We start from the raw sequence: 57,671 nt of genomic DNA, 5'->3' as shown, positions 1-57,671 counted from the left end.
TCGATCCAGAACTTTACCCGGAAGTTAATAGCCCAAGCCTGGGTGAAAAGCAGGAAAGCCCAGCGCGCATTCACGCTTTTGACGACAGCGCATCTGGCGAGGGTACTGATACACAAGCCTTCATCACTCACCACGATGCGCAGATACTAATCTCCATACGGGGCACCGCGGGTAAGGCAGATGCATTGCGTGACGCGGACGCGACTCAAGTCTCCTTTAATGAAGGGCCGGGCAAGGTGCACAGCGGATTTTATGACGCGGCAAAGGCGGCCTACCTTTTTGTTACGCGTTATCTAGATAAATTTTACGGCGGGCAAAAACTGGTCGTCACCGGGCACAGCCTGGGCGGGGCGATTGCCTTGATAGTGTCTGAAATGCTCTGGCTGCGTCCTGAGCGGTATGACATTGTGCTTTACACCTACGGGCCGGAGACAAAGTGTTCGTTGAGGGGGCTGAGCCCCTGATTCACCACCGCATAGTCAATCACAACGACCCGGTACCAAGTGTTCCGTCGACGTGGATGAATACGTCCACCAAGCGGGAGTACATCGCACAGGGTGTCGTTACGGTGCTGAGCCCGGCTGTCGGGGTGTCATGGTTTGTGTTGGGCATGATAAACATCTTCGGCGAGCCCTACGCTCACCACGGCAAACTGCGACAGTTTATGCCGACCCAATGACCCGCCAGCAGCCGACGATGATGAGCGGGCGATAGCAGCCATTACGGGAGGGCACACTGTCGGAGCGCCCTACCTTTTGGATATTGATTCGATGGCCTAGCTTTATGCCCACAAACAGAGTGTCCCTCAAATTGCTAGGGGCTGGAAAGCACCCAGTCCTCCGCGCAATCGGGTGGAGAATCCGATCACGATGAGCGAAATACGCCCACACAGCTCTCAGCAACACGCTGAGAGGCTTATTCGCGCCCAAAACACCTCGCGTTCATCTCAAATTGCTCAGCATCCAACTCTTGTCGAGCGATGAGCTCTGACAACGGGCCGGAAGTCGCGATTTGGGCGCTCTATCCATCGAGGCGCCTGTTGAGCGTCCGTGTGTCTGTATTTCTCGATTACTTGAAAGAAGCGTCACAGGTACGCCCGAGGAACTGACAGCCTTTCTCTCACCCTAGAAGCTCACTCGCCAAAAGCCCTCAAGTGACACGCTCGAAGCACAGCGTGTCAGGGTTATCGAAAATTGGACGGTGTCAGCGCTTCTCTCCAGAATTACTGGTGAAACCTCTTGCCCAAGGCATCCAGGCGCACTGCTATCGGCGGCAACCGCTCGCTGCTGCGCGCGAGCGTCTCCACATCCTGCGCCGTGCTCTGCGCAATGCTCTGCACCGATTGCAACCTCCCGACAATCTCCAGGTTCGCCGCGCTCTGCTCCCGGGTCGTCGTCACAATCCGCCCATTTAACTGGTCGATCTGCGAGATGTCGTTGCCCACGGCCTTGAGCATTTCGACTGCCAGTTGACTGTCTTCCACACAGCGCTCCACACCCTGGCGGCTGTCGTGCATGGCTTCGACGGCTTCGCGGCTGCCTTGTTGCAGGCCTTCGATGATGGTTTTGATTTCCTGGGTGGAGGCAGCGGTGCGTTGGGCCAGGCTGCGCACTTCGTCGGCGACCACCGCGAAGCCGCGGCCTTGTTCGCCGGCGCGGGCGGCTTCGATGGCGGCGTTGAGGGCCAGCAGGTTGGTCTGGTTGGCGATGCTGCTGATCACTTCCAGCACCGAGCCGATCTGTTCGGCTTGTACTGCCAGGCCTTGGACGGTCTGGTTGGTGCCTTTGAGCCGTGAGGCCAACTGGGTGATTTCGTGTTGGGCGCGGCCGACGCTTTCCTGGCCGCGCAGGATTTGCTGGGTAGCTTGGCCGGCATGTTCGACGGCGTGCTCGACGTGCACGGTGATATGGCCCATGGCATCTTCCATGCGCTGCATGGAACCGGTCATCTGGGTAATTTCGGCCAGTTGGTGACGAGCGCCTTTTTCCAGGGTGCCGCTGGCGCTGGCCAGTTCCTGGCCCAGTTGTCCGAGGCCGTGAGAGTCGCGCGCGACGCCGTCAATCAGGCCGGTGATCTGTTGCAGGAAATGATCGAAACGCTGCGCAAGGGACACATGCAACTGGCTCTGATCACCCTTGGCGGTCTCGACCGTGAGTTGCGTGGTAACGGCGAGCATTTTCTCGAGCATTTCCTGGCTTTCAACCGCCTCGCTCTGGGCATGTACTGCGAGGTAGAGCAGGGCGATGGTCTCCATCACCACATATAAAGCATGCACGAATATCATGGCCCAACCGCCGTGATGCTGCATCACGAATACCGGAAAACCTTGGTGTTGCAGTGCATGAAATACCACGTGGTGCACCGCGATCGTCAGCGCCGCCACCAGGATCGGCAGCCAGTCCCGATAAAACGTCAGCACCGCCAGCAGCGCAAAAATGCCGAAGTGCGCTTCGATCACGCCCTGCGCCTGGTTGATATGCAAGGCCGCCATGATCATCAGGCCAACGCCCAGGACGCAGCGCATCGGACGGGTGCCGCCGATGGCGCGGTACAACAGAGTCAGGACCACGCAGGTGCCGCCGCCGACGAGCGCGGACTGAATCAAGGTGTCGTGCCAGAACGCCAGGCCGAGGGAGAAGAGGAACATCAGCCAGACCAGCGCCAGCATGATGCGGTCGGCCTTGCGGTAGTGCTCGAAAAAACGCGTACGAGTGGGCATTCACACTTACTCCATGTGGTCGAACTGGACTCAAGCGAAGGGGGCAGGCTGGAGCGAATCGGTTGTCCTTGGTTTTTATTGGATTCAGGGACGCAAAGCGGTTATCGGCATCACCGGAAGAGACTTTAGAGACCGCTATTGGAGTGCTGCGCGCCCTGCTCTTGATCTGCCTGAGTGCGAACACGCTCGCAGGCGCTGATCGAAGACAGCTCGCCGGGCGAGGGCAGCATTTGTCGGGATGGCGACGCCGCTCGTCCACGTGAGTTGATCCAGCAGCAGGTCGTGTCGTTGATTGATGAGTTTCTGCGCGCTCAGGAGATATCGATCTGATACCGAAACCCCTCACCTGCGGCACGGGAGATTCGGTATTCCAGCGGGCTTCGGTCATACCCGGACGCGGTGCGTTCAATGGTGACGACCGGGGAACCTTCGGCAATCGACAGCATGTGCGCGATGACGGGGTCGGCTTCGCCAACCGTGAGGGTCTCGCTCGCCGAGGCGATGCATTGGCCGCACTGCGTTTCATATAAGGGGTAGAGCAGGGCGCCGAAATGCTCGGAGTCGAGGTCCAGCAGTGCGCTGAAGCGTGTGGCCGAAAGCCAGATTTCTTCATAAAACAGCGTGCGTCCCTCGACCATCCGCAGGCGCTCCATGCGCAGCACTTGCTCACCGTCCTCCAGCCTTAATGCGCCAGCCACCGTTGGCGACGGGGTGTGCAGCGTCTTGCTGAGGATGCGGCTGGTGGGTATTTCACGCCCGCCGCTGGTAGTGACCTGCCGAAAAAAGCGCGCCAACGAGGCATCGAAGTTGGGCCGGCGGACAAACGTGCCGCGGCCCTGGCTGCGCAACAACAAGCCTTCATTCACCAGGGTATCCACCGCCTTGCGCACGGTGCCGATCGCCACGCCGTATAACTTGGTCAACTCGGCCTCCGTGGGAATGGGCGCGCCGGGGGACCATTCGCCGGCGGCAATCTTGGCAAGCATTTCTTCCCGTAGGCGCTGATAAAGCGGCAGTCGCTCGTCGTATCCAAGTGTCGTTGTAGTCATTACAGAGGCAGTCCGTTCAGGCAGGCGGGATCACTTTATCACCAACAACGTGTTTGACAGATATCCATCGCTGGTTATATGGTCATACATTCATATATATGACTAAATGTATTTACAAAAAGTGGCCGCACGTCATGGCAACGTCTTTCGGGACTGGCCGCGAATGCAGCACGTGGTCAGCCACCACAACAATCGACCCAGGTTATCTGTTCATGTCCAGTCTTGACCCGCTCAGCCCCCGCGGCGCGGATACGCACGCGCACATCTTCCGCCAGGATCTGCCGATGGTTGCCAGCCGTCGCTACAGCCCGCATTACGATGCCTTGGTGGAGCAATACCTGGATCATCTTGATCGCAACGGCCTGTCGCACGGCGTGCTGATCCAGCCGAGTTTTCTCGGGACCGACAATCATTTCATGCTGGATGCGTTACGCCGTTATCCCCAGCGCCTGCGTGCCGTGGCAGTTGTCGATGTCGATGTCAGCGAAGCGCAGTTGGACGAATTGGCCGAGGCCGGTGTGGTGGGGATCCGCCTGAACCTTATCGGTAAGACGCTGATGGACTACAACAGTCCGGCCTGGCTCGCGTTGTTCAAGCGCCTGGCGGTGCGAGTCTGGCAGGTCGAGATTCAGCGCGGTATCGATGACGTAGCGCTGATTGTGCCTGCCATCACGGCGTGTGGCGTCACCGTGGTGATCGATCACTTCGGCCTGCCGAGTGGCGGTATTGATATCGAGAAACCCAACCATAAGGCCTTTCTGCAATTGCTCGCAGACGAGCGCGTCTGGCTCAAACTGTCCGCGGCCTACCGTAGCCAGTGCGATCTTGCCCAGGCAGCCCAGGTGCTGGCACAGATCCGTGAAGCGAGCGGTAGCATCCAGCGGCTGCTTTGGGGCAGCGATTGGCCTAACACCCAATTTGAACAGCAGACGGACTATGTCCGGCAAGTCGCTTTCATCAAGGAACTGCTGCCGGATGCGGCTGAGCGCGACCAAGTGCTGATGGATAACCCGGCGAAGCTGTTCGGCTTCGATGTTTCCCGCTAAACAATCAATAACAATAGGACTTCCATCATGATGAGCCTGCTCGTCGTCGCGGCAATCGTTGTCGCCGTCGCCCTGGGTTACAAGACCAAAATCAACATTGGTCTGTTCGCCATTGCCTTTTCCTACCTGATCGGCTGTTTCGGCATGGGCCTCAGCCCCTCCGAGGTCATTGGCATGTGGCCGCTGAAGATCTTTTTTATCATCTTCTCGGTCTGCCTGTTTTACAGCTTCGCCACGGTCAACGGCACGCTCGAGAAACTGGCCGAGCATTTGATCTATCGCTGCCGTTCCATGCCCCAGTTGTTGCCATTCGCCGTGTTTTTCACCGCGACAGCCATTTCGGCGATGGGGGCGGGTTACTACACGGTGCTGGCCTTTATGGCGCCTATCACGCTGCTCCTCTGTGAGCGCACCGGCATGAGCTTGATCGTGGGTGGGATGGCGGCAAACTATGGCGCGTTGAGCGGGGCCAACTTTGTTTCCAGCCAGAGCGGCATTATTTTCCGTGGATTAATGGTCAACGCTGGCGTTAGCGAAAACGACGCCTTTCTCTACGCTGCAGGGATCTTCGTCAGTACGCTGGTGATTCCGTTGCTGGTGATTGGCGCCCTGGTTTTCCTGACCGGGCATGGCAAGGCGATGAAAGCCTCTGTCTATGTGGTGAGCGAACCCGAGCCGCTGAACCGTGAGCAGAGAATGACCCTGTGGCTGACATTGGCGATGATGGTCATCGTACTGGCGGCGCCGGTCACTCAACTTATCTTTCCGGCCAACGCGACGGTGAGTTTCATCAATTCGAAGATGGACATCGGCCTGGTCGCCAGTCTGTTTTCGGTGATCGCGCTGCTGCTTAAACTCGGTGACGAGCGCAAAGCCATAGCGTCGGTGCCGTGGAGCACGCTGATCATGATCTGTGGTGTGGGCATGCTGATTTCGGTGGCGATCAAGGCGGGCACCATTGGCTTGCTGGCGTCGTGGATGGGCAATAGCATCCCGACGATCATGGTGCCAATTGTCTTCGGTGTGGTGGCGGCGTTCATGTCACTGTTCTCCAGCACGCTGGGGGTGGTGACACCGGCGCTGTTCCCGATGGTGCTGCCGATCGCTTCGGCGTTGGGACTTGAACCGATGGTCTTGTTCATCGCCATCGTGGTGGGCGCCCAGGCCACTTCAATCTCGCCGTTCTCCTCAGGTGGCAGCCTGATTCTCGGCTCCTGCTCCACGGAGCAGAGCCGCAGTTCGCTCTTTGCGCAGTTATTGTTTCGTGCCGCACCCGTGGGGTTTGTCGCGGCGCTGATCTTTAACCTGTTCCTGACGTTCGTCTACTGATCGTCTGCAACGGCCTGCTGCGCATTGCAGCGGGCCGTTGCGCGCTAGGTTTTTTTCCACCGCCGGATAATCCACCCGTAAACCGCCAGGTTGATCAGTAATGCCAGCATACCGAGGCCCAGCTGGATGTGCGGCGTCAGCCCGGCAGGGTAAATCAGCGCAAGCACGTAGTGTTCGATAAAACCGCCGCCATAACCCTCCTGCCCGGCGAGGTGGCGCAGCAGGTTTTCCCAGCGCGTCAGTGGGCAAGGCAGATGGAAGAACTCGACTGCGATGCCCCAGGCCGCGGCGGGCAGGTGCAGCCAGACGACTGGCCGCCACCGCAGGGCGAGCAGGCCGCCGAACAGCACGAACAGGATGAAACACAGGTGAAACAGCACCAGGCTGTCGGCAGCAATGCGAAAAAGCATGTCGGGGTCGCATGGGCGGATGGGTAGCCAGTCTAAGGTAGAATGGGTTGCTTGCAGGCAAGCCTGGCCGTTATTGTGCTGAATCCTTTTAGTCCTTCGCCACGGATCTTTTGTGATGAGTGCATCGCGTACTGCTGTCGGCCCGATCAAGGCCGTGATTTTTGATATGGACGGGTTGTTGCTGGACACTGAAGGCATCTACACCGAAGTCACGCAAATCATTGCCGAACGCTACGGTCGTACCTACGACTGGAGCATCAAGCAGCACATCATTGGTCGCGGTGCCCAGGACTTGGCTGACTATGTGGTGAAGGCCCTGGACTTGCCGATCACGCCGGCCGAGTTCCTGGAGATTCGCGAGCCGCTGATGAGCGAGCGCTTTCCCAAGGCCCTTGGCATGCCGGGTGCCGAGGCGTTGGTGCGGCATTTGAAGGCGCACAATATTCCGATTGCGGTAGGCACCAGTTCTTCGCGTAATTCCTTCGCTCACAAAACCACGTTGCACCGCGAATGGTTTGACCTGTTCGGCACCATCGTCACGGCGGATGATCCGGAAGTCGGCGCTGCCAAACCGGCGCCGGACATTTTCCTCACCGCCGCGCGACGCCTGGGTGTAGCGCCAGAGGACTGCCTGGTGTTCGAGGATTCTCCCTTTGGCGTGACTGCCGCCAAAGCAGCGCATATGACCGCTATTGCCGTACCCGATGAAGCCATGGCCGACAGCAAGTATCACCACGCTGACCAGATCATCCGCAAACTCGCGGACGTCGATCTGGCCGCTTATGGCTTGCCGCCCATGCGCTGATCACGGGGTAACTGCAGGTACCGGCAAGCCGTTATCTACTGGGTCGATCAGGCACTGAACCCGCCATCGATGCTCAAGCTCGCCCCGGTGATATATCCGGCTTCCGGACTTGCCAGATAAGCCACGAAACTGGCAACTTCCTCGACCTGGCCATAACGACCGATCGCCATCAGCGCAATCAGGCTCTCGGCAAACTCCCCGTTGGCTGGGTTCATATCGGTGTCCACCGGCCCTGGTTGCACGTTATTGATGGTGATTCCCCGTGGCCCCAGGTCCCGCGCCAGGCCTTTGGTCAGACCCACCAGCGCCGACTTGCTCATGGCATATGGGCCACCCCCGGCAAACGGCATGCGCTCGGCATTGGTGCTGCCGATATTGATGATTCGACCACCTTCGCCCATATGTCTGGCCGCTTCCTGTGTAGCGATAAACACGCTGCGCACGTTGATTGCCAGGGTCTGGTCAAAATCTTCCAGTTTGAAGTCTTCCAGCGGGCCGACTGCCAGTACTCCCGCGTTGTTTACCAGAATATCCAGTCGCCCGAATGCCTTGACAGTCGCGCTGACTGCGTTGCGAATGGCGCTGGCATCGGCACTGTCGGCCTGAATCGCCAGGGCTTGGCCGCCCTCGTTGATGACGCTGTTCTGCAAGGCTTCAGCCTTGGCGGCAGAGCTGACGTAAGTAAATGCAACGGTTGCGCCTTGTGCGGCCAGACGTTTAACGATGGCGGCACCGATGCCACGAGAGCCGCCTTGAATCAAGGCAACTTTACCGCTGAGAGTAGGTGTGGTCATGTCGATCTCCAAGTCGTTCAAGGCAGGGTTGCCTTGGTAGGGGGATCGAGTATCGACCTCGTCGCGACGCCTCGGTAGACCGAGATTGCTATAGTCTATGTAAACCAAAAGTTTAGAGTGGGGCATTATGGAGAGCTTTGGAGGTATCGAATGCTTCGTGCGCAGTGCGGAAGGCGGCAGCTTTGCCGAGGCGGCCCGGCACCTTAGCCTGACGCCAGCAGCGGTCGGCAAAAGTGTTGCCAAGCTCGAATCGCGGCTTGGCGTGCGGTTGTTTCAGCGCAGTACCCGGCGCCTTACATTGACGGAAGCCGGCAAGTTGTTTCTTGAAGAGGTCAGTGCCAGTCTCACCACCATCCAAAATGCCGTGGCTAACCTGGCCAACGCCGAAGGTCGGCCCGTGGGAAAGCTCAAGGTGAGTATGGGCACTGTGTTCGGCAACCGTTATGTGGTGCCGCTGTTGGCTGATTTTTTGAACAGATTTCCCGATATCAGCCCCGATTGGCATTTTGATAACCGCCAGGTAGACCTCATCGGCCAGGGCTTTGACGCTGCCATCGGTGGCGGTTTCGAGCTGCCTCAGGGGGTGGTTGCGCGTAAGTTGGCCCCGGCACACCGGATTCTGGTGGCCTCTGCGGACTACTTGACCAAGCGCCGTCCCGTGCAGGAGCCCGAGGACTTGGCGCTTTGCAACGGTATCTTGATTCGTTCTCCGCAAACCGGACGCGTACGCTCCTGGCAGCTCACCAGCCGGACCCGCGAACAGCGTCCCTTGATGCTCAAGCCGCGCATGACGATGGGGGACTCCGAAGCTGCTTGCTGCGCCTGCACCCAGGGGCTGGGCATTGCTCTGGTAAGTATGCCGATGGCTGTACCGTTTCTTGAGCGCAATCAATTGCAACGGGTGCTGCCTGACTGGTACGTCGACGATGGCAATATTTCGCTGTATTACGCACAGCATAAACTGCTACCCGGAAAGACCCGGGCATTTGTCGATTTTATTATTGAGCAGTTTGCCCGGCAGCAACTGGCGCAGAGGTTCAGCGCAGTTTAAATGCTGTCATTGCCTGAACCTCTCGCTCACTTGCGTTCTAAGCTGATATAGGCCGATGGGGCTTGCGACTTGAGAGACGAATCATGACCCAATCACGTGCATTATTAGTGTTTACCAGTCTGGTGTTGATCGCAGGTTCTCCGGCGCTGTTGGCCGATCCCGGTAACAGCAATGGCAAGGACAAAGGCAGTTTCCACGGCAACAAGGGTGGTCACGGCAATCAGGGCAATCAAGGGCAGGGCGGCGGTAAACAGGGCGGTGAGGCACATTACCGCGGGCCGCAGATTGATGTCGGCGGGATCCGCGTGATTCTCGGTGATAATCGTGACTATTGGCGTGGGGGTTCGTCCCTGCCGCCGGGTATCCAGAAGAACCTGGCCCGTGGCAAACCCCTGCCGCCTGGCATCGCCAAGAAGCTCGATGGGCGCTTGCTCGGGCGCTTGCCTCATTACGACGGTTACGAATGGCAGCAGGCGGGTACCGATCTGATCCTGGTGACTCTTGCCACCGGGATCATTTATGAAGTGCTGAATGATGTTTTGAACTGAGTGTCATCGATGCGACGCGGGAGACTTCCCGTGTCGCTCGTTCAGCGTCCGAACTTGCCCGGCCAGCCGATCACTTTCTTCGGCCGGGGTGTCGCATAGGTTCTCACTTTCGAGGTCGACAGGCCCAGTCGCACCAATGATTCGGCAAGGGTCACGGCCGCCGTCACGCCATCCACCACGGGCACGCCGGTACGTTGGCGAATCTCTTCGTCAAGCCCGGCCATGCCACCACATCCCAGGCAAATCACCTCGGCCTTGTCTTCGCGCACGGCGAGTTCCGCCTGGCGCACGATGGCTTCCACGGCACGCCTGGGATCTTCCTCCAGTTCCAATACCGCCAGGCCGCTGGCCCGCACCGAGGCGCAACGCGCATACAGCCCGGACAGCTTGAGTCGATCCTCGATCAGCGGCACGGTGCGGTCCAGGGTAGTGACCACCGAATAAGCGTGGCCGAGAAACATCGCGGTGCTGGCGGCGGCATCAGTGATGTCCACCACCGGAACGTTCAGCAACTCCTGCAGGCCTTCGCGACCGTGTTCGCCATAACCGGCCTGGATTACCGCATCGAACGGTTGCTCGTAAGCCATGACCCGGTCCATCACCGCAATGGCCGCAAGATAACTTTCGAAATTACCTTCCACCGATTCGGCGCCGAAGAACGGGGTCAGCCCGACGATTTCGGTGCCTGCTGCAGCGACACTGCGGGCCTGCTGGGCAATGGCTTGGGTGATGGATTCAGTGGTATTGACGTTGACGACAAGGATGCGCATGAGGAGTCCTTAATACAGTCGGAATTAATGGCTGACGTTATCAACCGCGATGCTCTCGCCGCTGACGTCGGCGTAGTGCGGCTGGCGCTTGGCGATAATCAGGTACAGCAGCCCCGCGATGCTGGCTCCAAACAGCCAGGAAAACGGTGAGACACTGGAAAACCCAGGGAGCAAAGCCAGGAGAATGGCGATCACCGCTGCAGGCACAAACGCCGCCACTGCCCGCAAATTGACCCCGCGGCTGTAGTAATAAACGCCGTTGGCATCTTCGCTATACAGCTGCGGCACATCCACCTGACTCTTACGGATCAGCCAGTAGTCGACCATGATCACGCCATACAGTGGACCCAGCAGCGCGCCCAGGCCGGAGAGGAAATACACGATCACCAACGGACTGTTGTAGAGGTTCCAAGGCAGGATCAGCACCGCGACAAATGCGCTGATCAACCCTGCGCGGCGGAAGTTCAGGTACTTGGGCGCCAGGTTGCTCAGCACAAAGGCCGGGGCGACGAAATTGGCCATGATGTTCACGGCCACGGTGACGATCAGAAAGGCCAGGCAGCCCAGCACCAGGAAGAACGTATTGGGGATGGCCGCGATGATTTCGGTGGGGCTCTCGATCACCTGGCCATTGAGCTGGAACTGTCCGCCGCACAGCAATACGGTAATGATGGCGAACACCAGGATATTCACCGGCAGGCCCCAGAAGTTACCGACCTTGATGGTTTTGCGGCACGGTGAAGAGCGGGCGAAGTCGCAAAAGTTGAGGATCAGCGTGCCGTAGATGGCCAGCCATAGCGCGCCACCGGCAAAGATATTGCGCCACATCTCGCCACCGCTCAGCGGTTCACGGGTCGACCAGGCGATGTTGCCGCTGGCCTGGAAGTACATCCAGCCGGCCAGTGCCGCGACCGTCAACAGAATTACCGGGCCGGCGAAGCCTTCATAACGCCGCACCATCTCCATGCCGTACGCCAGAATCACCAGTTGCACAAACCAGATCATTACAAAACACGCCCAGCCCAGGGTTGACAGGCCGAGGATCGAGTTGTGGTCATAGTCGGCAAATCCTGGATGAATCGCCGTCAATAAGACGCGGAATACGACCGACGCTAGGTAGGTCTGAATTCCGAACCAGGCAATGGCGATCACTGCCCGAATCAGCGCCGGAATCTGCGCGCCATGAATACCGAAACTTATCCGGCTGATCACCGGAAACGGTACCCCGGTTTTCTGCCCCATATACCCTGACAAGTTCATGAAGAAATAAACCAGCGCCGCGCCGATCCCCAGGGACAGCAGGATTTGCCAGCCGCCCAGTCCCATGGCGTACAACCCGATGGCGAAGGAATAGTTGGCGATGTTGTGTACGTCGTTGGTCCACAAGGCAAAGATGCTGTAACGCCCCCAGCGGCGGCCTTCTACTTTGGTGGGCGCCAGGTCCTTGTTGTGCAGACGTGGACTGAGCACCAACGGACCGGGACTGGCGTCCGCGAACGAGGAGAAGGAGGGCGGATCCAGTGCGATATTGTTCGAGAGGCTTGTACGCATTCCGGCAGGCTCCTGGCATCTGCGGCGAATGCGCGGGTCAGGCGCGGTCAGCGTGCAGATGCAAAGTGTATGTAGGTTGTTTGTAAAATTGTATACAAAGACTTGAACTCCTTAAGCCACATGTGTGCCATGTTTTTGTCTATCAAAAGCACGGCTAATTTCGTTTTTGTAGGTGATGATAATAACTAGCTGAATTTAAATAATTATAAGTTGACCGTTTGAACAGGTATTTATTTTTCTGTAAGAAGTTGGCTGGTGTTGTTGTGGGAAGTTAGGACTGAGAAGGTGTAACTTTTCGGTGCATAATTTTTATAATTGCACACAAAAATGGCACTGTTGGTGACATTTATGTGTACACGTTTTTCACCGAGGCAAAAAAATGGGAGCAATCTGCTCCCACGTTTTATGCCAACTCGAATCTCAAGCTTTGCTGATGATGTTCCCCGCATGCAACCCACACTCTTTCTGGGTTGCCTCTTCCCACCACCAACGACCTTCACGCTCATGCTGGTTGGGCAAGACAGGACGGGTGCACGGTTCGCAGCCGATGCTGATAAATCCACGTTCATGCAGGCTGTTGTACGGCAACTCCAGCATGCGGATGTAGCCCCAGATTTCTTCGCTGGTCATTTGCGACAGCGGGTTGAACTTGTACAAGGTGCGTTCCGGAGTCGAGAATGCCGTATCGATTTCCAGTGCGGCTACCTGGCTGCGGGTACCTGGGCTCTGGTCGCGACGTTGGCCGGTGGCCCAGGCGCTGACGCCTGACAGTTTGCGCCGCAGCGGTTCGATCTTGCGCAGGCCGCAGCATTCGCCGTGGCCGTCCTTGTAGAAACTGAACAGGCCTTTTTCCTTGACGAAGGGTTCCAGTTTGCTCTGGTCCGGCGAGATCAACTCGATATCGATCTTGTAGAAATCGCGCACTTGCTCGATGAACCGGTAGGTTTCCGGGTGCAGGCGGCCGGTGTCGAGGCTGAACACCTTGACGTTTTTGTTCAGCTTCCAGGCCATGTCCACCAACACCACGTCCTCGGCACCGCTGAATGAGATCCATAGATCATCGCCGAACTGGCTGAACGCCAGTTTGAGAATGTCCTGGGCGGACTTGTTGGCATAGCTCGTGGCGAGTTCGACGACGTCAAAGGCTTGGTTCATCAGGACGGTTTCCTACAGGTCAGTGGCGCTGAGCGCTCTATAGGAGAGCGATGGTAACAAAATCCGCTCTGCGTTGCGGCGGGCGGCGTGAATCGCTAGAGTTCGGCAGTCCTTTGGCTCGCTCAACTTGAATAATACGAATAGGAGTGTCTTGTGGAAATTGCCTGTCTCGACCTGGAAGGAGTGCTGGTTCCGGAAATCTGGATCGCCTTTGCCGAAAAAACCGGGATTGAATCCCTGCGGGCCACCACCCGGGACATTCCCGACTACGACGTGCTGATGCAACAACGTCTGCGGATTCTCGACGAGCACGGCCTCAAGCTCGCGGATATCCAGGAAGTGATTTCCACCCTGACGCCGCTGGACGGCGCTGTCGAGTTCGTCAACTGGCTGCGCGAGCGCTTCCAGGTGGTGATTCTGTCGGACACCTTCTATGAGTTCTCCCAGCCATTGATGCGTCAGCTGGGTTTCCCGACCTTGCTGTGCCATCGCTTGATTACCGACGAGAGCGACCGGGTGGTGAGCTATCAGTTGCGCCAGAAAGACCCCAAGCGCCAGTCCGTGTTGGCCTTCAAGAGCCTGTACTACCGCGTGATTGCCGCCGGCGATTCCTACAACGACACCACCATGCTGGGTGAAGCGGACCGAGGGATTTTGTTCCATGCTCCGGAAAACGTGATTCGCGAGTTTCCACAATTCCCGGCGGTGCATACCTTTGAGGCGTTGAAGCAGGAATTCATCAAGGCGTCGAACCGGTCGTTGAGTCTGTAATCACCGGTGTGGTCCAGGACGGCTCCCTTGCGGGCTGGCCGTCACACAGTTGTGTTAAACGTCCGCAAGCAATCGCTCGTAAGGAATGCGTAAACCTTCATGCAACCGCTTGATCATTGGCAGGCTCAGCTTGCGCTTGTGGTTCAGCACCTCTGAAACCCGCCCGCTGGTACCGATAAACGGCTCCAGATCCCGTGCAGTCAAACCCAGCTGTTCCATGCGAAACCTGATTGCCTCAACCGGATCGGAAGGTGGCATCGGGAAGTGCTGTTCTTCGTACTTCTCAATCAAGAGGGCGAGGATTTCCAGCTCATCGCCCTCTATAGAACCAATGGGTGCGCCCCAGAGCTGCTCCACGCGCGCAAGCGTAGCGGCCAGATCCTCAGGGGTACGAATGGGTTTAATGTCCATCACACGGTCTCCGCGTTGATCTGATCGTACTGGGCGTGAGTTCCCACGAATCGAATGAAGCCCAATTGTCTTGGGTAATCGATTGCCATGATCACCCGATATTTATTACCGCCCACGTTGAATACCACTCTCCCGCCTTTAAGGATGCTGGCCGTTCGTAGCTCGGTCTTGAGCTCCTGGGGCGTGAGATAACAAGTTTTCTGCATGTGGCGATACCATTCAATCAACGGTATTTCAGCGTTGGCATAGGCCGGGTGACTTTCCCAGAGCACCCGTAAGGTGGCCCGTGCGATTACGCGCATCGTGACAACCTCCCAATTTGGGAGATGCTAGGCCGGGCCGTCAAAGAATGCAATCTCGGAAACATCATGTAGGCGATTGCTAAAGAACCCGGCGCGCATGACACGGGTGATAAAACGGGCAGAACAGCAAGCGGTCGCTCCATGTGATTCCTCACAAACAGCTGGGCGCAATAGTGGAACTGGACGCTATCCGCCAGCTCGTACAGAGTCCACCCACGTTCTGATTCAGGGCTTTTCAGCGAGGCGAATACGCTGTTGACGCCTGGTCCTACAGGCCTTCTAACGTCTGTAGCAACACCCGCACTTTGGTCAGCGACTCCTGGTACTCCGCGTGCCATTCAGAATCAGCGACGATCCCGCCGCCGCCCCAGCAACTGATCTGCCCGTCCTTGACCAGCAAACTGCGAATGGCGATGGAGCTGTCCATTTCGCCGCGTACGTCGAGGTACAGCAACGAGCCGCAATATAAGCCGCGCCGGGTCGGTTCCAGTTCATCGATGATCTGCATGGCGCGAATTTTCGGGGCGCCGGTGATCGAACCGCCGGGGAAGCTGCCGGCGATCAGGTCGAGCGCGTCTTTGTCGTCCGCCAGTTCACCCGTGACACTACTGACCAAATGGTGCACGTTTGGATAGCTTTCGAGGCTGAACAATTCCGGCACCTTGACCGAGCCGGTGCGGCAAGTGCGGCCGAGATCGTTGCGCAGCAGGTCGACAATCATCAAGTTTTCCGCGCGATCCTTGGGGCTGGCCAGGAGTTCGGCGGCGTTGGCGGCGTCGTCATCGGCGGTCTGTCCGCGGGGGCGGGTGCCTTTGATCGGTCGGGTTTCCACTTGACGCTGGCTGATTTTGACAAAACGTTCTGGCGACAGGCTCAACACCGCGCCATCGTCCGGCAGGCTCTGGAAGCCGGAAAAGGGTGTCGGGCAGGCCGCACGCAGGGCGCAATAAGCCGCCCATGGATCACCACTGCACGCAGCGCGAAAGCGTTGGGCGAAGTTGACTTGATAGCAGTCACCCGCCTGGATGTAGTCCTGAATACGCGCAATGGCCTGCTCATAGGCTTCGACGCTCAGGTCCGGGTGCATACGGCTGTGCAGTGTGAAGTGGGCGGGCAGACTTGGCCTCGGCTGGTTGAACAGCGTCATCAGGCGTTGCCGTTCGCTTTCCGGCAGTTTCGGATGAAACACCAGTTGGCTGGTCCGGGTGTGGTGATCGCTGATCAACGCCCAGGCGTACAGGCCAAAACGCGCGTCGGGCAGACGCAGGTCGTCCACCGCCTGCTGCGGCAGTTGTTCCAGGTGCCGGCCGAAATCGTAGCTCAGGTAACCGATCAGGCCACCGGCAAATGGCAGTTCATAAGGTGCCGGCAGCACGGCTTCACCGAGTCGTGCGAGGTTCTCCCGCAACCGTTGCAGAAAATCGCTGCCGCTTTCACCCGGCCACACTGTCAGCGTTGCCTCCGGCCAGGCGCTGAGCACGTCATAACGGCCACGCTCAGCAGTGGGTCGGCCGCTGTCCAACAGCACCGCGCCGGGCGCATGGCGAATGGCCGTGAAGTATTCGGCCGGGTCTGCCCGGTAGGGCAGCGGGTGAACGGAACAGGTCGACATGCGGGGCGGTTCAGCCATCGAAGAGAGGGATTAGAGCAGATACAAGCTACACGCTACAAGCGTAGGCACGTTGGCCTTGTTTGCCGCTTGTAGCTTGCCGCTTCAACCCTCCACAGGAGGAATATGACCAAACATTTCTTGGGTAAACTTCACGCGCTCGTCTGCCGTTTCGGTCACGCCGGCCGCCTTCAACGCTTCCAGCCGCGCCTCCACCGCGTGGGTACGCAAGGTCAGGCCACAGTCGTTGGCGATCTGGATATTCAGCCCCGGTCGGGCATTCAGTTCCAGGATCAGCGGGCCTTTCTCCTGGTCCAGCACCATGTCCACGCCGATATAACCCAGGCCGCACAGTTCATAGCAACTGGCGGCGAGCTTCATGAAACCGTCCCAGTTGGGCAACTGCACGCCATCGACCGCGTTGGTGGTGTCCGGGTGCTTGGTGATGATGTTGTTCAGCCAGGTGCCCCGCAAGGTCAGGCCGGTGGCCAGGTCCACACCGACGCCGATCGCGCCTTGGTGCAGGTTGGCCTTGCCGCCCGACTGCCGGGTAGGCAGACGCAACATAGCCATCACCGGGTAGCCCATCAGCACGATGATGCGGATGTCCGGCACGCCTTCATAGCTGATGCTTTTGAAGATCTGGTCGGGAACCACGCGGTATTCGATCAGTGCACGGTCACGGTGGCCGCCCAGGGAATACAGGCCGGTGAGGATGCTGGAAATCTGATGTTCGATTTCTTCGTGGCTGATGATCTTGCCGGAGACTGTGCGATAGCGCCCTTCGAAACGGTCGGCAATCACCAGGATGCCGTCACCACCGGCGCCCTGGGCCGGCTTGATCACGAAGTCGCTGCGTCCGCCGATGATCTCGTCGAGCTTGTCGATTTCCTTCTCGGTGGAAATGACTCCGTACATTTCCGGCACATGGATGCCGGCGGCGATGGCCCGTTCCTTGGTGATGATCTTGTCATCGACAATCGGATACAGGCTGCGCTTGTTGTACTTGAGCGCGTAGTCGGCATTACGCCGATTGATGCCCATGATTCCGCGTGCCTGCAGGGCTTTCCAGGTTTTCCAGAACCCGAACATTACGAATCAGCCTTGAGGAAGGCTTTGAAACGTACCAGTTCGGTCAGGCGATAGCCGCGATAGCGACCCATTGCCAGCATGAAACCCACCAGAATCAACAGGATCGCCGGGAAGGTGAACACGAAGTAGATCAGCTCTGGCACGCTCATGATCAGGTGGGCCAGGGTGGCCGCGAACAGCGTACCGATCGCCACTTTCATGGCATGACCGCCGCCACGTTCTTCCCAGGTAATGGACAGGCGTTCGATGGTCATGGTCAGAATCACCATCGGGAACAGCGCCACCGACAAGCCGCGTTCCAACCCCAGTTTATGGCTGAACAGGCTGATGGCCGCGATCAGCACCACGACAAAGGTCAGCACCACCGAAAGTCTTGGCAGCATCTGCAATTTCAAATGCTCAAGGTAGGACCTGAGGGATAAACCGAGCGCGGTAATCACCGTAAACAGCACGATGCCGAAGCCCAACTGCGTTTCGCGGAATGCCAGGGCGATCAATACCGGCGTAAAGGTGCCCAAGGTCTGCAGGCCGATCAGGTTGCGCAGGATCAGGATCACCAGCACGCCGATCGGGATCATCACCATGATCATGAAGGTTTGCTGAGTTTGCAGCGGCAGGCCGTAGAGCGAGTATTCGAGGAAGTTGGCGTCAGTGTTTTCGTCCGTCAGCTTGGCCAGGCGAATGGCGTTCATTTCGCTGTTGTTCAGGCTGAACGTCACCGTGGCCTTTTTGCCGCCGTCGACCGAGATCAGGTTTTCATCGCCAGTCCACCACAGCAGGCGATCGGAAGGCAGGCCCTGTTGGCCGGTCTCCGGGTTGAAGTACAGCCATTCGTTGCCATTAAAACTGCGCAGCCACAGTTCCGGGGTTTGCGGCAAGTCGGCGGCCAAGCGCAGGGTGTGGACCTTTTCCACCGGGACGTGGGCGATAGACAGCAGCAGCTCGATGGTCCTTGCCTTGTTCGGCGTCGATGGGTCACCCGCCAGCAGCAGCTTTACATTGTCGTCATTGAGGTTGTTGGTGCGCTTGATGGCTTCGCTGATAAAGGTTTCGACGTCCGCCGAGTGCTGGCGGATTGGCGCGAGCAAGGCTTCGGCAGCCACTTTTTCCGGGCCTTCCACGGCAATGCTGTCGCGAAAGGTCGGGCCCTTGACCTTGGTTTTATCACCGACATAGCGCTTGGTCAGTACCAGGCGGTAGTAGAGCGTCTGTTTACCCTGGGCGCGCCGGGCGGACCAGGTGACCCTGCGGTTGCCGTCGATACGATTGACGCTCACGCCATAGTTGTTGGAAATGAAACTCTCGTTGAGGCTGACGAAGTCGGTGCTCAAGGGTGGCACGAACATCTGGATTTTCACCGGGTCCTTGGCGTTGGCGACGAATTCGACCTTGGCATCGATGTTCCACAGGTCGTCAGTGGCGTCTTCCGTCACCGGGATCCCCAGGACGAAAATCTGATAGGCCGTGATCGAAATACCCAGTACCACCAGGATGGCGATCAGAATCTTCAGGTGTATCGTAAGAGGGCGCATTGGAATTACTCGGCGGTATGAGCGTCGGTGGCACAGGCAGGTTTGCCCGCTGCGTATTTAAGGCTGGGGTCGACCAGCGCATCAAAGCGTTTCAAGGCTTCGGAGCCGATCAGCAGCGGGTATTGGAAGGCGCTGCGGTCAGTCAGGTTCACTTCGATGCTGCGTAAAGCGGTGCCCATGCAGATGTTCAGGGCGATAACCGGACGGGCGGTGTAGTTTTTGTCCTCATCAGGGTCGTAATCCCCGGCGCGGCGCTTGATCTTGCTGACGCGTGCCAGGGGACGTTCGATGGGGTGTGAGTGAGCGGTGTCGATGGCCAGGTAGAAGCGGACCCAGGATTCACCGTTGCGCTTGAAGCGCTTGATGTCTCGGGCACTCAGGGACGCCGTCTTGGCGCCGGTATCGAGTTTGGCGGCGACTTCCAGGTCAATGCCCGCCAGTTTGGCGTATTCATTGAGGCCATACACGGTCTTCTCGGCGGCGACGCCAAGGCCCGGTACACAGAGTAGGCAAAGCATTAGGGGGAAGGGCTTGAGTCTCATAAATCCTGAGGCGGTGCAGTGCGATGTTTAGGTCAAGGCGACTGGCATTACTGCGCAAGCTCCCTCGTGCGCCTTTTCATCAATGGATGTCAGGCAAATGCGACGGGCATTCTAGCATGAAGGTTTTCTGGCGCCAGCGCTGGCAGCCGGCCATAACGTTTAGGCATATAACAGCCGTTATTAGACGATTGTCGACAATGCGCATTTATTCTTTGACTATTTTGGGCTGATTGGCTAGTTTTTGCGGCATCGCTTTTAAAGGTGTCGACAATATGCTGGGTCAGCTGGAAAATTCGGTGGTGGGGTCGGACGATTCCCAAACCATGTCCGAGAACGTCTTCCGCCGTATCCAGGCCGCCATCGTCAAGGGCGAGATCGCGCCTGGCAGCAAGATCTCCGAGCCGGAACTGGCGCGCACCTACGGTATCAGCCGCGGGCCGCTGCGTGAGGCGATCCACCGCTTGGAAGGCCAGCGCCTGCTGGTGCGCGTGCCCCATGTGGGCGCCCGGGTGGTGTCCCTGAGCGAGGCGGAACTGGTAGAACTCTACGAGATCCGCGAATCCCTCGAAGGCATGGCGTGCCGTCTGGCGGCCGAGCGCATGACTTGCGAAGAAATCGAAGAGTTGCGCCAAGTGCTGCACACCCACGAGCGTGATGCGGCGTTCCAGGCCGGGGTCGGTTACTACCAGCAGGAGGGCGACTTCGATTTCCATTACCGGATCATTCAAGGTGCGCGCAATCGCACCCTGGCTCAAATGTTGTGCGGCGAGCTGTATCAGTTGGTGCGCATGTACCGCATCCAGTTCTCCGCCACCCCCAATCGTCCACGCCAGGCCTTTGCCGAGCATCACCGCATTCTTGACGCGATTGCCGATCGCGACGGTGAACTGGCCGAGTTGTTGATGCGCCGTCATATCGGCGCCTCCAAACGCAATATCGCCCGCCATTTTCAGGACGGCGCCCCCCAGACAGCCACTCCACGAGGTGAGTCATGAGTTCCCATAACAACAGCACACCAGGCCAGCGTTTTCGCGATGCCGTCGCCAGTGAACAGCCTCTGCAAGTGGTTGGCGCAATCAACGCCAATCATGCCTTGCTGGCCAAGCGAGCCGGCTTCAAGGCGATCTATCTGTCCGGTGGCGGCGTGGCTGCCGGCTCCCTCGGCGTACCCGACCTGGGCATCACCGGCCTCGACGATGTACTGACCGACGTGCGCCGTATCACTGACGTGTGCGATTTGCCGCTGTTGGTAGACGTGGACACCGGTTTCGGTTCCTCGGCCTTCAACGTGGCGCGTACGGTCAAATCGATGATCAAATTCGGTGCCGCCGCGCTCCATATCGAGGACCAGGTGGGTGCCAAGCGCTGTGGTCATCGTCCAAATAAAGAGATCGTGTCCCAGCAGGAAATGGTCGACCGCATCAAGGCCGCGGTGGATGCACGCACCGACGACAGTTTTGTGATCATGGCGCGCACCGACGCGCTGGCCGTCGAAGGTCTGGAGTCTGCGCTGGAGCGCGCCGCGGCCTGCATCGAAGCCGGTGCCGACATGGTGTTCCCGGAAGCCATCACCGAATTGGACATGTACAAATTGTTCGCCGCCCGCGTGAAAGCGCCGATCCTTGCCAACATCACTGAATTCGGCGCGACGCCGCTGTACACCGTCGAACAGTTGAAATCTGCCGATGTTTCACTGGTGTTGTACCCGCTGTCGGCTTTTCGCGCGATGAACAAGGCAGCGGAAAACGTCTACACCGCGATCCGTCGCGACGGTACCCAGCAGAACGTGATCGACACCATGCAAACCCGCATGGAGCTTTACGATCGCATCGACTACCACACCTTCGAGCAGAAACTTGACGCGCTGTTTGCCGCCAAGAAGTAAAGGCATTGCGAACACCTTTACCTGTAGGAGCGGGCTTGCCCGCGAAGACCGTCAACGATAACGCGCTCGACCTGAATGCACAGGGCGCCCTGAAGTTTTTCGCGAGCAAGGGCTAGGCACCCCCCTCGCTCCTGCACCCGGTTGTGTGTTGTGAGCACGCCTCCCTGATAAATATAAAATTGGAGAAGAACATGGCTGAAGCAAAAGTACTGAGTGGCGCCGGCCTGCGTGGCCAGGTTGCCGGGCAGACCGCCCTGTCCACCGTGGGCCAGGCGGGCGCCGGGCTGACTTACCGTGGCTACGATGTGCGTGAACTGGCCGCCGATGCGCAGTTTGAAGAGGTCGCCTACCTGCTGTTGTACGGTGAACTGCCGAACAAGGCCGAACTGGCCGCCTACACGGCCAAACTGGCGACGCTGCGGGATTTGCCACACGCCTTGAAAGAGGTGCTTGAGCGCATTCCCGCCGATGCCCATCCGATGGACGTGATGCGTACCGGTTGTTCGTTCCTGGGCAATATCGAGCCGGAGCAAGACTTCAGCGCCCAGCGTGACATCACTGACCGCCTGCTGGCCGCCTTTCCGGCGATCATGTGCTACTGGTATCGCTTCAGCCACGACGGCCAGCGCATCGACTGCGTCACCGACGAGTCGTCCATCGGCGGTCACTTCCTGCACCTGTTGCATGGCAAGAAACCGAGCGAGTTGCACGTCAAGGTGATGAACGTCTCGCTGATCCTCTACGCCGAGCACGAATTCAATGCTTCGACCTTCACGGCGCGTGTCTGTGCCTCGACCCTGTCGGATCTGTACTCCTGCGTCACCGCCGCCATTGGTTCGCTGCGCGGTCCGCTGCACGGCGGGGCCAACGAAGCGGCGATGGAAATGATCGAGCGTTTCTCCTCGGCCGAGGAAGCTGTCGAGGGCACCCTTGGCATGCTGGCGCGCAAGGACAAGATCATGGGCTTCGGCCACGCGATCTATAAGGACAACGATCCGCGCAATGAAGTGATCAAGGGCTGGTCGAAAAAACTTGCGGATGAAGTGGGCGACACTGTGTTGTTCCCGGTTTCCGAAGCCATCGACAAGACCATGTGGGAACAGAAGAAACTCTTCCCCAACGCCGACTTCTACCATGCTTCGGCGTACCACTTCATGGGTATCCCGACCAAGCTGTTCACGCCGATTTTCGTCTGCTCGCGCCTGACGGGCTGGGCGGCCCACGTTTTCGAGCAGCGCGCCAATAACCGCATCATCCGTCCAAGCGCCGAGTACACCGGCGTTGATCAGCGCAAGTTCGTGCCAATCGAGCGACGCTGAATGGGGGGACCGGCGATCCTTTGATTGGAAACCCGAGCAAAAATGTGGGAGCGGGCAAACCCGCTCCCACATTTGGATTGGAAATCCAGCACAGGAGCTGCGTCGGTTCTGCCTTTTGTAACCACCGTGACCGAGTCCAGACGATGAACACTGAATACCGCAAACCGCTACCCGGCAGCCGCCTGGATTACTACGACGCCCGTGAGGCTGTCGATGCAATCACGCCCGGTGCCTACGCTACCTTGCCGTACACCTCTCGCGTATTGGCGGAAAACCTCGTGCGACGCTGCGACCCGGCGACGCTCAAGGCTTCTTTGGGTCAGTTGATCGAGCGTAAGCGTGACCTCGATTTTCCTTGGTTCCCGGCGCGCGTGGTGTGTCATGACATTCTCGGCCAGACCGCGCTGGTGGACCTCGCCGGCCTGCGCGATGCCATCGCCCTGCAGGGCGGCGACCCGGCCCAGGTCAACCCGGTGGTGCCGACGCAACTGATCGTCGACCATTCCCTGGCCGTCGAGGCCGGTGGTGCCGACCCGGACGCCTTCGAGAAAAACCGCGCCATTGAAGACCGCCGCAACGAAGACCGTTTTCACTTTATCGAGTGGACCAAAAAGGCCTTCAAGAACGTTGATGTGATCCCACCGGGCAACGGCATCATGCACCAGATCAACCTGGAGAAAATGTCTCCGGTGATCCAGGTGCGTGACGGCGTAGCCTTCCCCGATACCTGCGTCGGCACCGACAGTCACACCCCGCATGTCGATGCGCTGGGCGTGATCGCCATCGGCGTCGGTGGCCTGGAAGCCGAAAGCGTAATGCTGGGTCGCGCCTCGTGGATGCGCCTGCCGGAGAGCGTCGGTGTCGAGTTGACCGGTAAGTTGCAACCAGGCATCACGGCCACCGACATGGTGCTGGCGCTGACCGAGTTCCTGCGTCAACAGAAAGTCGTCGGCGCCTGGCTGGAGTTCTTTGGGGAAGGTGCCTCGGCATTGACCTTGGGCGACCGAGCGACCATTTCCAACATGGCGCCGGAATATGGCGCCACGGCGGCGATGTTCTACATTGATCCGCAAACCATCGCCTACCTCAAGCTCACCGGGCGTGAAGACGAACAAGTCGCATTGGTCGAGCAGTACGCCCGACAAACCGGCCTGTGGGCCGATGATCTCAAGGGCGCACAATACGAGCGTGGCTTGAGCTTCGATCTGTCGAGCGTGGTGCGCAACATGGCGGGCCCGAGCAACCCGCACGCCCGCGTCGCCACCAGCGACCTGGCGGCCAGAGGCATCTCCGGGCAATGGCACGAAGTGCCGGGGCAAATGCCCGATGGCGCGGTCATCATCGCCGCCATCACCAGTTGCACCAACACCAGCAACCCGCGCAACGTGATCGCCGCTGGCCTGCTGGCGCGCAACGCCAACAAGCTGGGCCTGGTTCGTAAACCATGGGTCAAATCGTCCCTCGCGCCCGGCTCGAAAACCGTGGCGATGTATCTGGAGGAGGCCGGTCTGGACCATGAGTTGGAGAAGCTCGGTTTTGGCGTGGTGGCGTTTGCCTGCACCACCTGCAACGGCATGTCCGGCGCGCTGGATCCGGTGATCCAGCAAGAGATCATCGAGCGTGACTTGTACGCCACCGCCGTACTCTCCGGGAACCGCAATTTCGACGGGCGCATTCACCCGTATGCCAAGCAGGCATTCCTCGCTTCGCCACCGCTGGTGGTGGCTTATGCAATTGCCGGCACTATCCGCTTCGATATCGAGAAGGATGTGCTGGGCCTGGATGCCGACGGCAACGAGATCCGCCTGCAAGACATCTGGCCGGGTGACGAGGAAATCGACGCCGTGGTCAAGGCGGCGGTCAAGCCAGAGCAGTTCCGCCAGGTCTACATCCCGATGTTCGCCATCCATGAAGACACCGGTCCGAAAGTCGCACCGCTGTACGACTGGCGTCCCCAGAGCACCTATATCCGGCGTCCGCCGTACTGGGAAGGCGCCTTGGCCGGCGCGCGTCCGCTCAAGGGCATGCGCCCGCTGGCGGTACTGCCGGACAACATCACCACTGACCACTTGTCGCCGTCCAACGCGATCATGCTCGACAGTGCCGCCGGTGAGTACCTGGCGAAAATGGGCTTGCCGGAAGTTGACTTCAACTCGTATGCGACCCATCGCGGCGACCATTTGACGGCGCAGCGCGCGACCTTTGCCAACCCCAAGCTGTTCAACGAAATGGTGCTCGAGAACGGTAAGGTCAAGCAGGGTTCGCTGGCGCGGATCGAGCCGGAAGGCCAGGTCACGCGGATGTGGGAAGCCATCGAAACCTATATGCAGCGCAAGCAGCCGTTGATCATCATCGCCGGCGCCGATTACGGTCAGGGCTCGTCTCGCGACTGGGCCGCCAAGGGCGTACGCCTGGCCGGTGTGGAAGCGATTGCCGCCGAAGGCTTCGAGCGCATTCACCGCACCAACCTGGTGGGCATGGGCGTGTTGCCCCTGGAGTTCCTGCCGGGTACCGACCGCAAGACGTTGCAGATCGACGGCAGTGAAACCTATGACGTGATCGGCGAGCGGACCCCGCGAGCAACGTTGACGTTGGTGATCCATCGCAAGCACGGCGAACGAGTCGAGGTGCCGGTGACCTGCCGCCTCGACACCGCCGAAGAAGTCTCGATCTATGAGGCGGGCGGCGTGTTGCAGCGTTTTGCCCAGGACTTCCTGGAGTCGACGGCGACTGCCTGACATAACCGGCGCAGGGGATTTCAGTTCCCCTGCGCCTGACGAGGACAACCATGGCACACGTACCGCAAATCAAGATTCCCGCCACTTACATGCGTGGCGGCACCAGCAAAGGGGTGTTTTTCAGCCTCAAGGATCTGCCTGAGTCGGCCCAGGTTCCAGGCGCCGCGCGCGATGCCTTGTTGCTGCGCGTGATTGGCAGCCCGGATCCCTACGATAAACAAATCGATGGCATGGGCGGCGCGACATCGAGCACCAGCAAAACCGTGATCCTGGCCAAAAGCACCCGCGCCGATCACGACGTGGATTACTTGTTCGGCCAGGTCTCCATCGACAAACCCTTTGTCGATTGGAGCGGCAACTGCGGCAACCTGTCGGCGGCAGTCGGCTCCTTTGCCGTCAGCAGCGGCCTGGTGGATACCGCGCGTATTCCCCGCAACGGCGTGGCCGTGGTGCGGGTCTGGCAGGCAAACATCGGCAAGACCATCATTGCTCACGTGCCGATCTCGGACGGCGCGGTTCAGGAAACCGGCGACTTCGAGCTGGACGGTGTGACGTTTCCGGCGGCCGAGGTGCAGCTTGAATTCATGGACCCGGCAGCGGAAGAAGAGGGTGGCGGTGGCTCGATGTTCCCCACCGGCAACCTGATCGACGACCTGGAAGTGCCCGGTGTTGGCACCTTCAAGGCGACGTTGATCAACGCAGGCATTCCGACGATTTTCCTCAACGCTGAAGCGCTCGGCTACACCGGCACCGAGCTGCAAGGCGCGATTAATAGCGATCCGAAAGCCTTGGCGATGTTTGAAACTATCCGCGCCCACGGCGCGCTGCGCATGGGGCTGATCGAGCATCTGGATCAAGCCGCCCAGCGCCAGCACACGCCAAAACTCGCATTTGTGGCGCGGCCTGCGGATTACGTGGCGTCCAGCGGCAAGGCGATCAAGGCTGCAGATATTGACCTGCTGGTGCGGGCACTGTCGATGGGCAAGTTGCACCACGCGATGATGGGAACGGCGGCGGTGGCGATTGGTACCGCGGCGGCGATTTCCGGGACGCTGGTGAATCTGGCTGCGGGCGCTGTGGAGCGCAACGCGGTGCGCTTCGGGCATCCTTCGGGCACCTTGCGCGTGGGGGCAGAAGCGAGCCAGGTCAACGGTGAATGGGTCGTCAAAAAAGCCATTATGAGCCGCAGTGCGCGGGTGCTGATGGAAGGGTTTGTGCGTGTGCCGGGAGATGCTTTTTAACTTGAAGCAGCGATCCAACGACTAAAACATCACCTAGCAGACACCCAAGATCTGCTCTCAAAAATACCGTGACCCCGAGGGAAACCATCCACCCACTCCGGAGTACCGCCATGACCAGCAACGTCGACCAGAATAACCGCCCCGACTATGACCAGGTTCTGCAGGACATCGCCGACTACGTGCTGACGTTCAGTACCGAATCCCGCGATGCCCTCGACACCGCCCGTAACTGTCTGATGGACACGCTCGGCTGTGGCCTGCTGGCATTGCGCTTTCCCGAATGCACCAAGCACCTGGGGCCTATCGTCGAAGGTACGGTGGTGCCATTCGGTGCTCGGGTTCCGGGGACCTCGTTTCGGCTGGACCCGGTCAAGGCCGCGTGGGATATCGGTTGCATCGTGCGCTGGCTCGACTACAACGACACCTGGCTTGCCGCCGAATGGGGACATCCGTCCGATAACCTCGGCGGCATCCTGGCGGTCGCGGATCATCTGTCGCAAAAACGCGTGGCCAATGGTGATGCTCCACTGACCGTACGCGACGTGCTCGACGCAATGATCATGGCCCATGAGATTCAAGGGGTGATCGCCCTGGAAAACGCCTTCAACCGTGTCGGCCTCGACCATGTGTTGCTGGTGAAAGTCGCCAGCACCGCGGTCACTGCGAAGCTGATGGGCGCCAACCGCGAGCAATTGCTGGCGGCCCTGTCCCAGGCATTTGTCGACGGCCAGGCGTTGCGCACTTATCGTCACGCGCCGAACGCCGGGTCGCGCAAGTCTTGGGCCGCGGGAGACGCGTCGAGTCGGGGTGTGCGCCTGGCGGACATTGCCATGCGCGGCGAGATGGGAATTCCCGGTGTGTTGAGCGCAGCGCAGTGGGGCTTCTATGACGTGCTGTTCAGTCATACCAACAAGGATCTGGCCCTCAAACCCGAGGATCAGCGGGTGTTTAGCGTGTCCCAGCCCTACGGCACGTATGTGATGGAAAACGTGCTGTTCAAGATCAGTTTCCCGGCCGAGTTTCATGCACAGACGGCGTGCGAGGCCGCCGTGGCCTTGCATCCGCAGGTTAAAAATCGTCTGCATGAGATTCAACGAATCGTCATCACCACCCACGAATCGGCTATTCGCATCATCTCCAAGGTCGGCCAATTGGCCAACGCCGCCGACCGCGATCACTGCCTGCAGTACATGACCGCCGTGCCCCTGGCGTTTGGAAATCTGGTGGCCGAGCACTACGAGGATGAATTCCACGCCGCTCATCCGATCATCGATGAGTTGCGCGGCAAGATGGAAATCGTCGAAGAACCGCGTTATAGCCGGGAATACCTGGAAGCCGACAAACGCTCGATTGCCAACGCCGTGCAAGTTTTTTTCAAGGATGGCACCTGCACCGAGCACGTGGCGGTGGAGTACCCGATTGGTCATCGTCGGCGTCGGGCAGAAGGCATTCCATTGCTGGAAGACAAATTCAGGGCCAATCTCGCCACCCGCTTCACCGCCCAGCGTAGCGCCGAGATTTTTGCGTTGTGCAAAGATCAGGCACGGTTGGAGGCGACGCCGGTGAACCGCTTTGTCGACCTGTTCGTGATCTGACCCCGCTCGGCATGCCCTAATGTGGTGAGGGGGGAAGCCCTAATACCGTTCAGCTAAGGTATTTGTAGGAGCGAGCTTGCTCGCGAAAAACGTCAACGATAACGCGTGTTTCCTGAATAAACGTGGCGTCTTTGAGTTCTTCGCGAGCAAGCTCGCTCCTACAAAAAACTTAGCAACGGCGTTAGGATAAGCCCCCTCGCCACAGGGGGAAGTTCTGGTCGCGGTATGTGCACTCAACTCGACTCAGGCTGAGCAATCACTCGAACCGCAGGATCACCCTGCGGTTGTGTTTGCTCTTCTTCTCGATCTTCTCGCAGAACACCCGGCCGATTTCCTCGGTGTTGATCACATGGGTGCCGCCACACGGCTGGATGTCGATACCGGCAATTTCAATCACGCGGACCGCGCCTTGGATCACCGGCGGCGCCACCGCCTGGGTGCGGGTGATCTGCAGCAAGGTGGAGTACTCCGACGCTGGCATCGATAAGGACCTGACTTCATGGGCTTGCTCAATCAGTGCATTGAGATCGCGGGTGATGCTGTCCTTGTCGAGGGTCATTTCCGGCAGGTCGAAATCCAGTCGGCCCTTGTCGGCACTGATGCTGCAACCGGTGACGGGAGCGTCGATGATCGAGCACAGCAGGTGCAGGCAGGTGTGCATTTTCATGTGCTGGTAACGCCGTTCCCAGTCCAGGCTGGCGTCCACCTGCACGCCCGCACTCAGTTGCGTGGGGCAGTGTTCCACCTGATGCCAGATGATCGAGCGCAGCACGGGATCGCGAACCGTTCCGGTCACATTGATCCGTGTGTCGTCGGGCAGGGTAAGGTACCCGGTGTCGCCCGGTTGACCGCCGCCGGTGGGGTAGAACAGCGTGTGTTCCAGGGCAATGCCCTGTTCGCTGACGGCAATCACCCGGGCGCTGAAAGCGTTCTGGTAGGGCGCGCTGTCGAACAGCGCCAGGGTTTCCATGGTGTGCACGGACATGTTCAACCTCCGACTATCAATGGGCTGGCTTGCAGCAGATGGCGCACCATTGCACTCAAGCCAGGAGGAGAGAGCAGGGTGATTTCAAACTCGGGGCCGCAGACCTTCAGGTTCAGCGGCAGGCGCGGCAGGTGGTCGCCCGACTCGACGCGGTGCAGGCGAAATTGCAAGTGGTGGCGGTCCTTCACCGTCGGCTCGAGCATCAGCCCCGGCAATGGGTGGAAGTCAGCATCCAGCACCGTGACCCGGTGGCTGGTGTGGATCTCACCGACCACGTGCAGCCGCTCATCCATGGCGAAGGCGCCGAGGTAGTTGCTGTGATCCGATTCATCGTTTTTTTGCAGTTGGATCTGGTTGACCACCTTGACCTTGGTGCCCGCCGGTACGTCCTGGGTGATCACGCAGGATGGACTGATAAACACGTTGTCGCCGATCAGTACATAACCGAGCACTCTGGCGCCGGCGCCGACTTCGACATTGTTGCCCAGGCGTGGATGGCGCTTGCCGTCGGGGTTATTGGCGATCCCCCGGGCGCCCAGGGTTACGCCGCACAGGATGTAGCAGTCATTGCCGATCTCGCAGGTTTCGCCGATCACCGTGCCGTAGCCGTGATCCAGCACAAAACGCCGACCGATTCGCGCCGCGGGGTGAATTTCGGCGCCTGACAGAAGCTTGCCTTGATTGCTCAGTGTCAGTGCGATGCTGGTAAAAATTCCGTTGGACGGGGCGCAGAGGTTCCACACCCGATGTGCCAGTCGGTAGTACAGCACCGCCTTGAACGAGGCGTAGGACTCGAGGATCAGTCCGCCACGTCCACGGGACGCCGGGTCGCGGTAGGCATAGGCGATCAAATCCTCTGCGATATCCTGCGCCGCTTCCTGAATCAGCGGGGCCAGGTGTACCTGCAACGGTTGTATCTGCGCCGGCGTGAGGGTCTTGATGAGGTGCGTCAGCAACTCCTCGTGCAGATGTTGCATGTCGATAAAGCCTCCCATGGAAGGCACTCCCGCAAGTGGCATTATTCGAAACAGGGCAGATAGCTGTCGGCGCTGTCATAAACCATCGTCAGTACCACCGTGTCGGTGGGCAGTTCCGGTGCGAGTCTGGCGATGGCCACCATATTGGCGGCCGACGACAACCCCAGGCTCACGGCATCGGTGCGCATGATGCGTTTCATCATTTCCAGGCACTCCAGCCGGGAAACCTTGAGCATGCCGTCGAGTACCTCAAGGTTGAGAATGCTCGGGATCAGTCCGATGGACAGACCCTGAATGTGATGCGGGGCGTGGCGATCATTCAGCAGGTCGCATTCCTCGGGTTCCACACCCATCACGCGCATCTGCGGCCAGGCTGCCTTGAGGGTTTCACCGATGCCGGTGATATGGCCGCCGGTACCGATGCCGCTGACGAAGTAATCCACCTGTCGCTCGCCAAACGCGCGGATGATTTCCGGGGCGGTGGTATCGCGGTGGGTTTGTGGGTTGGCGGGGTTGCGCTGCTGGTTGAGCATGACGTAGCTGGGGTTTTCCAGTTGCAGTTCCATGCACTTTTCGCCGTGGGAATTGTTCCCCAGGCGACTGTCTGACAGCACCACTTTGGCGCCGTAGAGGCGCAACAGTTTTTGTTTCTCTGGGCTGTAGTTGTCCGGGATCACCAGTACCACCTTGTAGCCCAGCACATTGCCGGCCATCACCAGGCCGATGCCGGTGTTGCCACCGCTGGGCTCGATGATGGTTTGTCCTGAGTCGCGAATCAGGATGCCCCGGCGTTCGGCGTCGAGGATCATCCCCAGGGCGATGCGCGCCTTATGGCTGCCTCCCGGGTTGAGTGATTCAAGCTTGGCGAAGACTTCAATGCCGAGGTCTTCGGAAAACTGTTCCAGGCGCACGATGGGCGTCTGGCCAATAGCGTCGAGTATCGAGTTATGTAACATCAAGCACACCTCTGGCCGGTGATCAGTACAAAGGCATGTCGGGTTCGACGTCGCGAACCCAGTGTTTCATGCCACCTTCCAGGACTTTGGTGTTGGCAAAGCCGGCCGCGAGCATGGTGCTGGCAGCCTGTTCCGCACGGATGCCGGCGTAGCAGATCAGGTAATGGGTGTTGTCGCGGCTGAGGGTGTCGAGCTGTTCGTCGAGTTCGGCCAGGGGAATGTGAACCACGCCTGGCAGCTTGCAAACCTCCAGTTCGCTGGCGTCGCGTACGTCCAGCAGAATGTCGGCGCTGCGTCGTTGCTCCAGTAGCTGCTTGAGCAAGCGGGGTTTGATGTAGCGCTCCTCGGCCAGGGTCGGCACCGCGCGTACGGTATCGGCACACACGGCTGCCACGGGCTGGTGTGCATCACGCAATTCGGAGCAGCACGGACAATCGGCGCGACGCTTGAAGCGGATTTCGCTGAACTTCATGGCCAGCGCGTCAAAGCGCATCAGTCGCCCGGACAACGGCTCACCGAGACCAATCAGGAGTTTGATTGCCTCGGTGGCCTGGATCATTCCGACCACACCCGGCAGTACGCCGATCACCCCGCCCGCGCTGCAATTGGGCGCCAGTTCTGCCGGCGGCGCGTGGGGAAACAGGCAGCGATAGCACGGCCCGCCCTTGTAGTTGAGCACGCTGATCTGGCCGTCGAAGCGGTAGATGGCGCCATACACCAAGGGTTTGCCGAGCTGCACGCAGGTATCGTTGACCAGGTAGCGGGTTTCAAAGTTGTCTGTACCATCGATCACCAGGTCGTAGGCGCCCACCAGATCTAAGGCGTTGTCGACGTTCAGCGCGGTATCGTGCGCATTGATCTGGATATGGCTGTTCAGGTCTTGCAGGCGCTGTTTCGCGGACTCCACCTTGGGCAGGCCCAGCGTGCTGTTACCATGCACAATCTGGCGTTGCAGGTTGCTGCTTTCCACCACATCGAAATCCACCAGCCCCAGGGTGCCGATACCTGCAGCCGCCAGATACAGGCTGATGGGCGACCCCAGCCCGCCAGTGCCGATGATCAGCACCTTGGCTTTTTTCAGATTCAGTTGCCCTGCACGGCCGACGCCGGGCAGGGTGATATGCCGCACATACCGCTGCACCTCTTCATTACTCAGGGTGTCGATATCCATACCGCCGGAAGTGGCGAGCAGTACTTCGATTCTGGCTTTTTCCGGCAGTTGTTCATCGGGGCTGATCAGCTCTTCCCCGGCGGTGAACAGGAAATGCTCCTTGAGCTGGTCGTTCTTCTCGTGGAACAGCTGCGCCCGCAATTGCGGGTGGTGATTGCAGAGGTTTTCAATGACTTCGCGCAATGTCGATCCGGCGCCCTCAAGGGTCGATTCTGGCAACTTGGCCACGCGGACCAGAATGTCGGGGAAAGAGACAGCGTTCATGTACAACTCCGTTTGCAGGTCGTTGAAAGGGGTGAGGGCGAAGTGCTTGCCATCCCAGGCAAACAGTTTTGACCCAAGGGCCTTGCCCTGGCGGACGTCCACCACCAGGTAGCTGACGGGGTAGATCGGTTCACCCATGTACAGGGCCTTGTCCTGATCCTCGTCACTGAAATAGGCACCGACATCCGGGTGCGAGTGGTAGATCACCGTTACCGGGTTATCGCTGCGAAATGCCTTGTTCATCATCAGCGTATCGGCCACCGAAAAGGTGTAGCCATTGGCCGCGCTGCGGGAGTACATCTGCGGGTTTTTGCGGTGCAGCTCATTCTGGATGTTGCTGCCCAGGTACACGCTGCCGTCGGCGAAGACAAAGCCGCAGCATTCTTCGGGATAGCTGCGGCTGGCGTGGGCGTAAATCTGTTCCAGGGCGTTTGGGCGGAGCACGTCCATGTTTCTCTCGCGTCAGTGAATAAAAAGGGTCAATGGTTCTTGGTCAAGAGTTTTTCTATCGGCAATTTGGTAATGGCGAAACCTGCCAGCAGGATCGCCGAGTACAGCATCAGGTCCCTGGACAATTCGAGGCCTTCATACCAGGCGCCGATGATCACGGCGAACACCGGGAAGATGATGAAGACGAAGGACAGGATGATCGGGCTCAAACGCTTGAGCAGCATGAAGTACACGATAAAACCGCCGACCGAGGCCACCAGTCCCAGGTAGAACAGGGCGCTCCAGGAGCGCAGCGTAATGGCCTCGAAGGTCGGGGATTCAAACCACAGGCCGGCCACGAACAACATGAGTCCGGCAATCCCGATGGGCAGGGTGTTGTAGGTGATGACGCTGATGGCGCTGCCTTTTTGCTTGGTGATGACATAGCACAAGGCATGCATGATCGCGGCGGTCAGAATAGCCAGCACGCCGAAGAACTCGGCATGGTCCAGGTGCAGCCCCTGGCTCCTGATGATCATGTACAGGCTGCCGAAGCCGATGCCGATCCCGACCACTTGGGAAAAGTAGATGCGCTCACGCAGCAACAGCGCGGAGAAAATCAGGATGAACACCGGCATGCAACTGAACAGCAAGGCTGTGAGGCCGGAGGAGACGTGCATCTCGCCGTAGTTGAGCAAGTAATAAGGAACGCTGAAGTAGGAAAGCGTCACGAACACAAAAAACCAGCGACTTTCCCGTGGGAACAGGATCGGCTCGCGGCGCAACAGCGCAAAACACAGAAATAACGGAAACGCGATCAGGAAGCGCAAGCCCGCCGAGGTCAGCGGCGGCACGCTTTCCACTGCGATCTTGATCCCCAGCCAGGTGGTGCCCCAGCTCAAGCACACGATGAGGAACATCACGCTGGTAATCAGCCCTGCCAACCACTGCTTACGTGGTTTTGTTTTTTCGGCATTTTGAAGAACGGCGGACATTGGCATCGTTTATTGCTTCCCTGAGCCGGAATTGAACTCTATATTGAACGTGTCATTAGAGGTTTTATCCGGTAATTGAACCCGTTAAAGCACACTATTAGGGCGAATGATGGCTGTCAAAACAAATATTGACATGGTGTCAATTATGCGAGAAGGGCTCTCCAATGGGCAGGGCATGAAGTACAAGCGCCTGTCGGATGTTATGGAACGCGGCATTCTGGAAGGGTTGATCGAACCGGGGCGAAAACTGCCGCCTCATCGCGTGCTTTCCGACAATCTCGGAGTGACCATCGGCACCATCAGTCGGGCCTATGGCGAACTGGAACGCCTTGGTCTGGTCGTGGCGCGGGTCGGTGACGGGACGTTCGTGCGCAAGCGTGGGATGGAACGTCAGCGTGATGAAGGTTTTCGCAACGTCAGCGAAGAGCCGCGCCAGTACTTCGATATGAGCCGCAATATGCATATCCCGGGGCAGGAAACGACGTTCCTGGCCCAGAGTTTTCAGACCCTGGCCAATAACGCCAAATTCCTGCAGGACATCAGCGCCTACACCCCGGACGCCGGATTGCCGCGTTATCGTGAAGCGGGGGCGCAATGGCTGGTGCAGCGCGACTTTCACCCGATTCCCGAACAGGTCATCTGCGTCAATGGCGGCCAGCACGGATTGCTCTGCGCGATGATGGCCTTATTGCGTGCGGGCGATACCGTGGTCACGGAACAACTGACCTACCCCGGATTGATCACCGCCGCACGGATGCTCGGCATACGCTTGATCGGCCTGGAGATGGATGACGAGGGTTTGCTGCCGGGGGCGTTGGAGGAGGTTTGTCGCAATCATCGGGTGTCGGCTCTTTATTGCACGCCGACCATCCAGAATCCGACGACGGCGGTATTGTCCGTTACCCGTCGCGAGGCATTGGTTCGGGTCTGTCGTGAACACAATTTGCTGATCCTCGAAGATGAGGCCCATGGCGTGTTGGTGGAGGATCGCCCGCCACCCCTGAGTCATTTCGCCCCGGAACGCACCATCCTGATCAGCAGCCTGAGCAAGGCGGTGTCGGCGGGATTGCGCGTGGGTTATGTGCACGCGCCTCCGGCGTTGGTCAGCCGGATCTCCGCCGCATTGCGTTCCACCTGTTGGATGGCGACGCCGGTCACGCTGGAATTGGCCACGCAGTGGATTGAAAACGGTACGGCGCAATACCTGTTGCACCAACAGATCAACGAGATCAGCCGCCGCAAAACCCTGGTCGAAGGCCTCTTGAGTGGCCTTGAGTATCGCACGCACCTCAACAGCCCGCATTTCTGGATTGAAGTGCCGGAGCCGTGGCGAGCCTCGGAAATCGAAGCGGAACTCAAGCAGAACAATTACCTGATCGCCACCGCCGAGGCATTTGCCGTGGGGCAAACGGCGGTGCCACAGTTCATTCGGGCAAGTATCTGCAATACCTCGGGGGATGATCAGCTGTTGCGAGAAGGATTTGACGCTTTGGCCACCGCCCTGGGGCAGGGTGGAGGAAGGTTTCATCTATAAGCGTTGAATGTTTGATCTGCGCTTGATAAATGGCCCCTATGACGAGGGGGCTTGCCGGAACGCCGTATCGCTCCCGTTGGGCTGCGCAGCAGCCCTTAAACCGGCCACCTGGTTTGACTGGGCGAACGGGGAAACGTTTTGGGGGTGCTGCGCAGCCCAACGGGGGACCAGCCCCCTCGCCACAAATGGCCTGGAAGCCACAGGAAATCCGCGCTCCAGGTTATTTGAAACGGCGTTCGACGCCTTTTTCCACCAAAATCTTTGCCGAAATTTCTTCCACCGAAAAATGTGTGGAGTTGATGTGTGCAATATTTTCCCGGCGGAACAGATTTTCCACTTCGCGCACTTCGAATTCGCACTGGGCATAGCTCGAATAGCGGCTGTTGGGCTTGCGTTCGTTACGGATGGCGGTGAGACGGTCCGGATCAATGGTCAAGCCGAACAGCTTGTGCTGATGCGAGCGCAGGGCGGCCGGCAGTGTCAGGTGTTCCATATCGTCTTCGGTCAGCGGGTAGTTGGCCGCGCGAATACCGAACTGCATGGCCATATAAAGGCACGTCGGCGTCTTGCCGCAACGGGACACGCCCACCAGGATCAGGTCGGCCTTGTCGTAGTAATGGGTGCGGGCACCATCGTCGTTGTCCAGGGCGAAGTTCACCGCCTCGATCCGCTCCATGTAATTGGAGTTGTGGCCAATGGAATGGGATTTTCCCACAGAATATGAGGAGTGCTCGCTCAACTCCTGCTCCAGTGGGGCGAGGAAGGTCGAGAAGATGTCGATCATGAAACCATTAGAGGTTGCGAGGATCTCACGAATGTCCTGATTGACAATGGTGTCGAAAATGATCGGGCGAAAGCCGTCTTTTTCGGCGGCCAGATTGATTTGTTGTACCATGAGCCGCGCTTTATCCACGCTATCGATATACGGTCGCGTGAATTTGGCGAAGGTAATGTTTTCGAACTGCGCCAACAGGCTTTGACCCAGGGTTTCGGCTGTGATGCCGGTGCCATCGGAGATAAAGAAAGCAGATCGTTTCATTTGAGCCTTGGGCCTTAAGCTGATGACGAATCTTGGATATGATAGGTGCGATTTTGCCGTCCCGCAGTGGGCCGCATTCTCACTTATTTTCCAGGTCCAGGCCACAAACGCCGGTAACTGCTCCTACTGAGCACCCAGCGCCCTGAGCTTTTCCAACACAGTTAGTGGAGAGATCACCTTGGTAGAGTACGTAGTTTCCCTCGATAAGCTCGGCGTCCATGATGTAGAGCATGTGGGGGGCAAGAACGCATCCCTCGGCGAGATGATCAGTAACCTTGCGGGCGCCGGTGTCTCGGTACCCGGTGGCTTCGCCACTACGGCCCAGGCTTACCGTGATTTCCTCGAACTGAGCGGCCTCAACGCTCAAATCCACGCAGCTCTGGACGCCTTGGACGTGGATGATGTCAACGCCCTGGCCAAGACCGGTGCCCAGATTCGTCAATGGATCATGGAGGCCGAGTTCCCCGAGAAGCTCAACGCGGAAATCCGCACGGCCTTCGCCAGCCTTTCGGCGGGTAACCCGGACATGGCTGTCGCGGTTCGTTCCTCGGCCACCGCTGAAGACCTGCCCGATGCCTCCTTCGCCGGCCAGCAAGAAACCTTCCTGAACATTCGCGGCGTGGAAAACGTCATCCGCGCGGCCAAGGAAGTGTTCGCCTCGCTGTTCAACGACCGCGCCATTTCCTACCGCGTGCACCAGGGTTTCGACCACAAGTTGGTGGCCCTGTCTGCCGGCGTGCAGCGCATGGTACGTTCGGAAACCGGTACGGCCGGCGTGATGTTCACCCTGGACACGGAATCTGGCTTTCGCGACGTGGTGTTTATCACCGGCGCTTACGGCCTGGGGGAAACGGTCGTGCAGGGCGCGGTCAACCCGGACGAATTCTATGTTCACAAGGGCACCCTGGAAGCAGGCCGCCCGGCCATCCTGCGCCGCAACCTGGGCAGCAAGGCCATCAAGATGATCTACGGCGATGAGGCCAAGGCCGGTCGCTCGGTGAAAACCGTGGATGTCGACAAGGCCGAGCGCGCGCGTTTCTGCCTGACCGACGCTGAAGTCAGCGAATTGGCCAAGCAAGCGATGATCATCGAGAAGCACTACAAGTGCCCGATGGACATCGAATGGGCAAAGGATGGCGACGACGGCAAGCTGTACATCGTCCAGGCCCGCCCGGAAACCGTGAAGAGCCGTACCTCGGCCAATGTCATGGAACGCTATCTGTTGAAGGAAACCGGCACCGTGCTGGTGGAAGGCCGTGCCATCGGCCAGCGCATCGGCGCCGGCAAGGTGCGGATCATCAAGGATGTCTCCGAGATGGACAAGGTCCAGCCAGGCGACGTATTGGTTTCCGACATGACCGACCCGGACTGGGAACCCGTGATGAAGCGCGCCAGCGCCATCGTCACCAACCGTGGCGGGCGTACCTGTCACGCTGCAATCATCGCGCGTGAACTGGGAATACCGGCTGTGGTGGGCTGCGGTAACGCCACTCAGCTGTTGAAGGACGGTCAGGGTGTGACCGTTTCCTGTGCCGAAGGCGACACCGGTTTCATCTTCGAAGGTGAACTGGGCTTCGACATCAAGCAAAACTCCATCGACGCGATGCCCGATCTGCCGTTCAAGATCATGATGAACGTCGGTAACCCGGACCGTGCCTTCGATTTCGCGCAGTTGCCGAACGCCGGCGTGGGCCTGGCCCGCCTGGAGTTCATCATCAACCGCATGATTGGCGTGCATCCCAAGGCGCTGTTGAACTACGACGGTCTGCCGTTGGAGATCAAGGACAGTGTCGACAAACGTATCGCCGGTTACAACGATCCGGTAGGTTTCTACGTCGAGAAGCTGGTGGAAGGCATCAGCACCCTGGCGGCGGCTTTCTGGCCGAAGAAAGTCATCGTGCGCCTGTCGGACTTCAAGTCCAACGAATACGCAAACCTGATCGGCGGCAAGCTTTACGAGCCGGAAGAAGAAAACCCGATGCTGGGTTTCCGTGGCGCGTCGCGCTACATCAGCGAAGCCTTCCGTGACTGCTTTGAACTCGAATGCCGGGCCCTCAAGCGTGTACGTAACGAAATGGGGCTGACCAACGTCGAGATCATGGTGCCGTTCGTGCGAACCTTGGGCGAAGCAAGCCAGGTCGTCGATTTGCTGGCTGAGAACGGCCTCTCCCGTGGTGAAAACGGTCTTCGCGTGATCATGATGTGCAAACTGCCTTCCAATGCGATTCTGGCCGAAGAGTTCCTGGAATTCTTCGACGGCTTCTCCATTGGCTCCAACGACCTGACTCAGTTGACCCTGGGCCTGGACCGTGACTCGGGGATCATTGCCCATCTGTTCGATGAACGTAATCCGGCGGTCAAAAAGCTGCTAGCCAATGCCATCCAGGCGTGCAACAAGGCCGGTAAGTACATCGGTATCTGTGGCCAAGGCCCTTCCGATCACCCGGACCTGGCCAAATGGCTGATGGAACAGGGCATCGAAAGCGTTTCGCTGAACCCGGATTCGGTGCTGGAAACCTGGTTCTTCCTGGCCGAAGGTCAAGCCTCGGCGTAATCGCCAGCTGCCGGTCAGCTGACATGGCTGACCGGCATTTCTCATTCTGTGTAGGGCGGAACTCCTTCTGGACGCCGCCCTTTTTTGTGCAAGAACTTTATGCAAAGCAGCAGCAGCTTGTTTCCCGTCGCCTTGATCAGCGCTGAGCGTCGTGGCGACCTGAGTGAAGATGTTTATCGCCTCAAACCCGGCAACAGTCCTGATGGCACCGTTGAATTGGCGGTGACGCGCCTGGGCCTGGCCGAGGTCGCGGAAAGTCGAGGCGTGCCAGTGATCCTATTACACGGCAGCTTTTCCAATCGACGCTTCTGGTATTCGCCCAAGGGCCTTGGCCTGGGGGCTTATCTGGCGCGGCAGGGATTTGATGTATGGATCCCGGAAATGCGTGGTCACGGGCTTTCCCGGCGTAACCGGGATTACGCCAAGAACCGTGTCGCCGACTATGCTCGCTACGATTTGCCAGCCATCGCTGCGTTTGTGCGTGAGCAGAGTGGGCAGATTCCGCACTGGATTGGTCATTCCCTGGGCGGTACGACCCTCGCTGCGGCATTGGGCGGGCAGTACCTGGGCGCACCCGCGGTGGCTTCCGTGGCCTTGTTCGGTTGTCAGGTCAGTCGTACCTACTGGCCGTTGAAGATTCCGCCAGTCGAGTGGGGTGGGCGTTTTATTTTGAAGCGCTTTGCTCAACTCTCCGGGGCCCGGCTAAAACGTGGCCCGGAAGACGAACCCATCGGGCTGGCCCTGGAGAGTATGCGCTGGCATGGTTTGTTCGGGCGTTTTGGGGACGGCGAGCGCGATTGGTGGAAAGGATTGGCCGAGGTCGATGTGCCTTTGTTGGCGGTGAGTGCCGCCGGCGATCGTCAGGACCCGGACTGGGCTTGTCGCAAACTGCTTGAACAAGTGGGTTCCGAGCACCGTCAATACCTGTGCCTGGGGCGACGGCAAGGCTTTTCCGGTGATTTCGGACATGTCGAGATGCTGGTCAGCAAGGCCGCCCAGGTCGAAGTATGGCCGTTGGTAGAGCGCTGGCTGAAAGATCCGCTAACACCTGTGACGGGCGCACAACCTGAAGTCCTCGCGGTCGGCTGACAGGCGTCTAACAAGGGCGTTTCGCTTGATGAGGGTTACGGCTAAGATATGACGTATCAGGCTATTCTGGTCATATTCAGTCGCGCAATGGTTATTGCGTTGCTCGGGCGCGGATCTGATCATTACCGGCCGCGATGGCGCATTTTTAAAGAATGCCTATTGTGATGCGTTTCCCTGATGTAGCCGTGGATGTTCGACACCTTCTTTCACTGACAGGAGTTTTCCGATGAACCATTACGTGACCCCCGACCTGTGTGATACCTACCCGGAACTGGTACAGGTGCTCGAGCCCATGTTCAGCAACTTCGGCGGACGAGACTCCTTCGGTGGCGAAATCGTTACCATCAAGTGCTTTGAAGACAACTCCCGGGTCAAGGAACAGGCCGAGCTCGATGGCACCGGCAAAGTGCTGGTGGTTGACGGTGGCGGTTCCCTGCGTCACGCCTTGCTGGGTGACATGATCGCCGAGAAAGCCGCGAAAAACGGCTGGGAAGGGATGGTGATCTACGGTTGCATCCGTGACGTGGACGTCCTCGCCCAGACCGACCTGGGCGTGCAGGCCCTGGCCAGTCATCCATTGAAAAGCGTGCGACGTGGGGTTGGCGATGTGGACGTAGCGGTGACGTTTGCCGGTGTGACGTTCCGTCCGGGTGAGTATGTGTATGCCGACAATAACGGCGTGATCGTCTCGCCCAGTCCTTTGAAAATGCCTGAATAACAGCAGTAGACCGACAGGGGTGAGGATGTTCGAGGAAGAAAACGCGCAATGGGGGCTGGTGCATGCCCTGGTGCTTGACGGAGGCGGTGGTGCGCGTGCGATTGCCCGGACTGAGCTTGACCAGTTGCAATTGCAGCCTCAGGAAAGTCTGTGGCTGCATTGGGACCGTAGTCATCCGCAGACACAAACCTGGCTGCGCAAGTCCAGCGGCTTGAGCGAATTCGCCTGTGACCTGTTGTTGGAAGAGAACACCCGTCCACGACTGTTGCCTTTGCCAGACGCTGAATTGCTGGTGTTTTTGCGTGGGATCAACCTCAACCCTGGCGCAGAGCCGGAAGACATGGTGTCGGTACGCATCTTCGCGGCGGCCTCCCGGGTGATTTCCCTGCGTTTACGGCCGTTGCGTGCCACAGACGAGCTGCTGGCGCAATTGGAGGAGGGTAAAGGGCCGAAAACTGCCTCGGAACTCATCCTTTATATGGCGCAGTACCTGACCAACAAAGTGCAGGATCTGGTCAGTGATCTGTCTGAAAGCGTCGACGCCGAAGAAGAAAAACTGGATGCCGACGAACGGTATACACCGGAGCACGGCAATGTTTTGCAGATCCGTCGGCGAGCCGCTGCGCTCAAGCGTTTCCTGGCGCCGCAGCGGGATATTTTTGCTCAGCTGACCCGTATCAAACTGCCCTGGTTTGTCGATGACGATGCTGACTATTGGAACGAGTTGAACAACAGCCTGACCCGCTACCTGGAGGAGCTTGAATTGACTCGGGAGCGCGTGGGGCTTGTACTTGAGGCTGAAGATCGGCGTTTGAGCGTGCGTATGAATCGCACCATGTACCGCTTCGGAATCATCACCGGGATCTTCTTGCCGATGACTTTTCTGACGGGATTGTTGGGGATCAATGTGGGTGGTATTCCGTTCTCTTCCAGCCCCTACGGTTTTGCAATTGCTTGCTTGTTGGTGGTCCTGATTGCGCTGGGACAGTGGTGGTTGTTCAGGCGCTTACGCTGGCTCTGAGCTGAATGTGACCTGAACGGGTGGAGAGGTCATGTGACCCGGCGAATTTTGCCCTCGTCTTTGAATCACTTGCGAGAGGTCTATATGCACGATCCGTTTGAACAGTCTTTGCGTGACATGCTTAACACTTCGCCGTCCAACCGTGACGACGATGCGTGCCTGGGTCGCGTATTGAAAACCGCCAACCGTCAGGTGGGGGCGGGTGATCTGTTCGGTTTGCTGGGCCGTTGGCTGCCTGCGCTGATGATTGCGGTGAACAATGGCTCTGCCCACGTTTCACCGGTTTCTCGTCGTAAACCTATTGCTCGTACTACTGATAAGGCTGATTGAATATGGAGCTTGATCTCTGGACGCAGAGTCTGGTTACTGCAATGACAGCGCTGTGGACCAAGGTGGCGAATTTCATTCCCAACCTGTTCGGAGCGCTGGTGCTGGTGCTGTTGGGTTTTGTCGTGGCCAAGTTGCTCGACACCTTGCTGTCCAAGCTGCTGGCCAAGCTGGGTCTTGATCGTGTTATGGGGGGGACCGGCCTCACCAAATTACTGGGGCGTGTCGGCCTTAAAGTGCCGATTTCGACACTGATCGGAAAGATCGTTTATTGGTTCGTGCTGCTGATTTTCCTGGTTTCTGCGGCGCAGTCCCTTGGACTTGAAAGAGTTTCAGCTACGCTGGACATGTTGGCGCTGTACTTACCGAAGGTTTTTGGTGGCGCGCTGGTGTTGCTGGTGGGGGTTTTGTTGGCTCAATTGGCCAACGGGCTGGTGCGCGGTGCCGCCGAAGGCGTCGGCCTGGACTACGCCAGTGGCCTGGGACGGATCGCCCAGGGACTGGTGATCATCATCAGTATTTCGGTTGCGATCAGTCAGTTGGAGGTCAAGACTGACCTGCTTAACCATGTGATTGTGATTGTTTTGATTACCGTTGGTCTGGCCGTTGCGCTGGCCATGGGGTTGGGAAGCCGGGAAATCGCTGGTCAGATTCTTGCGGGAATCTATGTGCGTGAGTTGTATCAGGTAGGGCAATACGTGCGTGTAGGTGAGGTCGAAGGGCAGATCGAAGAAATCGGCACAGTAAAAACTACAGTGCTGACCGATGATGGCGATCTAGTGTCGTTGTCTAATCGAATTCTGCTGGAGCAGCAGGTGAGTAGCCGCTAAACCGGTAAACCCTGCTAATGTACGCCGCCGCGATCCTGGGTATCCGGGATGTGGCGGACATTGACCTGACTGTCGGCACGACTTGTTTTGAATAAAGCCCAAACGCTGTCCACGCGCTATGACCCCCGTGAGCTCTCTGATGAGGAGTTGGTCGCGCGCGCGCACACGGAGCTGTTTCACGTAACACGCGCGTACGAAGAATTGATGCGCAGGTATCAATGCACTCTGTTCAACGTTTGTTCAAGGTATTTAGGGAGCGATCGTGATGCGGATGATGTCTGTCAGGAAGTGATGCTCAAGGTGTTGTACGGTTTGAAGAACTTTGAGGGAAAATCGAAGTTCAAGACCTGGCTGTACAGCATCACGTACAACGAGTGCATCACGCAGTATCGGAAGGAACGGCGAAAGCGTCGCTTGATGGACGCTTTGAGTCTCGACCCCCTTGAGGAGGCGTCTGAAGAAAAGGCGCCGGCACCCGAGGAAAAGGGCGGACTTGATCGCTGGCTGGTGCATGTGAATCCGATTGATCGGGAAATTCTGGTGCTACGCTTTGTCGCAGAACTGGAATTTCAGGAAATCGCTGACATTATGCATATGGGTTTGAGTGCGACAAAAATGCGTTACAAACGCGCTCTTGATAAATTACGTGAGAAATTTGCCGGCGATACTGAAACTTAGTGCACTGCAAATATCTCTTACGTGTAGGCAAGTTCTGTTAGACTTGTCGCCGAGTTGTCCCCCGGTATGTGGGACTGCTTTACAATCACCAGATGGGGATTTAACGGATGAAACTGAAAAACACCTTGGGCTTGGCCATTGGTTCTCTTATTGCCGCTACTTCTTTCGGCGTTCTGGCACAAGGCCAAGGCGCAGTTGAAGGCGAGCTGTTCTACAAGAAGCAGTACAACGATAGCGTCAAGCACATCGAAGACGGCTTCAATCCTGGCGCTCGCATCGGTTACTTCCTGACCGACGATCTGTCCTTGAACTTGTCCTACGACAAGACCAACCACACCCGTTCGAACGACGGTACTGGCAACCAGAAGATCAAGGGTGACACTGGCAGCCTGCTGGCTACCTACCACTTCGGTCAGGCTGGTGTTGACTCCCTGCGTCCATACGTAGAAGGTGGTTTCGGTCACCAGAGCCGCACCAACGTAAAAGCTGACGGTCACAGCGGTCGCGATCAGTCGACTCTGGCTATCATCGGTACTGGTGTGAAGTACTACTTCACCAACAACCTGTTCGCTCGTGCAGGCGTTGAAGCTGACCACAACCTGGACAACGGCAAGTGGGATTACTCCGCACTGGTCGGCCTGGGCGTGAACTTCGGCGGTAACGCTGGCGCAGCACCAGCTCCTACCCCAGCACCAGCTCCAGAGCCAGTTCCAGAGCCAGAAGCTCCGGTTGCTCAGGTTGTTCGTGTTGAGCTGGACGTGAAGTTCGACTTCGACAAAGCTGTTGTTAAACAAGACAGCTACGGCGACGTGAAAAACCTGGCTGACTTCATGGCTCAGTACCCAGCTACCAACGTAGAAGTTGCTGGTCACACTGACTCCGTAGGTCCAGACGCCTACAACCAGAAGCTGTCCCAGCGTCGTGCTGACGCTGTTAAGCAAGTTCTGGTTCAAGACGGCGTTGACGCTGGCCGTATCACCTCCGTAGGTTACGGCGAATCCCGCCCAGTTGCTGACAACGCAACTGAAGCTGGTCGTGCTGTTAACCGTCGCGTAGAAGCTGCGGTTGAAGCTACCGCTCAGTAATGACTGAGTTGTAGAAAAAAGCCCGGCTTAGGCCGGGCTTTTTTTCGCCTGGGATTTGCCTCAGGCGCTGGCCTGCAACACCGCTTCAACCGCTGTTGCCGCCACCGCGCCGATCACCAGGATCGCCGGGCTCTTTAAGGCAAACGCCTGGGCATCTGCTTGCATGCGGGCCAGGGAGCTGCGGCATTCACGCTGCAATGGCAGCGAAGCGTTCTCGATCATCGCCACCGGCATATCGGCAGCCATGCCGCCCTCGAGCAATTGCGCGGCAATTTCCTCGAGTTTCGCTACGCCCATATACACCACCAACGTTGTGCCGCCTTCGGCCAATGCCCGCCAATTGAGGCTGCTGTCGTCCTGCGTATGCGCCGTGACCAGCGTCACGCCACGACTGACACCGCGCAATGTCAGGGGGATATCGCACTGCGTAGCGCCTGCCAGGCCGGCGGTGATGCCATTGACCAGTTCCACCGCCACACCGCGTTCCCTGAGCCAGATAGCTTCTTCACCACCCCGCCCGAAAATGCACGGATCACCGCCTTTGAGGCGTACTACGCACTTGCCTTGGCGCGCATATCGCAGCATCAGGCGGTGAATAAACGCTTGTGGCGTGGAGCGGCATCCACCGCGCTTGCCGACAGTGATCACGCGGGTACCTGGACAATGTTCAAGCACCGCCGGGTTGACCAAGTCATCAATCAGCACCACATCAGCCTCATGCAGGGCCCGCACCGCCTTGAGGGTCAGCAACTCCGGATCACCGGGGCCTGCACCTACCAGCCAGACTTTTGCGCTCATGCTTTATCCCCTCATACACTGATTGCGATTGGCTGCGGAGTGCTGGCCAATAAGCGTTTGATTTCCGGAACGCAGGAACCGCATTGCGTGCCGCACCCCAGCTCCTGCTTGAGCCCATTGAGGTCCAGGCCCCGGGAAATCCCGGCGCACACTGCGTTTTCACTGACGTTCTTGCAGTTGCACAACGTTTTGTTGTGAGTCGCACCGCCATCCGGTGGTGCGCTCAAGGGTGCCAACAGCCAGCGACGCAGTTGATCGTCAGCCTTGCCTTCCAGCCAGAGGCTTTGCAGCCAGTGGCGGGCCAGGGTTTCGCCGGCCAGGCGCAGGGCGGTAATCCGGCCTTTTTCGATTTTTACCCGCTTGCCGATGGAGCGGCGTGGGTCGTCATAAGCCATGACCGGACCCTCATTGAGGCCCAACAATTGGTCGATGCTTTTGAGCAGCTGCAGGTCTGGCGCTTCGGTATGCGCCGCGCGCACCACCAGCGCCGGACGCTCGCGCCCGGCCAGGCTCAGGCTGACATAGGCAAAGCCTTCGCACAGTGGACGCAAGGCCTCGAAGTGCTGCTGTACATCGCCTTCGATCAACGCGAACAACTGCCAGGGCAGTTGCACCGCTTCCAGGCGTACACCGCTGTGCTTGAGTTCAGGTTGTTTCGACAAGGGGTCGAACGCTGGCTGGGTGAGGATGTTGACCCCGCCCTTGAGGAAGCGATCGCCCCAGTGCATTGGTAGAAAGGCGTGGCCGGGTCGCACACTGTCGTCGCTGCTGACCGCCACAATCAGGTTGCCGCGACGGCTTTTGAGGTTGACCAGATCACCGTCCTTGAAACGCTGCCGCCGCAGTTCATCGGGGTGCAGGCCGAGCAAAGCCTCGCTGACATGGCCGAACAACTGCGCGGCGGTGCCGGTGCGGCTCATGCCATGCCACTGATCCCGCAGGCGGCCGGTAATCAGGGTCAGTGGAAAACGTGCGTCACGTTGTTCCTTGGCGGGGCGGTATGGATCGGCAATAAAGTGTGCACGACCACTGTCGGTAGGGAAGTGCCGGTCGCTGTACAGCCGCGCCGTGCCGCTTTGCGCATCGACCGGGAATGGCCATTGTTGTGGTCCAATCTGGTCGAGCACGGCGTGGCTGATGCCCGACAAATCCAAGTCGCGACCGCGAGTCAGTTGCTTGAATTCATCGAAAATCTGTGCCGCTTGCTCAAAGGCAAACAGGTTCGGCAGGCCTGGCCGCAAACGCCGCTCCAGGCGCTGGGCGAAGTCCACGGTAATTGCCCAATCCGGTCGCGCCTCACCCGGTGGAGCAATAGCCTGGCGGACGTGGGAAATACGCCGCTCGGAGTTGGTCACCGTGCCGTCTTTCTCACCCCAGCTGGCGGCTGGCAACAACAGGTCGGCAAAGGTCGCGGTTTCCGTGGTGCGAAAGGCTTCCTGCAGGACCACGAACGGGCAGGCTTGCAGGGCTTGGCGCACTGCGTTCTGGTCCGGCAGGGATTGGGCAGGATTGGTGCAGGCGATCCACAGGGCCTTGATCTTGCCCGCCTGCATCTGTTCAAACAGTTCGATGGCGGTCAGCCCGGTACTGGCCGGTAAGTGTTCGACGCCCCAATACGCGGCGACTTCTGAGCGGTGTGCCGGGTTGGCTGCTTCGCGATGGCCTGGCAACAGGTTCGACAGGCTCCCGGTTTCGCGCCCGCCCATGGCATTCGGCTGGCCGGTGAGCGAGAAGGGCCCGCAGCCCGGCCGGCCAATGGTCCCGGTGGCCAAGTGCAAATTGATCAGTGCGCTGTTCTTCGCACTGCCAGCGGTGGATTGATTGAGCCCCATGCACCAAAGAGACAGGAAGCTTGCAGAGGTGCCGACCCATTGGGCGCATTGGCGCAACTGCTCGACGCTGATCCCGCACAACTGTGTGACCATTTGCGGTGTGTAGTCATGGACCAGTCGTTTCAACTCATCCAGACCGTCGGTGTGCGCCTGGATAAAGTCGCGGTCGATCCAGTCTTCCCACAATAACAGGTGCAAAATTCCATGGAACAGCGCGACATCGGTCCCAGGGAGAATCGCCAGGTGCATGTCCGCCAGATCGCAGGTATCGGTGCGACGCGGATCGATCACCACGACTTTCATGTCCGGCCGGCGGACCTTGGCTTCTTCCAGGCGTCGGAACAACACCGGATGCGCATAGGCCATGTTACTGCCGACGATCAGCACACAATCGCTGGACTCCAGGTCCTCGTAGCTGCATGGCGGCGCGTCGGCGCCCAGGCTGCGCTTGTAGCCGACCACCGCCGAAGACATGCACAACCTGGAATTGCTGTCGATATTGTTGGTGCCCACCAGCGCCCTGGCGAGTTTGTTGAAGCTGTAGTAGTCCTCGGTCAGCAGTTGCCCGGAGATGTAGAAGGCCACACTGTCGGGGCCGTGTTCGGCGATGGTCTCGGCGAATACATTCGCGGCGTGCTCCAGGGCGGTGTCCCAATCGGTGCGGCTGCGGGCAAGGGCTTTGCCCAGCCGCAGTTCCGGGTACAACGCGCGTGCGCTAAGGTCGCCGGTCAGGTGCAGGCTGGCGCCCTTGCTGCACAGCTTGCCGAAGTTGGCCGGGTGCGTGGGGTCGCCACTGACGCCGAGGATCTGCGTGTCGTCATGCTCGATCAGCACGCCGCAACCGACCCCGCAGTAGCAGCAGGTCGACGCGGTGGTCTGGCGGTTCATCAACCGGCGTCCTGCAGGGCCAGCATCACCCGGCCGTTTTCGACCCGGGCCGGATGATGGTGGGCGCAGCCGACATCCGGCGCCTGGGCTTCACCAGACGCCAAATCGATCTGCCAGTTATGCAGCGGACACGCCACCCGCTTGCCATAGATCAACCCCTGGGAGAGCGGGCCACCTTTGTGAGGGCAGCGGTCATCAAGGGCGAAGACTTCATCGTCACTGGTGCGAAAAATCGCGATGTCACCCTTTGGTCCACTGACAATTCGCGAACCGAGGCTGTTGATTTCTTCGAGGGCGCAGATATCCAGCCAGTTCATGCCGGCACCTCCAGTTGTTTAACAGGGATGACGTCGAATTCCTTTTTCAGCAGCGGCTGCTCAAGGCGTTCTTTCCACGGATCCTGTTCGAACGACAGGGAAAACTGCAGGCGCTCGTTGAGTGCCTGGCGTCGCGCCGGGTCTTCCAGCACGGCCTTCTTGATGTGGTCCATGCCCACCCGTTGCATGTAGTGCACGGTGCGTTCGAGGTAGAAGGCTTCCTCGCGGTACAACTGCAGGAATGCGCCGTTGTATTCGCGCACTTCCTCGGCGGTCTTGAGCTTGACGAAGAACTCCGCGACTTCGGTCTTGATCCCGCCGTTGCCGCCGATGTACATCTCCCAGCCGGAGTCGACACCGATAATGCCTACGTCCTTGATCCCGGCTTCCGAGCAGTTGCGCGGGCATCCGGACACTGCGAGCTTGACCTTGTGCGGCGACCACATGTTGAACAAGTCATGTTCCAGCTCGATGCCCAATTGTGTCGAGTTCTGCGTGCCGAAGCGGCAGAACTCGCTGCCTACGCAGGTCTTCACAGTACGGATGGATTTGCCATACGCATGACCGGAGGGCATGTCGAGGTCTTTCCAGACACCCGGCAGGTCTTGTTTTTTGATGCCCAGCAAATCGATGCGCTGTCCGCCGGTGACCTTGACCATCGGCACGTTGTACTTGTCTGCCACGTCGGCGATACGGCGCAGTTCCGAAGGATTGGTCACACCGCCCCACATCCGCGGGACGACGGAGTAGGTACCGTCTTTCTGAATGTTGGCGTGGGCCCGCTCGTTGATCAGGCGCGACTGCGGGTCATCCTTGGCTTCGCCCGGCCAGGTGGAAATCAGGTAGTAGTTCAACGCCGGACGGCACGTGGCGCACCCGTTGGGTGTGCGCCAGTTCAGGTAGCTCATGGTGCCGGCGATCGTCAGCAGGTGCTGTTCGCGGATCGCCTGGCGGATTTGTCCGTGGTTGAGATCGCTGCAACCGCAGATGGCTTTTTCGCTCTTTGGCTTGACGTCGGCTGCGCCGCCCACGGTGTTGATCAGGATCTGTTCCACCAGTCCGACACATGAACCGCAGGAACTGGCGGCCTTGGTGTGCTTTTTCACCTCGTCGACGCTGAACAGTCCTTGCTCTTGAATCGCTTTGACGATGGTGCCCTTGCAGACACCGTTGCAACCACAGACTTCCGCGTTGTCGGCCATGCTCATGGCTTTGTCCTGGCCTTGGTGACCGACGTCGCCCAAGGCATTTTCGCCGAACATCAGGTGATCACGAATCTCGCCAATGCCATGGTTCTCACGAATCTGCCGGAAATACCAACCGCCGTCGGCAGTATCACCGTACAGGCAAGCGCCGACCAGGATGTCGTCCTTGATCACCAGCTTCTTGTAGACACCGCCAATCGGGTCGGACAGGGTGATGGTTTCAGTGCCTTCACCGCCCATGAAGTTGCCGGCGGAAAACAGGTCAATACCGGTGACTTTCAGCTTGGTGGAGGTCACCGAGCCTTTGTAGGTGGCGAACCCCAGCTGGGCCAGATGGTTGGCGCAGACCTTGGCTTGTTCGAACAGCGGTGCGACCAAACCGTAAGCGATGCCGCGATGGCTGGCGCATTCGCCAATGGCATAGATACGTGGGTCGTAGGTTTGCAGGGTGTCGTTGACCAGAATCCCACGGTTGCACGGGATGCCGGATTTTTCCGCCAGTTCGGTATTCGGGCGGATCCCGGCGGCCATTACCACCAGGTCCGCAGGGATCACATCGCCGTTCTTGAACTGCACCGACCCGACCCGGCCATTGCCGGCGTCGTGCAACGCCTGGGTCTGTTCGCACATGCGGAACACCAGGCCACGGCTTTCCAGCTCGGTCTGCAACAGTTGGCCGCTGGTCTTGTCCAGCTGCCGCTCCAGCAGCCATTCGCCGAGGTGCACCACGGTCACGTGCATACCGCGCAGCATCAGGCCGTTGGCCGCTTCCAGGCCGAGCAAGCCGCCACCGATGACCACGGCGTGTGTGTGAGTCTTGGCGGTGTCGATCATGGCCTGGGTGTCGGCAATGTCGCGGTAACCGATAACGCCCTCCAGGGTGTGGCCGGGGATCGGTAAAATGAATGGGGTCGAGCCGGTGGCGATCAGCAAGCGATCGTACTCGGCCTCGGTACCGTCCTCGGCAATGACTATGCGTTTGACTCGGTCGATCTGCACCACTTTGCGGTTGAGCAACAACTTGATGTCGTTCTGCAGATACCAGTCCAGATCGTTGAGCACGATCTCTTCGAAGGTCTGTTCACCAGCCAGCACCGGTGACAACAGGATGCGGTTGTAATTGGTGTGAGGTTCGGCGCCGAAGACGGTGATGTCATACAGCTCGTTGCTCAATTTGAGCAGTTCTTCAAGGGTACGGACCCCGGCCATGCCGTTGCCGATCATCACCAGTTTGAGTCTTTTCATGTCGTTCTCCGCAATGGCTCGACAAATCACGCGCAAACAAAAAAGGCATCCCCGCTAGATAGCTAGCGAGGACGCCTTTGTCCTGGTCCCGTTCTCTCGGGAAAGCCCCACCTTCGTCGTTGAAGGGTGGGCTGTATGTGGGTGTTGGAGAAAGCTAATGCAGTGGTTGTGCCAAGTCGCCTGGTGTCCGCTTTTATTGGGTATGCGGCGGATCAGGAGTGCGCTTTTGCTTCTTAGTGGTGCAATAACCCGTACAGCAGCACCAGATTGATCAACAACGACAGCATGGCCAGTGTCTGCCAGACCTTGAGCGGCTCACGCTCCAACAGCGGCCTGGGGCGAATGCTCAGTTCACGGCGATCGGCCTGCTCCAGCACCAGTAGCCATTGCTCGGCAGTTTCATAACGTTGCGCCGGTTGTACTGCGACGGCGTGCTCCAGGCTTTGATGCAGCCAGTCGGGCAGGTCGGGTCGGTAGCGACTGGCACTGACCGGCGTGGTGAACTTGGGTCGTTGAAACGCTTCGACTTCTGCGTAGGGATAATGCCCGGTCAGCAGGTAATACAAGGTCACGCCTGCGCTGTACAAATCCTGCTGCGGGCTCGGACGTTCGCCATTAAAGGCTTCGGGGGCGATGAAACTCGGGGTGCCGGGCAACACGTGGGCACGGTCTTCGGACAGGCCCGGGCAGTAGGCCAGGCCGAAATCCAGTATCCGCAACTCCCCGTCGTCCCCCAGCAGCAGGTTTTCCGGTTTGATGTCGCGATGCAGGATTTGCCGCCGATGCAACTGTCCGATTGCCCGCAACAGGCGTTCTGCGAGGGATTGCCATTGCGCGAGCGGCAAGGGGCCATGGCGCTTGAACAGTTCGGCGAGGGTCAGTCCTGAGTATTCGCGCATCACGTAGTACAAATGCTGACGCCCGTTGGCCGGGTGGACTTCAGGAAACGCACGTCCGGCGACCCGGCGCAAAAACCACTCTTCCGACAGCAAGGCTTGCGCCGCGAACAGGTCATCATCAAGGCTGGTCGGCAGGGTTTTAAGCAGCCACGGCTGGTGCTGGGCATCACGCACCCGGTAGAGCAGGGATTGGCGGCTTTGCCCCAGCGTTGACTCCACCTGCCAGCCCTCGAACTGTTGACCGGCCCTCAGTGTCGGTGGCAATGGCCACTGCTGCAGCTGCACCAGCGCATCGCCAAGGGTCGCGGCGCCGAGTTGGTCAATGCGCACCAGCAGCGCGCTGGCATTGTCCTGGCTGCCCGCCAAATGTGCGGCGCTGATCAGGGTATTCACTGCCAGCTCCAGGTCTGTCTGCTCCCGCAGGATCGCGCTGATACTGTGATCACCCAAGGTGGACCACACGCCGTCGCTGAGCAGCAGGAAGCACTCGCCCTTGCGCAGCTCGCCGTCGAGAAAGTCCACCACCAGATGCTGGTCCAGGCCGAGGGCGCGCTTGAGCACATGCTGCATGCCCGGTTGCTCCCACACATGTTCTTCGCTGATACGCAGCAACTCGTCGTCGAACCAGCGATAGACCCGGCAGTCGCCGACATGCGCAAGAGTAAAGCGCTGCCCGCGAAACACCAGGGCGCTGAGGGTGGTCAACAGCGGCTGGCCACCACCGTTGGCCTGCAGCCAGCGATTTTGTGCCAGCAACAAGCGGTCCAGGGCCTGGGCCACACCCCAGGTTTGCGGCGTGGCGTAATAGTCGAGGGCCAGCGCCTGCAAGGTCGAGCGAGCCGCGAGGCCACCGTCCGCGCACTGGCTGACCCCATCCGCGATGGCACATAGGTAGCCTTTGCTGGCAGCCAGTTCCGGAGCCGGGGTCACCAGGCGCAAGGCATCCTGGTTTTCCTGCCGGGGGCCGATGGCGCTGGCTTGGGCAAAGCTCAGTTGCAGGCTCATCAGACCCGCGCGGCGGTGACTGTCGCCGAACCCCAGGTGGTTCTCCAGCGACGCTTGACGCCATACAAGCCGAACCAGGCCAGTACGCCCAGGCTGGCAAACAGCCAGAGTGCCAGTTGATAGCTGCCGGTGCTTTGCTTGATCGTACCCATGCCTGCCGCGAGGACGAAACCACCGATGCCGCCGGCCATGCCGATCAGGCCGGTCATCACGCCGATCTCGCGTCGAAAACGTTGGGGCACCAACTGGAATACCGCGCCGTTACCTGCACCCAAACCGAGCATGGTGCAGACGAAAAGGGCCAGGGCTGCGTAAGAACTTGGCAAGTTGAACCCCACCGCGGCGATGCAGACCGCTGCCACGGCGTACATGCCCAGCAGGGTGCGAATCCCGCCGAAGCGGTCAGCCAGGGCGCCGCCCAACGGACGCATCAGACTGCCGCCAAATACGCAGGCCGCGGTGTAGTAGCCGGCGGTGATCAGGCTCAAGCCGTACTGATCGTTGAAGTAACCGGGCAGGGCGCTGGCCAGGCCGATAAAACCACCGAAGGTCACGCTGTAGAAGAACATGAACCACCAACTGTCGCGATCTCCCAAGGCCTTGAAGTAGTCGGCCCTGGATTTGGCTTTTGGCCGCTCGGGGGCGTTGCGTGCCAGCCAGGCGAACACGATCAACGTCAGGATCAGCGGAATCAGGGCAAAGCCGAATACGTTGGTCCAGCCAAACGCGGCCGCCAGCACCGGTGCGAGCATGGCGGCGAACACCGTGCCGGAGTTGCCTGCGCCGGCGATGCCCATGGCCTTGCCTTGGTGCTCGGCTGGGTACCATTGCGATGCCAGAGGCAAGGCGACAGCGAAAGACGCGCCGGCCATGCCGAGGAACAGCCCCAGCAACAAGGCTTGTTCATAGGTGTGGATCCCCATTTTCCAGGCTGCGAACAGTGCACCGATGACGATCACCTGACCGATCAGGCCGGCGGTCTTGGGCGACAGCCGGTCTGCCAGCATGCCCATTAGAAACCGCAGGATGGCACCGGCCAGGATTGGTGTTGCCACCATCAGTCCGCGTTGTTGGGTGGTCAGTTGCAAGTCGGTGGCGATCAACACCGCCATGGGACCCAGCAGGTACCAGACCATGAAGCTCAGGTCGAAATACAGGAACGCGGCAAACAAGGTCGGGGTGTGGCCGGATTTCCAGAAGCTTGATTTCATCACGCACCTCAGCGGTAAGGGTCTTGTAAGAAGGCCTTGTGATGGAGTGGCTGCTAAAGGCCACCCCACCGGCCCCGGGCTGTGGGGCCAAAACGAAAAAACGCCGCCACCGGGTTCGCGTTGGCAAACCGGGTGTGCGACGTCTTTGTCGGGGTGGGGCAACCGCCGTTGGCTACCTGTGATGTTTGGTTAGCAAGTCCTGCGCCAAGAATGCCGACGCTGTCGGGGTCAGGTGTTTATTGTTTTTGGGAAGGCATATCCAACTCGACCCTTCCTTGGATCACCCCAACAACTCACTCATCGCAATAATCTGCTCCGCCACCTGGACCAGTTTCTGCTGGCGGCTCATGGCTTGGCGGCGCATCAGGGTGTAAGCCTGTTCCTCATTACAGTCCTTCATTTTCATCAGCAGACCCTTGGCCAGCTCGATGCGCTTGCGCTCCGCCAGTTGCTGATCACGCGCCAGCAGTTGCGCGCGCAGGGCCTGATCGCTTTCAAAGCGGGCCATCGCCACGTCGAGGATCGGTTGCAGGCGCTGGGCCTGGATACCCTCGACGATATAAGCGCTGACCCCGGACTTGATCGCCTGACGCATGACTCCCGGGTCATGCTCGTCGGTAAACATCACAATGGGCCGAGGCTGGTCGCGACTGACCAGCACCACTTGCTCCATCACATCACGGCTCGGTGACTCGGTATCGATCAGAATCACATCCGGACGCACCGTTTCGACTCGCGCGGGCAGGTCGATGGTCAGGCCAGATTCATCGATGACCTCAAAACCGGCTTCGATCAGCGCCGTCTTGAGGCGTCCGACCTTGCGTGGGGTGTCGTTGATCAGCAGGATTCGCAACATAAGTCCTCCTCCGGTCAGCGCAAAGCATGCCGGACGACATCGTCGGCCATGGCGTGCAGGCGGAAGCTGCGGGCATAACCGGCGGGGTCCGAGCCATCCCAGACCTTGCCGTCGATCAACTGATTGCTGCGCATTTCCTGATCATGGGCGGCTATCCCCACTGCGCCAGCTGCTTGGCGATAAATGTCCAGGCGCTGTACCTGGCGCGCGACGGCGAAGTAATCCGGATCCTCACGCAGCAGGCCCCAACGCCGGAACTGGGTCATGAACCACATGCCGTCGGACAGGTAGGGCACGTTGACCTGGCCGTTCCCATGGAAGCGCAAGGCATGGGCGTCTTGCCAGTGGTTACCCAGGCCGTCGTGATAATCCCCCAGCAGGCGCGGCGCTATGCATTCCAGCGGTGCATCCAGGTATTCCCGGGCACTCAGCAGTTGCGCGGTGGAGCGGCGGTTCTCGGTGCTGTCCTCGATAAATCGACTGGCTTGCAGAATGGCCATTACCAGTACGCGCGCGGTGTTGGGGTACTGTTCGACAAATGCCTGGGTACAGCCCAGGACCTTTTCCGGGTGATCCGGCCAGATCGTTTGTGTGGTGGCCAACGTAAACCCCAGGTTTTGCTGAACCGCGCTGGCGGACCAGGGTTCGCCGACGCAAAAACCGTCGATCCGCCCGGCTTGCAGATGCGCGACCATCTGCGATGGAGGTACGACCACGCTGTCGACATCCTGTAATGGATGGATGCCCTGGCTGGCGAGCCAGTAGTACAACCACATGGCGTGGGTACCCGTGGGAAAGGTCTGGGCGAAGGTCAGTTTTGTTCGGCTTTGGTGCACCAGATGTTCCAGTGCTTCAGGACTGGTCACCCCTTGCATTTGCAAGCCGTGAGACAGGTTGATGCTTTGGCCGTTCTGGCTCAGCCCCATCAGGACCGCCATCGCCGTGGGCGGGACACCGCCGATACCCAGGTGTACCGCGTAGCTCAGGCCGTACAGGCTTTGGGCGGCGTCCAGCTCGCCGCTGACCAGTTTATCCCGCAGGCCGGCCCAGGATGACTGGCGTTTGAGGTTCAGTGTGAGCCCGTAAGGCTGGGCAAACCCCTGTGTGGCGGCGACCACCAGCGAAGCGCAATCGCTCAGGGCCATGAAGCCCAGGTCGAGGCTGCTCTTTTCCGGCGCATCGCTGCCGTTGACCCAGGCCAAGGGGTTGTTGGCCTGGCTGCTGCCGACCCGATCATTCATCAACACCTACCTTCTTTCTGAAAAAAACGCCGTTGCACCACGCGGCTTGCAAGCACACGCAGGTGACGACGCCTTTGTCTTTGAGCCCGTTCCGGCGTTGATACGGGCTGCGATAGGCAAGGCAAAGCAAGGCACATGCCACGGTGTGCGGGCAGTGCTACTTCGTCAGCTTTTCATCAAGATTGCACGGCGGCGGCCTTTCACTATGGGCGCATTCTCAACGCCGTGCCGCTCAGGAAGACCAGAGTGCCCCTTGATCAATCTGCCGCGAAACCCTGCGCTACAGGCGTGCCGCGGCTGCCTCGACGTCTCGATCCTCGACGTTGGCTGCTCTGCTGCCTGCTGATGCTGGGGAGCGCGGCTTGTCTGGCCGAGGCTTACCAGGCGCAGGATGAAAACCTGCGGGTATTCTTTACGGCGCTGTCGGCTCCCATGGGGCAGTCCATCGTTGTCAGCCAGAAAGCCGCGCGCAAGCGTATTACCGGACATTTCGATTTCCTGGTGCCCCAGGCTGTGCTTGACACGGTCACCCTGGCGCAACGATTGATTTGGTACAGCGACGGCCAAGCGCTCTATATCTACGACGCCAGTGAGGCGAAAAGCTCGGTGGTCTCACTGCGGCACATTTCGGTCGACAAGTTGCGTGATGCCATGAGGCGCTCCGGGCTCAGCGAAACGCGCCACCCGCTGCGCGAAGGCACGGGGCGGATATTTTATATTTCCGGGCCGCCCAATTACGTCGACCACGTGCTGCGCCTGGCCCAGCTCGTGGACCGCAAGCGTCCCGAGCTGCGCATGGGCCCGCAGGAAATCGGTGTCGTCCAGGTGCTTAACACTCATGTCGCGGATCGCCAGTACGCCATGGCTGGCGAAAAAATTGTCGTGCCAGGCATGGCCACAATGCTTGAAAAGCTCCTCGCCACCGAGCGCAAGAACGTCGCTCCGCTCACTCAGGGGCAGTCGGGGTTGCTGGCAGGCGGGCGTATTTCGGTGATGGCGTACCCGGATACCAACAGCTTGTTGATTAAGGGGAACCCCGCACAAGTGAGCTTTATTGAGCGTCTTGTGGCGGAGTTGGATGTACCCAAACGGTCGGTCGAAATTTCGCTCTGGCGGGTAGACATGGACCGGCACGCGTTCGAGAAAATGGGCGTGGTCCCTGCCGGCAGGCACAAAAAAGGTGGGTCGCAACTGGTGAGTCGTGTGCTGACACCGCTTGAAGACCGTGCCCTGATGACTCGAATCAGGACGTTGGAGC

The 57,671-nt window shown here is 59.1% G+C and carries 50 protein-coding genes and 1 pseudogene (2 of these 51 only partly in view); 24 read left to right on the top strand and 27 right to left on the bottom strand.

Annotation, left to right across the window (positions count from 1 at the left end):
* Positions 1-670, top strand: a pseudogene (locus BLU75_RS15025) (lipase family protein); its annotated part reaches 34 nt to the left of the window's first position; the annotation flags it as partial.
* 552 nt (positions 671-1,222) lie between these two features.
* Here BLU75_RS15025 and BLU75_RS15020 read toward each other — a convergent pair.
* Positions 1,223-2,719 carry a methyl-accepting chemotaxis protein gene (locus tag BLU75_RS15020; protein ID WP_084378935.1) on the bottom strand — a complete coding sequence of 499 codons (1,497 nt, stop codon included), beginning with the start codon at positions 2,717-2,719 and terminating at the stop codon, positions 1,223-1,225.
* Between the two features lie 174 nt (positions 2,720-2,893).
* Between BLU75_RS15020 and BLU75_RS27300 the strand changes: the two genes are divergently transcribed.
* Positions 2,894-3,049 carry a hypothetical protein gene (locus BLU75_RS27300; protein WP_174580147.1) on the top strand — a complete coding sequence of 52 codons (156 nt, stop codon included), beginning with the start codon at positions 2,894-2,896 and terminating at the stop codon, positions 3,047-3,049.
* Here the strand turns inward: BLU75_RS27300 and BLU75_RS15015 are convergent.
* Positions 3,031-3,768, bottom strand: a complete 738-nt coding sequence (locus BLU75_RS15015) for a GntR family transcriptional regulator (protein ID WP_084378934.1) — start codon at positions 3,766-3,768, stop codon at positions 3,031-3,033. The genes BLU75_RS27300 and BLU75_RS15015 overlap by 19 nt on opposite strands.
* 212 nt (positions 3,769-3,980) lie before the next feature.
* On the opposite strand from BLU75_RS15015, the gene BLU75_RS15010 reads away from it, so the two are divergent.
* Together BLU75_RS15010 and BLU75_RS15005 are read left to right on the top strand one after the other, a co-directional pair.
* Positions 3,981-4,814, top strand: coding sequence for an amidohydrolase family protein (locus BLU75_RS15010; RefSeq protein WP_084378933.1), 834 nt, complete (start codon positions 3,981-3,983; stop codon positions 4,812-4,814).
* A gap of 27 nt (positions 4,815-4,841) precedes the next feature.
* Positions 4,842-6,143 carry an SLC13 family permease gene (locus BLU75_RS15005; protein ID WP_084378932.1) on the top strand — a complete coding sequence of 434 codons (1,302 nt, stop codon included), beginning with the start codon at positions 4,842-4,844 and terminating at the stop codon, positions 6,141-6,143.
* Between the two features lie 44 nt (positions 6,144-6,187).
* Here BLU75_RS15005 and BLU75_RS15000 read toward each other — a convergent pair whose 3' ends face one another.
* Positions 6,188-6,553, bottom strand: a complete 366-nt coding sequence (locus BLU75_RS15000) for a DUF2784 domain-containing protein (protein WP_084378931.1) — start codon at positions 6,551-6,553, stop codon at positions 6,188-6,190.
* A 115-nt stretch (positions 6,554-6,668) separates the two neighbouring features.
* Between BLU75_RS15000 and BLU75_RS14995 the strand changes: the two genes are divergently transcribed.
* Positions 6,669-7,358, top strand: a complete 690-nt coding sequence (locus BLU75_RS14995) for an HAD-IA family hydrolase (protein ID WP_084378930.1) — start codon at positions 6,669-6,671, stop codon at positions 7,356-7,358.
* A gap of 47 nt (positions 7,359-7,405) precedes the next feature.
* Here BLU75_RS14995 and BLU75_RS14990 read toward each other — a convergent pair whose 3' ends face one another.
* A complete protein-coding gene (locus tag BLU75_RS14990) occupies positions 7,406-8,152 on the bottom strand; it encodes a 3-oxoacyl-ACP reductase family protein (protein WP_084378993.1) in 747 nt (248 codons plus the stop codon).
* Between the two features lie 127 nt (positions 8,153-8,279).
* On the opposite strand from BLU75_RS14990, the gene BLU75_RS14985 reads away from it, so the two are divergent.
* Positions 8,280-9,203 (top strand): LysR family transcriptional regulator, encoded by a 924-nt coding sequence (locus tag BLU75_RS14985; protein ID WP_084378929.1) that lies wholly within the window; start codon positions 8,280-8,282, stop codon positions 9,201-9,203.
* 83 nt (positions 9,204-9,286) lie between these two features.
* Positions 9,287-9,751: an anti-virulence regulator CigR family protein gene (locus BLU75_RS14980; protein ID WP_084378928.1), complete on the top strand. Its 465-nt coding sequence runs from the start codon at positions 9,287-9,289 to the stop codon at positions 9,749-9,751.
* A 41-nt stretch (positions 9,752-9,792) separates the two neighbouring features.
* Here BLU75_RS14980 and BLU75_RS14975 read toward each other — a convergent pair whose 3' ends face one another.
* The 3 genes from BLU75_RS14975 to BLU75_RS14965 form a co-directional block, all read right to left on the bottom strand.
* Complete coding sequence (locus tag BLU75_RS14975) at positions 9,793-10,521, bottom strand: aspartate/glutamate racemase family protein (protein WP_084378927.1); 729 nt, start codon at positions 10,519-10,521, stop codon at positions 9,793-9,795.
* A gap of 24 nt (positions 10,522-10,545) precedes the next feature.
* Positions 10,546-12,072 (bottom strand): NCS1 family nucleobase:cation symporter-1, encoded by a 1,527-nt coding sequence (locus BLU75_RS14970; RefSeq protein WP_084378926.1) that lies wholly within the window; start codon positions 12,070-12,072, stop codon positions 10,546-10,548.
* Positions 12,073-12,492: 420 nt separating this feature from the next.
* On the bottom strand, positions 12,493-13,227 hold the full coding sequence (locus BLU75_RS14965) for a phosphoadenylyl-sulfate reductase (RefSeq protein WP_084378925.1): 735 nt from the start codon (positions 13,225-13,227) through the stop codon (positions 12,493-12,495).
* 153 nt (positions 13,228-13,380) lie between these two features.
* Between BLU75_RS14965 and thrH the strand changes: the two genes are divergently transcribed.
* Positions 13,381-13,998, top strand: a complete 618-nt coding sequence (gene thrH, locus BLU75_RS14960) for a bifunctional phosphoserine phosphatase/homoserine phosphotransferase ThrH (protein WP_084378924.1) — start codon at positions 13,381-13,383, stop codon at positions 13,996-13,998.
* 54 nt (positions 13,999-14,052) lie between these two features.
* Here the strand turns inward: thrH and BLU75_RS14955 are convergent, their stop codons facing one another.
* From BLU75_RS14955 to rloA, 6 genes are all read right to left on the bottom strand, one after another.
* Entirely contained in the window at positions 14,053-14,409 is a 357-nt protein-coding gene (locus BLU75_RS14955; RefSeq protein WP_084378923.1) for a helix-turn-helix domain-containing protein, read from the bottom strand.
* A complete protein-coding gene (locus tag BLU75_RS14950; protein WP_090221493.1) occupies positions 14,409-14,711 on the bottom strand; it encodes a type II toxin-antitoxin system HigB family toxin in 303 nt (100 codons plus the stop codon). The genes BLU75_RS14955 and BLU75_RS14950 overlap by 1 nt, the downstream gene beginning before the upstream one ends.
* A 268-nt stretch (positions 14,712-14,979) precedes the next feature.
* A complete protein-coding gene (gene pabB, locus BLU75_RS14945; RefSeq protein ID WP_084378921.1) occupies positions 14,980-16,323 on the bottom strand; it encodes an aminodeoxychorismate synthase component I in 1,344 nt (447 codons plus the stop codon).
* A gap of 102 nt (positions 16,324-16,425) precedes the next feature.
* Positions 16,426-17,412 carry an alpha-L-glutamate ligase-like protein gene (locus BLU75_RS14940; RefSeq protein ID WP_084378920.1) on the bottom strand — a complete coding sequence of 329 codons (987 nt, stop codon included), beginning with the start codon at positions 17,410-17,412 and terminating at the stop codon, positions 16,426-16,428.
* A complete protein-coding gene (rloB, locus tag BLU75_RS14935) occupies positions 17,412-18,944 on the bottom strand; it encodes an osmotic stress tolerance membrane protein RloB (protein WP_090221492.1) in 1,533 nt (510 codons plus the stop codon). Before rloB ends, BLU75_RS14940 begins: the two co-directional genes overlap by 1 nt.
* 5 nt (positions 18,945-18,949) lie before the next feature.
* Complete coding sequence (gene rloA / locus BLU75_RS14930) at positions 18,950-19,486, bottom strand: retropepsin-like aspartic peptidase RloA (protein ID WP_084378918.1); 537 nt, start codon at positions 19,484-19,486, stop codon at positions 18,950-18,952.
* A gap of 272 nt (positions 19,487-19,758) precedes the next feature.
* Here rloA and BLU75_RS14925 point away from each other — a divergent pair, with 272 nt between their 5' ends.
* The 6 genes from BLU75_RS14925 to prpD all read left to right on the top strand — a co-directional run bounded on the left by BLU75_RS14925 (position 19,759) and on the right by prpD (position 28,264).
* Positions 19,759-20,481, top strand: a complete 723-nt coding sequence (locus tag BLU75_RS14925) for a GntR family transcriptional regulator (protein WP_084378917.1) — start codon at positions 19,759-19,761, stop codon at positions 20,479-20,481.
* Positions 20,478-21,371, top strand: a complete 894-nt coding sequence (gene prpB, locus BLU75_RS14920) for a methylisocitrate lyase (RefSeq protein ID WP_084378916.1) — start codon at positions 20,478-20,480, stop codon at positions 21,369-21,371. Before BLU75_RS14925 ends, prpB begins: the two co-directional genes overlap by 4 nt.
* 191 nt (positions 21,372-21,562) lie before the next feature.
* A complete protein-coding gene (prpC, locus tag BLU75_RS14915; protein WP_084378915.1) occupies positions 21,563-22,690 on the top strand; it encodes a bifunctional 2-methylcitrate synthase/citrate synthase in 1,128 nt (375 codons plus the stop codon).
* Positions 22,691-22,833: 143 nt separating this feature from the next.
* Positions 22,834-25,428, top strand: a complete 2,595-nt coding sequence (gene acnD / locus BLU75_RS14910; RefSeq protein ID WP_084378914.1) for a Fe/S-dependent 2-methylisocitrate dehydratase AcnD — start codon at positions 22,834-22,836, stop codon at positions 25,426-25,428.
* A 50-nt stretch (positions 25,429-25,478) separates the two neighbouring features.
* Complete coding sequence (prpF, locus tag BLU75_RS14905) at positions 25,479-26,669, top strand: 2-methylaconitate cis-trans isomerase PrpF (protein ID WP_084378913.1); 1,191 nt, start codon at positions 25,479-25,481, stop codon at positions 26,667-26,669.
* A gap of 110 nt (positions 26,670-26,779) precedes the next feature.
* Entirely contained in the window at positions 26,780-28,264 is a 1,485-nt protein-coding gene (gene prpD / locus BLU75_RS14900) for a 2-methylcitrate dehydratase (protein ID WP_084378912.1), read from the top strand.
* Between the two features lie 256 nt (positions 28,265-28,520).
* On the opposite strand, the gene BLU75_RS14895 is transcribed toward prpD, so the two are convergent.
* The 5 genes from BLU75_RS14895 to BLU75_RS14875 are packed head-to-tail and all read right to left on the bottom strand — an operon-like array spanning position 28,521 to position 33,990.
* A complete protein-coding gene (locus BLU75_RS14895) occupies positions 28,521-29,249 on the bottom strand; it encodes an alanyl-tRNA editing protein (RefSeq protein ID WP_084378911.1) in 729 nt (242 codons plus the stop codon).
* 2 nt (positions 29,250-29,251) lie between these two features.
* The gene (locus BLU75_RS14890) at positions 29,252-30,244 is read right to left on the bottom strand and encodes a serine O-acetyltransferase (protein ID WP_084378910.1); all 993 of its coding nucleotides are present in this window, start codon (positions 30,242-30,244) and stop codon (positions 29,252-29,254) included.
* 23 nt (positions 30,245-30,267) lie between these two features.
* Positions 30,268-31,182, bottom strand: a complete 915-nt coding sequence (locus BLU75_RS14885) for a PLP-dependent cysteine synthase family protein (protein ID WP_084378909.1) — start codon at positions 31,180-31,182, stop codon at positions 30,268-30,270.
* A 22-nt stretch (positions 31,183-31,204) separates the two neighbouring features.
* Positions 31,205-33,067 (bottom strand): molybdopterin-synthase adenylyltransferase MoeB, encoded by a 1,863-nt coding sequence (gene moeB / locus BLU75_RS14880; RefSeq protein WP_084378908.1) that lies wholly within the window; start codon positions 33,065-33,067, stop codon positions 31,205-31,207.
* A gap of 29 nt (positions 33,068-33,096) precedes the next feature.
* The gene (locus BLU75_RS14875; RefSeq protein WP_165447486.1) at positions 33,097-33,990 is read right to left on the bottom strand and encodes a DMT family transporter; all 894 of its coding nucleotides are present in this window, start codon (positions 33,988-33,990) and stop codon (positions 33,097-33,099) included.
* Between the two features lie 160 nt (positions 33,991-34,150).
* On the opposite strand from BLU75_RS14875, the gene BLU75_RS14870 reads away from it, so the two are divergent.
* On the top strand, positions 34,151-35,575 hold the full coding sequence (locus BLU75_RS14870; protein ID WP_084378992.1) for an aminotransferase-like domain-containing protein: 1,425 nt from the start codon (positions 34,151-34,153) through the stop codon (positions 35,573-35,575).
* 220 nt (positions 35,576-35,795) lie between these two features.
* On the opposite strand, the gene ppsR is transcribed toward BLU75_RS14870, so the two are convergent.
* Entirely contained in the window at positions 35,796-36,614 is an 819-nt protein-coding gene (gene ppsR / locus BLU75_RS14865; protein ID WP_084378906.1) for a posphoenolpyruvate synthetase regulatory kinase/phosphorylase PpsR, read from the bottom strand.
* 178 nt (positions 36,615-36,792) lie between these two features.
* Between ppsR and ppsA the strand changes: the two genes are divergently transcribed.
* The 8 genes from ppsA (at position 36,793) to BLU75_RS14825 (ending at position 44,916) form a co-directional block, all read left to right on the top strand.
* Positions 36,793-39,168 (top strand): phosphoenolpyruvate synthase, encoded by a 2,376-nt coding sequence (gene ppsA, locus BLU75_RS14860; protein WP_084378905.1) that lies wholly within the window; start codon positions 36,793-36,795, stop codon positions 39,166-39,168.
* Positions 39,169-39,267: 99 nt separating this feature from the next.
* Entirely contained in the window at positions 39,268-40,257 is a 990-nt protein-coding gene (locus tag BLU75_RS14855) for an alpha/beta fold hydrolase (RefSeq protein ID WP_084378904.1), read from the top strand.
* A 226-nt stretch (positions 40,258-40,483) separates the two neighbouring features.
* Complete coding sequence (rraA, locus tag BLU75_RS14850; RefSeq protein WP_084378903.1) at positions 40,484-40,975, top strand: ribonuclease E activity regulator RraA; 492 nt, start codon at positions 40,484-40,486, stop codon at positions 40,973-40,975.
* A 25-nt stretch (positions 40,976-41,000) separates the two neighbouring features.
* Complete coding sequence (locus BLU75_RS14845; protein WP_084378902.1) at positions 41,001-41,996, top strand: zinc transporter ZntB; 996 nt, start codon at positions 41,001-41,003, stop codon at positions 41,994-41,996.
* Between the two features lie 84 nt (positions 41,997-42,080).
* Positions 42,081-42,326, top strand: coding sequence for a CrfX protein (locus BLU75_RS14840; RefSeq protein ID WP_084378901.1), 246 nt, complete (start codon positions 42,081-42,083; stop codon positions 42,324-42,326).
* A gap of 2 nt (positions 42,327-42,328) precedes the next feature.
* Positions 42,329-43,153, top strand: coding sequence for a mechanosensitive ion channel family protein (locus tag BLU75_RS14835; RefSeq protein ID WP_084378900.1), 825 nt, complete (start codon positions 42,329-42,331; stop codon positions 43,151-43,153).
* An 87-nt stretch (positions 43,154-43,240) separates the two neighbouring features.
* The gene (gene sigX / locus BLU75_RS14830; protein ID WP_090221491.1) at positions 43,241-43,831 is read left to right on the top strand and encodes an RNA polymerase sigma factor SigX; all 591 of its coding nucleotides are present in this window, start codon (positions 43,241-43,243) and stop codon (positions 43,829-43,831) included.
* Between the two features lie 107 nt (positions 43,832-43,938).
* A complete protein-coding gene (locus tag BLU75_RS14825) occupies positions 43,939-44,916 on the top strand; it encodes an OmpA family protein (protein WP_084378898.1) in 978 nt (325 codons plus the stop codon).
* A gap of 60 nt (positions 44,917-44,976) precedes the next feature.
* Here the strand turns inward: BLU75_RS14825 and cobA are convergent, their stop codons facing one another.
* The 8 genes from cobA to BLU75_RS14785 form a co-directional block, all read right to left on the bottom strand.
* Positions 44,977-45,714, bottom strand: a complete 738-nt coding sequence (gene cobA, locus BLU75_RS14820) for a uroporphyrinogen-III C-methyltransferase (RefSeq protein ID WP_084378897.1) — start codon at positions 45,712-45,714, stop codon at positions 44,977-44,979.
* A gap of 11 nt (positions 45,715-45,725) precedes the next feature.
* Positions 45,726-48,434, bottom strand: coding sequence for a nitrate reductase (locus BLU75_RS14815; RefSeq protein ID WP_084378896.1), 2,709 nt, complete (start codon positions 48,432-48,434; stop codon positions 45,726-45,728).
* Complete coding sequence (gene nirD, locus BLU75_RS14810) at positions 48,434-48,751, bottom strand: nitrite reductase small subunit NirD (RefSeq protein ID WP_084378895.1); 318 nt, start codon at positions 48,749-48,751, stop codon at positions 48,434-48,436. Before nirD ends, BLU75_RS14815 begins: the two co-directional genes overlap by 1 nt.
* Positions 48,748-51,201: a nitrite reductase large subunit NirB gene (nirB, locus tag BLU75_RS14805; RefSeq protein ID WP_084378894.1), complete on the bottom strand. Its 2,454-nt coding sequence runs from the start codon at positions 51,199-51,201 to the stop codon at positions 48,748-48,750. Before nirB ends, nirD begins: the two co-directional genes overlap by 4 nt.
* Positions 51,202-51,434: 233 nt before the next feature.
* Positions 51,435-53,105 carry a bifunctional protein-serine/threonine kinase/phosphatase gene (locus BLU75_RS14800; RefSeq protein ID WP_084378893.1) on the bottom strand — a complete coding sequence of 557 codons (1,671 nt, stop codon included), beginning with the start codon at positions 53,103-53,105 and terminating at the stop codon, positions 51,435-51,437.
* A complete protein-coding gene (locus BLU75_RS14795) occupies positions 53,105-54,316 on the bottom strand; it encodes a nitrate/nitrite transporter (protein ID WP_090221490.1) in 1,212 nt (403 codons plus the stop codon). The genes BLU75_RS14800 and BLU75_RS14795 overlap by 1 nt, the downstream gene beginning before the upstream one ends.
* A 280-nt stretch (positions 54,317-54,596) precedes the next feature.
* Complete coding sequence (locus BLU75_RS14790; RefSeq protein ID WP_084378891.1) at positions 54,597-55,172, bottom strand: ANTAR domain-containing response regulator; 576 nt, start codon at positions 55,170-55,172, stop codon at positions 54,597-54,599.
* A gap of 14 nt (positions 55,173-55,186) precedes the next feature.
* Complete coding sequence (locus tag BLU75_RS14785) at positions 55,187-56,413, bottom strand: CmpA/NrtA family ABC transporter substrate-binding protein (protein WP_084378890.1); 1,227 nt, start codon at positions 56,411-56,413, stop codon at positions 55,187-55,189.
* Positions 56,414-56,758: 345 nt separating this feature from the next.
* Between BLU75_RS14785 and sctC the strand changes: the two genes are divergently transcribed.
* A protein-coding gene (gene sctC / locus BLU75_RS14780; RefSeq protein ID WP_084378889.1) for a type III secretion system outer membrane ring subunit SctC crosses the window boundary here: on the top strand, positions 56,759-57,671 show its 5' portion. Its footprint extends 533 nt past the window's final position; 913 of the gene's 1,446 nt are visible here — the first part of the coding sequence; it begins with the start codon at positions 56,759-56,761; its stop codon lies beyond the right edge, outside the window.

This window comes from Pseudomonas mucidolens, assembly GCF_900106045.1.
Taxonomy (GTDB): Bacteria; Pseudomonadota; Gammaproteobacteria; order Pseudomonadales; family Pseudomonadaceae; genus Aquipseudomonas; species Aquipseudomonas mucidolens.
The sequence above is the reverse complement of the archived record's forward strand: the minus strand, read 5'-3'. Positions and strand labels throughout refer to the sequence as shown.

Coding starts and splice junctions, on each gene's coding strand:
- BLU75_RS15020 (WP_084378935.1), bottom strand. CDS start 2,719: ATGCCCACTCGTACGCGTTTTTTCGAGCACTACCGCAAGGCCGACCGC.
- BLU75_RS15015 (WP_084378934.1), bottom strand. CDS start 3,768: ATGACTACAACGACACTTGGATACGACGAGCGACTGCCGCTTTATCAG.
- BLU75_RS15010 (WP_084378933.1), top strand. CDS start 3,981: ATGTCCAGTCTTGACCCGCTCAGCCCCCGCGGCGCGGATACGCACGCG.
- BLU75_RS15005 (WP_084378932.1), top strand. CDS start 4,842: ATGATGAGCCTGCTCGTCGTCGCGGCAATCGTTGTCGCCGTCGCCCTG.
- BLU75_RS15000 (WP_084378931.1), bottom strand. CDS start 6,553: ATGCTTTTTCGCATTGCTGCCGACAGCCTGGTGCTGTTTCACCTGTGT.
- BLU75_RS14995 (WP_084378930.1), top strand. CDS start 6,669: ATGAGTGCATCGCGTACTGCTGTCGGCCCGATCAAGGCCGTGATTTTT.
- BLU75_RS14990 (WP_084378993.1), bottom strand. CDS start 8,152: ATGACCACACCTACTCTCAGCGGTAAAGTTGCCTTGATTCAAGGCGGC.
- BLU75_RS14985 (WP_084378929.1), top strand. CDS start 8,280: ATGGAGAGCTTTGGAGGTATCGAATGCTTCGTGCGCAGTGCGGAAGGC.
- BLU75_RS14980 (WP_084378928.1), top strand. CDS start 9,287: ATGACCCAATCACGTGCATTATTAGTGTTTACCAGTCTGGTGTTGATC.
- BLU75_RS14975 (WP_084378927.1), bottom strand. CDS start 10,521: ATGCGCATCCTTGTCGTCAACGTCAATACCACTGAATCCATCACCCAA.
- BLU75_RS14970 (WP_084378926.1), bottom strand. CDS start 12,072: ATGCGTACAAGCCTCTCGAACAATATCGCACTGGATCCGCCCTCCTTC.
- BLU75_RS14965 (WP_084378925.1), bottom strand. CDS start 13,227: ATGAACCAAGCCTTTGACGTCGTCGAACTCGCCACGAGCTATGCCAAC.
- BLU75_RS14955 (WP_084378923.1), bottom strand. CDS start 14,409: ATGGACATTAAACCCATTCGTACCCCTGAGGATCTGGCCGCTACGCTT.
- BLU75_RS14950 (WP_090221493.1), bottom strand. CDS start 14,711: ATGCGCGTAATCGCACGGGCCACCTTACGGGTGCTCTGGGAAAGTCAC.
- pabB (WP_084378921.1), bottom strand. CDS start 16,323: ATGTCGACCTGTTCCGTTCACCCGCTGCCCTACCGGGCAGACCCGGCC.
- BLU75_RS14940 (WP_084378920.1), bottom strand. CDS start 17,412: ATGTTCGGGTTCTGGAAAACCTGGAAAGCCCTGCAGGCACGCGGAATC.
- rloB (WP_090221492.1), bottom strand. CDS start 18,944: ATGCGCCCTCTTACGATACACCTGAAGATTCTGATCGCCATCCTGGTG.
- rloA (WP_084378918.1), bottom strand. CDS start 19,486: ATGAGACTCAAGCCCTTCCCCCTAATGCTTTGCCTACTCTGTGTACCG.
- BLU75_RS14925 (WP_084378917.1), top strand. CDS start 19,759: ATGCTGGGTCAGCTGGAAAATTCGGTGGTGGGGTCGGACGATTCCCAA.
- prpB (WP_084378916.1), top strand. CDS start 20,478: ATGAGTTCCCATAACAACAGCACACCAGGCCAGCGTTTTCGCGATGCC.
- prpC (WP_084378915.1), top strand. CDS start 21,563: ATGGCTGAAGCAAAAGTACTGAGTGGCGCCGGCCTGCGTGGCCAGGTT.
- acnD (WP_084378914.1), top strand. CDS start 22,834: ATGAACACTGAATACCGCAAACCGCTACCCGGCAGCCGCCTGGATTAC.
- prpF (WP_084378913.1), top strand. CDS start 25,479: ATGGCACACGTACCGCAAATCAAGATTCCCGCCACTTACATGCGTGGC.
- prpD (WP_084378912.1), top strand. CDS start 26,780: ATGACCAGCAACGTCGACCAGAATAACCGCCCCGACTATGACCAGGTT.
- BLU75_RS14895 (WP_084378911.1), bottom strand. CDS start 29,249: ATGTCCGTGCACACCATGGAAACCCTGGCGCTGTTCGACAGCGCGCCC.
- BLU75_RS14890 (WP_084378910.1), bottom strand. CDS start 30,244: ATGGGAGGCTTTATCGACATGCAACATCTGCACGAGGAGTTGCTGACG.
- BLU75_RS14885 (WP_084378909.1), bottom strand. CDS start 31,182: ATGTTACATAACTCGATACTCGACGCTATTGGCCAGACGCCCATCGTG.
- moeB (WP_084378908.1), bottom strand. CDS start 33,067: ATGGACGTGCTCCGCCCAAACGCCCTGGAACAGATTTACGCCCACGCC.
- BLU75_RS14870 (WP_084378992.1), top strand. CDS start 34,151: ATGGCTGTCAAAACAAATATTGACATGGTGTCAATTATGCGAGAAGGG.
- ppsR (WP_084378906.1), bottom strand. CDS start 36,614: ATGAAACGATCTGCTTTCTTTATCTCCGATGGCACCGGCATCACAGCC.
- BLU75_RS14855 (WP_084378904.1), top strand. CDS start 39,268: ATGCAAAGCAGCAGCAGCTTGTTTCCCGTCGCCTTGATCAGCGCTGAG.
- rraA (WP_084378903.1), top strand. CDS start 40,484: ATGAACCATTACGTGACCCCCGACCTGTGTGATACCTACCCGGAACTG.
- BLU75_RS14845 (WP_084378902.1), top strand. CDS start 41,001: ATGTTCGAGGAAGAAAACGCGCAATGGGGGCTGGTGCATGCCCTGGTG.
- BLU75_RS14840 (WP_084378901.1), top strand. CDS start 42,081: ATGCACGATCCGTTTGAACAGTCTTTGCGTGACATGCTTAACACTTCG.
- BLU75_RS14835 (WP_084378900.1), top strand. CDS start 42,329: ATGGAGCTTGATCTCTGGACGCAGAGTCTGGTTACTGCAATGACAGCG.
- BLU75_RS14825 (WP_084378898.1), top strand. CDS start 43,939: ATGAAACTGAAAAACACCTTGGGCTTGGCCATTGGTTCTCTTATTGCC.
- cobA (WP_084378897.1), bottom strand. CDS start 45,714: ATGAGCGCAAAAGTCTGGCTGGTAGGTGCAGGCCCCGGTGATCCGGAG.
- BLU75_RS14815 (WP_084378896.1), bottom strand. CDS start 48,434: ATGAACCGCCAGACCACCGCGTCGACCTGCTGCTACTGCGGGGTCGGT.
- nirD (WP_084378895.1), bottom strand. CDS start 48,751: ATGAACTGGCTGGATATCTGCGCCCTCGAAGAAATCAACAGCCTCGGT.
- nirB (WP_084378894.1), bottom strand. CDS start 51,201: ATGAAAAGACTCAAACTGGTGATGATCGGCAACGGCATGGCCGGGGTC.
- BLU75_RS14800 (WP_084378893.1), bottom strand. CDS start 53,105: ATGAGCCTGCAACTGAGCTTTGCCCAAGCCAGCGCCATCGGCCCCCGG.
- BLU75_RS14795 (WP_090221490.1), bottom strand. CDS start 54,316: ATGAAATCAAGCTTCTGGAAATCCGGCCACACCCCGACCTTGTTTGCC.
- BLU75_RS14790 (WP_084378891.1), bottom strand. CDS start 55,172: ATGTTGCGAATCCTGCTGATCAACGACACCCCACGCAAGGTCGGACGC.
- BLU75_RS14785 (WP_084378890.1), bottom strand. CDS start 56,413: ATGAATGATCGGGTCGGCAGCAGCCAGGCCAACAACCCCTTGGCCTGG.